Annotated in this window: 47 protein-coding genes and 1 pseudogene; 28 read left to right on the top strand and 20 right to left on the bottom strand. The window is 39.9% G+C overall.

Going from position 1 to position 44,414, the window contains the following annotated elements:
• Positions 1–156: 156 nt before the first annotated feature.
• Complete coding sequence (locus I6E70_RS08030; protein WP_007586208.1) at positions 157–687, bottom strand: hypothetical protein; 531 nt, start codon at positions 685–687, stop codon at positions 157–159.
• Between the two features lie 52 nt (positions 688–739).
• On the opposite strand from I6E70_RS08030, the gene I6E70_RS08025 reads away from it, so the two are divergent.
• Positions 740–1,123 (top strand): DUF1294 domain-containing protein, encoded by a 384-nt coding sequence (locus I6E70_RS08025; RefSeq protein WP_165735547.1) that lies wholly within the window; start codon positions 740–742, stop codon positions 1,121–1,123.
• Between the two features lie 25 nt (positions 1,124–1,148).
• Positions 1,149–1,667, top strand: coding sequence for a transthyretin-like family protein (locus I6E70_RS08020; protein ID WP_231620078.1), 519 nt, complete (start codon positions 1,149–1,151; stop codon positions 1,665–1,667).
• Between the two features lie 214 nt (positions 1,668–1,881).
• Here I6E70_RS08020 and I6E70_RS08015 read toward each other — a convergent pair whose 3' ends face one another.
• From I6E70_RS08015 to soxR, 3 genes are all read right to left on the bottom strand, one after another.
• Positions 1,882–2,967, bottom strand: a complete 1,086-nt coding sequence (locus I6E70_RS08015; protein ID WP_197188467.1) for a rhomboid family intramembrane serine protease — start codon at positions 2,965–2,967, stop codon at positions 1,882–1,884.
• Positions 2,957–3,598: a hypothetical protein gene (locus I6E70_RS08010; protein WP_010553555.1), complete on the bottom strand. Its 642-nt coding sequence runs from the start codon at positions 3,596–3,598 to the stop codon at positions 2,957–2,959. Before I6E70_RS08010 ends, I6E70_RS08015 begins: the two co-directional genes overlap by 11 nt.
• Positions 3,599–4,017: 419 nt before the next feature.
• Positions 4,018–4,476: a redox-sensitive transcriptional activator SoxR gene (soxR, locus tag I6E70_RS08005; protein ID WP_197188466.1), complete on the bottom strand. Its 459-nt coding sequence runs from the start codon at positions 4,474–4,476 to the stop codon at positions 4,018–4,020.
• A 76-nt stretch (positions 4,477–4,552) separates the two neighbouring features.
• On the opposite strand from soxR, the gene I6E70_RS08000 reads away from it, so the two are divergent.
• From I6E70_RS08000 to I6E70_RS07975, 6 genes are all read left to right on the top strand, one after another.
• Positions 4,553–5,026, top strand: a complete 474-nt coding sequence (locus I6E70_RS08000; RefSeq protein WP_165729400.1) for a flavodoxin family protein — start codon at positions 4,553–4,555, stop codon at positions 5,024–5,026.
• Positions 5,027–5,098: 72 nt separating this feature from the next.
• Positions 5,099–5,608 (top strand): DsrE family protein, encoded by a 510-nt coding sequence (locus tag I6E70_RS07995; protein ID WP_010553560.1) that lies wholly within the window; start codon positions 5,099–5,101, stop codon positions 5,606–5,608.
• An 8-nt stretch (positions 5,609–5,616) separates the two neighbouring features.
• A complete protein-coding gene (locus I6E70_RS07990; RefSeq protein ID WP_197188465.1) occupies positions 5,617–6,252 on the top strand; it encodes an SGNH/GDSL hydrolase family protein in 636 nt (211 codons plus the stop codon).
• 78 nt (positions 6,253–6,330) lie between these two features.
• Positions 6,331–7,869: an EAL domain-containing protein gene (locus I6E70_RS07985; RefSeq protein ID WP_197188464.1), complete on the top strand. Its 1,539-nt coding sequence runs from the start codon at positions 6,331–6,333 to the stop codon at positions 7,867–7,869.
• A 56-nt stretch (positions 7,870–7,925) separates the two neighbouring features.
• The gene (locus I6E70_RS07980; protein ID WP_169044721.1) at positions 7,926–8,447 is read left to right on the top strand and encodes a hypothetical protein; all 522 of its coding nucleotides are present in this window, start codon (positions 7,926–7,928) and stop codon (positions 8,445–8,447) included.
• A gap of 249 nt (positions 8,448–8,696) precedes the next feature.
• A complete protein-coding gene (locus I6E70_RS07975) occupies positions 8,697–9,386 on the top strand; it encodes a response regulator transcription factor (protein ID WP_165735552.1) in 690 nt (229 codons plus the stop codon).
• A gap of 81 nt (positions 9,387–9,467) precedes the next feature.
• Here the strand turns inward: I6E70_RS07975 and puuE are convergent, their stop codons facing one another.
• Genes puuE through xdhA form a run of 8 tightly spaced genes read right to left on the bottom strand, consistent with a single transcriptional unit; the run spans position 9,468 to position 18,538 of the window.
• Positions 9,468–10,400 carry an allantoinase PuuE gene (gene puuE / locus I6E70_RS07970; protein WP_197188463.1) on the bottom strand — a complete coding sequence of 311 codons (933 nt, stop codon included), beginning with the start codon at positions 10,398–10,400 and terminating at the stop codon, positions 9,468–9,470.
• 1 nt (position 10,401) lies between these two features.
• The gene (locus I6E70_RS07965; RefSeq protein ID WP_197188462.1) at positions 10,402–11,613 is read right to left on the bottom strand and encodes a urate hydroxylase PuuD; all 1,212 of its coding nucleotides are present in this window, start codon (positions 11,611–11,613) and stop codon (positions 10,402–10,404) included.
• Between the two features lie 5 nt (positions 11,614–11,618).
• Positions 11,619–12,983, bottom strand: coding sequence for a guanine deaminase (gene guaD, locus I6E70_RS07960; RefSeq protein WP_197188461.1), 1,365 nt, complete (start codon positions 12,981–12,983; stop codon positions 11,619–11,621).
• 2 nt (positions 12,984–12,985) lie between these two features.
• Positions 12,986–13,336 (bottom strand): hydroxyisourate hydrolase, encoded by a 351-nt coding sequence (uraH, locus tag I6E70_RS07955; protein WP_231620077.1) that lies wholly within the window; start codon positions 13,334–13,336, stop codon positions 12,986–12,988.
• Positions 13,333–13,833 carry a 2-oxo-4-hydroxy-4-carboxy-5-ureidoimidazoline decarboxylase gene (uraD, locus tag I6E70_RS07950; protein ID WP_197188460.1) on the bottom strand — a complete coding sequence of 167 codons (501 nt, stop codon included), beginning with the start codon at positions 13,831–13,833 and terminating at the stop codon, positions 13,333–13,335. Before uraD ends, uraH begins: the two co-directional genes overlap by 4 nt.
• Positions 13,830–14,720: a xanthine dehydrogenase accessory protein XdhC gene (gene xdhC, locus I6E70_RS07945; protein ID WP_197120532.1), complete on the bottom strand. Its 891-nt coding sequence runs from the start codon at positions 14,718–14,720 to the stop codon at positions 13,830–13,832. The genes uraD and xdhC overlap by 4 nt, the downstream gene beginning before the upstream one ends.
• Positions 14,713–17,052, bottom strand: a complete 2,340-nt coding sequence (gene xdhB, locus I6E70_RS07940; protein ID WP_197188459.1) for a xanthine dehydrogenase molybdopterin binding subunit — start codon at positions 17,050–17,052, stop codon at positions 14,713–14,715. The genes xdhC and xdhB overlap by 8 nt, the downstream gene beginning before the upstream one ends.
• Positions 17,039–18,538: a xanthine dehydrogenase small subunit gene (xdhA, locus tag I6E70_RS07935; RefSeq protein ID WP_197188458.1), complete on the bottom strand. Its 1,500-nt coding sequence runs from the start codon at positions 18,536–18,538 to the stop codon at positions 17,039–17,041. The genes xdhB and xdhA overlap by 14 nt, the downstream gene beginning before the upstream one ends.
• Positions 18,539–18,738: 200 nt before the next feature.
• Between xdhA and I6E70_RS07930 the strand changes: the two genes are divergently transcribed.
• From I6E70_RS07930 to I6E70_RS07875, 12 genes are all read left to right on the top strand, one after another.
• Positions 18,739–20,298: an ABC transporter ATP-binding protein gene (locus I6E70_RS07930; protein ID WP_197188457.1), complete on the top strand. Its 1,560-nt coding sequence runs from the start codon at positions 18,739–18,741 to the stop codon at positions 20,296–20,298.
• Complete coding sequence (locus I6E70_RS07925; protein WP_197188456.1) at positions 20,295–21,398, top strand: ABC transporter permease; 1,104 nt, start codon at positions 20,295–20,297, stop codon at positions 21,396–21,398. Before I6E70_RS07930 ends, I6E70_RS07925 begins: the two co-directional genes overlap by 4 nt.
• A 3-nt stretch (positions 21,399–21,401) precedes the next feature.
• Positions 21,402–22,328: an ABC transporter permease gene (locus I6E70_RS07920; protein WP_024600002.1), complete on the top strand. Its 927-nt coding sequence runs from the start codon at positions 21,402–21,404 to the stop codon at positions 22,326–22,328.
• Positions 22,329–22,400: 72 nt separating this feature from the next.
• Positions 22,401–23,468, top strand: coding sequence for a BMP family ABC transporter substrate-binding protein (locus I6E70_RS07915; RefSeq protein WP_197188455.1), 1,068 nt, complete (start codon positions 22,401–22,403; stop codon positions 23,466–23,468).
• A gap of 74 nt (positions 23,469–23,542) precedes the next feature.
• On the top strand, positions 23,543–24,919 hold the full coding sequence (locus I6E70_RS07910) for a uracil-xanthine permease family protein (protein ID WP_076924304.1): 1,377 nt from the start codon (positions 23,543–23,545) through the stop codon (positions 24,917–24,919).
• 29 nt (positions 24,920–24,948) lie between these two features.
• Positions 24,949–25,683 (top strand): DUF5020 family protein, encoded by a 735-nt coding sequence (locus tag I6E70_RS07905; protein ID WP_154902967.1) that lies wholly within the window; start codon positions 24,949–24,951, stop codon positions 25,681–25,683.
• A 136-nt stretch (positions 25,684–25,819) separates the two neighbouring features.
• Entirely contained in the window at positions 25,820–26,416 is a 597-nt protein-coding gene (locus I6E70_RS07900) for an RDD family protein (protein ID WP_182753797.1), read from the top strand.
• 14 nt (positions 26,417–26,430) lie between these two features.
• Positions 26,431–26,895 (top strand): hypothetical protein, encoded by a 465-nt coding sequence (locus tag I6E70_RS07895; protein ID WP_007584380.1) that lies wholly within the window; start codon positions 26,431–26,433, stop codon positions 26,893–26,895.
• A gap of 21 nt (positions 26,896–26,916) precedes the next feature.
• Entirely contained in the window at positions 26,917–27,402 is a 486-nt protein-coding gene (locus I6E70_RS07890; RefSeq protein WP_231620076.1) for a hypothetical protein, read from the top strand.
• Between the two features lie 75 nt (positions 27,403–27,477).
• Positions 27,478–27,792 carry a hypothetical protein gene (locus I6E70_RS07885; RefSeq protein WP_197188454.1) on the top strand — a complete coding sequence of 105 codons (315 nt, stop codon included), beginning with the start codon at positions 27,478–27,480 and terminating at the stop codon, positions 27,790–27,792.
• A 12-nt stretch (positions 27,793–27,804) separates the two neighbouring features.
• Positions 27,805–28,224, top strand: coding sequence for a hypothetical protein (locus tag I6E70_RS07880; RefSeq protein WP_004334618.1), 420 nt, complete (start codon positions 27,805–27,807; stop codon positions 28,222–28,224).
• Between the two features lie 173 nt (positions 28,225–28,397).
• Positions 28,398–29,033: a trimeric intracellular cation channel family protein gene (locus tag I6E70_RS07875; protein ID WP_004334621.1), complete on the top strand. Its 636-nt coding sequence runs from the start codon at positions 28,398–28,400 to the stop codon at positions 29,031–29,033.
• Positions 29,034–29,035: 2 nt separating this feature from the next.
• Here I6E70_RS07875 and I6E70_RS07870 read toward each other — a convergent pair whose 3' ends face one another.
• Together I6E70_RS07870 and I6E70_RS07865 are read right to left on the bottom strand one after the other, a co-directional pair.
• Positions 29,036–29,470, bottom strand: coding sequence for a GNAT family N-acetyltransferase (locus I6E70_RS07870; RefSeq protein ID WP_197174066.1), 435 nt, complete (start codon positions 29,468–29,470; stop codon positions 29,036–29,038).
• A gap of 97 nt (positions 29,471–29,567) precedes the next feature.
• The gene (locus tag I6E70_RS07865) at positions 29,568–31,034 is read right to left on the bottom strand and encodes a DASS family sodium-coupled anion symporter (protein ID WP_121954193.1); all 1,467 of its coding nucleotides are present in this window, start codon (positions 31,032–31,034) and stop codon (positions 29,568–29,570) included.
• A 286-nt stretch (positions 31,035–31,320) separates the two neighbouring features.
• On the opposite strand from I6E70_RS07865, the gene I6E70_RS07860 reads away from it, so the two are divergent.
• The 3 genes from I6E70_RS07860 (at position 31,321) to I6E70_RS07850 (ending at position 33,549) form a co-directional block, all read left to right on the top strand.
• Entirely contained in the window at positions 31,321–32,160 is an 840-nt protein-coding gene (locus tag I6E70_RS07860) for a DUF417 family protein (protein WP_169044710.1), read from the top strand.
• Between the two features lie 15 nt (positions 32,161–32,175).
• Complete coding sequence (locus tag I6E70_RS07855; RefSeq protein ID WP_165735568.1) at positions 32,176–32,427, top strand: Rho-binding antiterminator; 252 nt, start codon at positions 32,176–32,178, stop codon at positions 32,425–32,427.
• A 546-nt stretch (positions 32,428–32,973) separates the two neighbouring features.
• Complete coding sequence (locus I6E70_RS07850; RefSeq protein ID WP_149603516.1) at positions 32,974–33,549, top strand: DUF922 domain-containing Zn-dependent protease; 576 nt, start codon at positions 32,974–32,976, stop codon at positions 33,547–33,549.
• A gap of 62 nt (positions 33,550–33,611) precedes the next feature.
• Here the strand turns inward: I6E70_RS07850 and I6E70_RS20900 are convergent.
• Positions 33,612–33,764 (bottom strand): annotated as a pseudogene (locus I6E70_RS20900) (IS110 family transposase); the annotation flags it as partial.
• A gap of 275 nt (positions 33,765–34,039) precedes the next feature.
• Between I6E70_RS20900 and I6E70_RS07845 the strand changes: the two are divergent.
• From I6E70_RS07845 to I6E70_RS07825, 5 genes are all read left to right on the top strand, one after another.
• Positions 34,040–34,795, top strand: a complete 756-nt coding sequence (locus I6E70_RS07845; protein WP_121954196.1) for a hypothetical protein — start codon at positions 34,040–34,042, stop codon at positions 34,793–34,795.
• A 364-nt stretch (positions 34,796–35,159) separates the two neighbouring features.
• Positions 35,160–36,698: a glucan biosynthesis protein gene (locus I6E70_RS07840; RefSeq protein ID WP_197188453.1), complete on the top strand. Its 1,539-nt coding sequence runs from the start codon at positions 35,160–35,162 to the stop codon at positions 36,696–36,698.
• Positions 36,699–36,934: 236 nt separating this feature from the next.
• Positions 36,935–37,297 carry a 2OG-Fe(II) oxygenase gene (locus tag I6E70_RS07835; protein WP_101216351.1) on the top strand — a complete coding sequence of 121 codons (363 nt, stop codon included), beginning with the start codon at positions 36,935–36,937 and terminating at the stop codon, positions 37,295–37,297.
• Positions 37,291–37,539, top strand: coding sequence for a DUF1272 domain-containing protein (locus I6E70_RS07830; RefSeq protein ID WP_197152196.1), 249 nt, complete (start codon positions 37,291–37,293; stop codon positions 37,537–37,539). Before I6E70_RS07835 ends, I6E70_RS07830 begins: the two co-directional genes overlap by 7 nt.
• 44 nt (positions 37,540–37,583) lie before the next feature.
• Positions 37,584–37,886: a hypothetical protein gene (locus I6E70_RS07825; RefSeq protein WP_197188452.1), complete on the top strand. Its 303-nt coding sequence runs from the start codon at positions 37,584–37,586 to the stop codon at positions 37,884–37,886.
• A gap of 138 nt (positions 37,887–38,024) precedes the next feature.
• Here the strand turns inward: I6E70_RS07825 and I6E70_RS07820 are convergent, their stop codons facing one another.
• Genes I6E70_RS07820 through I6E70_RS07800 form a run of 5 tightly spaced genes read right to left on the bottom strand, consistent with a single transcriptional unit; the run spans position 38,025 to position 44,168 of the window.
• On the bottom strand, positions 38,025–39,308 hold the full coding sequence (locus I6E70_RS07820; RefSeq protein WP_197188451.1) for an allantoate amidohydrolase: 1,284 nt from the start codon (positions 39,306–39,308) through the stop codon (positions 38,025–38,027).
• A 14-nt stretch (positions 39,309–39,322) separates the two neighbouring features.
• A complete protein-coding gene (locus tag I6E70_RS07815) occupies positions 39,323–40,552 on the bottom strand; it encodes a pyridoxal-phosphate-dependent aminotransferase family protein (protein ID WP_197188450.1) in 1,230 nt (409 codons plus the stop codon).
• Between the two features lie 3 nt (positions 40,553–40,555).
• Positions 40,556–41,380: a sulfite exporter TauE/SafE family protein gene (locus I6E70_RS07810; protein ID WP_197188449.1), complete on the bottom strand. Its 825-nt coding sequence runs from the start codon at positions 41,378–41,380 to the stop codon at positions 40,556–40,558.
• Complete coding sequence (locus I6E70_RS07805) at positions 41,368–42,969, bottom strand: gamma-glutamyltransferase family protein (protein ID WP_197188448.1); 1,602 nt, start codon at positions 42,967–42,969, stop codon at positions 41,368–41,370. The genes I6E70_RS07810 and I6E70_RS07805 overlap by 13 nt, the downstream gene beginning before the upstream one ends.
• Entirely contained in the window at positions 42,966–44,168 is a 1,203-nt protein-coding gene (locus I6E70_RS07800; RefSeq protein WP_197188447.1) for an amidase family protein, read from the bottom strand. The genes I6E70_RS07805 and I6E70_RS07800 overlap by 4 nt, the downstream gene beginning before the upstream one ends.
• Positions 44,169–44,414: the final 246 nt, after the last annotated feature.

The raw sequence follows: 44,414 nt of genomic DNA, 5'->3' as shown, positions 1-44,414 counted from the left end.
TAATATTACCGGAGAAAAGAAAGCGAAAAGCTTATCCGCGAACGGTGCTCGCAAAGACACAAAAATATCCAGTTAGGTATAAACGAAAAAACACCACTCGTTCTTAAACGAGTGGTGTTAAGCCTAGGCTGCCTTTTTTGTGCTTATAAATCGCGGCTATTTAAATTTAACCGTTTTTGTACTGCGTGTATAACTTCTGCTTTCGGGCTTAGTCCATTCACCCTTTTTAAGATAAGAGGTCGATACAATAAACTTATCGTCTTTTAAATCACTAGTAGATTTAACCTTAGTCACTCCCTCTTTACTGCCTGTTACTTCCTCATAGGCTACAAATTGAGTAGGGCTTAATACCGTTATTGTGCCTTTAGTGTAAAATCCTGCCGTAGTGAAATAATAAAATACGAGTGACTTCCTTTTGCTATCATAAAAAATCATCGACTCACCGCCATACTCACCCTCGTTAATCGAGTGCATGGTACGAATAGCTTTACCGTTTAAAGCGCGTTCCCAACGGCCAACATCTTGTATTTTTTTAGCGCCTTCTGGTACTTTAAAGTCTGCTTGCCACGTTCCTAAGTAAGGTTTAAACACTTCTAGCTCTTTATCAAGGTTACTGGCATTTTCATTAGCAAAGCTACTAAATGTGCATAAACATAATGCGAAGAATAGCGATTTAAAATATGTCATAATTTGGCTCTCGTTGTTAGGCTCTTATAAGCCCAGTATAGGTGATAATTAATTGATAAAGAAAATATTAATCACATTCTCATTGCTTTATTTAGCTGCCATTTGGTTAGCTTACCCGCTGCAATACTTACCTGTTTATATACCAATATATGTACCTGGTTATATAAGTGTATTAAGTGCTATAACTTTTTTAATGTACGCGTGGGATAAGCGACAAGCTAAGCGTTCTTCACATACAAAAGTAAACCGCACGCCAGAGCGTACACTGCAGCTACTTGCATTATTTGGAGGATGGCCGGGGGCATTACTTGCTCAACAATTACTTCGTCATAAATCGCAAAAGCGACGTTTTATTATTGTGTTGTGGTTATGTATTTTAATTAATGTAGGATGCAGTATTGTCGCTATTTATTTTCCGGATTTATTGTTAGGTTAAAGTATAAATAGGAAAAGGACTTTTTATGACCAATACAAGATCGGCTGGCGTGACTTTAACGCTTATTTTATTTTTATTAATACCAATGCAAGGATGTGCAGACATGTTTGGGTTCCTTAATAAACAAGACGTTACGTTGTCGTTGCCAGTAAAAGGCAGACTATTAAATAATGGTGAACCCCAACAGGGCGTTAAAGTAACAAGAGAGCTGATTTACGGTGATACTTATATTGATGAAGCCATAAGTGATAACAATGGTTACTTTTATTTCGATAATAAAACAATACGCAGTTCAAAACCTTCAAGCATGTTTTTTAATAGCTCTTTGCTACAGAGTATTTATATTGAAAACAAAAAAGATGAAGATTCAATCTTGTGGTATACCACAATACAGTTCACCGAAGAGCAAGCACTGCTGTCTGATATATTAAATAACTTTGAATGCGAACTTAGTGAAGAGGCTAGAACGTACGATATACCGATAAAAAATACGGGTCAATTTTATACAGTTTATACGCGTTGTAATACCAATTTGCTTAATTAAGTGGTCTATTTTGAGGGCGGAAAAACGTGTTGATAGCTAGGCGAAAAAATTCGCTATTTAGTTGTTCTAAATGAGAATTTTTTAACGCAGGTAGCGACACGTTTAGCCCCGCAAAATGATTAAGTATTATTGCGGATTGGTATAAGTTATAGAAATTAGTGAGGAGTTTGATAAAGCCACTAATGTTCATCTATTAGTGGCTTTAATATGACGATTAACGTTTTAACTGTGCTTCTTTTTGGTTTAGTAAACGAATTATAGGGTTTTGCTCTAATATTTTACTTTTCAAAATATAACCAATAATTAGTCCAGCTATAAAGCCCCCAATATGCGCACCATAATCAATGCCATCAGGGCCTGTTACTGCACCAAAAATGTTAAATCCTAACCAAATAGCAAAAAACCATACCGCAGAAAGTTTTTTCTGATAAATTACAAACATAAAAGTAAGGCTTGCGTGTCTAAACCATATTAAGTACATGCCAAATAAACCGGCTATGGCGCCACTTGCACCCACGCCTGGTATATTCGACATTGGGCTTACAATGTAGCTTGCAAACGAAGCGAGTAGTCCACAGGCTAAATACCATAACAAAAAGCGTTTATGGCCTAAAACATCTTCTAGGTTATCACCAACTATATATAAAAAGTACATATTGCCGACTAAATGCATTATAGAGCCATGTAAAAATACGCAAGTTAATACAGTCCATAGCTCATTACCTTTGCTTAAATCTGCAGGTGTCATAGCAAAGTTATCAATAACATAGCTAAATGAGCTTGGATTTAAAAAATAAAGTGCAAAAATCAATGTATTTAAAACAATAAGGCCGCGAGTTACCCAAGGGGTTTTTTGTGGTTTAATATTATATTCAACAGGCATTTGCGTTAAAAATTGGAACAGGTAGGTTTTCCAGCTTACTTTTTGATTTAGCTCGCCTAAACTCGCTTTTATTTCAGGGCTTTTTTCTACACTTTCAAGCTCATCTTTATCAATCCATGTGCCATCGCAGTGTCTACAAACATCAATTTCGGTATGAAAAGCTTCAAGTAAATGAAAACGTTCTAAACTTTTTTTACAATCAGGACAGTCAAGCTCAGAAATTCCTAATGGTTCACCAAAGTGAGTTTCAAATTTATCTCCTTCAGGACCGTCATTTATCTCTGAAATCATTCTGTTTACTTCATTTTTTTCGAACCATAAACCGCCACACTCACGGCAAACATCTATTTCTTCACCTTGATAATTGGTTGCTTCTAATGGATGGTCTTTACAATGAGGGCAGTTCTTAGTTGGCATTTTCAAGTTCCTTTAACGAACCAACAGAAATGTCATTCTGCTGTAATTCCATTTTTAATTGTTTAGCGCTATTTTTTAATGCTGGTAGTGTTTGAGTTTTAATTAAGTCTGTTATTTTTGTTAATTCGATAGAGGCTTGCTTAGCAGACATTTTGCGATTTATTGCGGCATTAATGATAAAGTCGGCTCGAGAATAAAACCGACGTATTCTAGTTAAAAACTCACTCGGTGTTTCAAGCGTAGTAGGAGAAAATTGCATGGTTTTCCATATGTACTGCTCAAGTGTTGGTTTAAAAAACTCCATCTCTGATGTTGGAGGGCTCTTCGCTAAGCGTTCTGCATACTCAGCTACCGTGTTTGCATTATCATTAACTTCGTCATAAAGTGATGTACGTAAATAGTAGTTATCTTCCATTTTACTAAATGAATCAAACTTAAGCGCTTGTTCTAAACCGCTTTGAGCCGCCAGAAAAACACCAAATACAGTAGAAATAACCATAAAAAATTGATTTAACCAAAAACCAGTACTTTTTAGTTCTTTATGATCGACCGTTTTAAGGACTTGAGTGAATTTTTGAGTAACTATAGGTGGCTTTGTATTGTTTTCTGGGGTGTGATTAGTTGGTTCCAATAGCTTATTCCTTAAATTTTTGCTTCCTTTTTAGGCACGCAAGAATACTTAAAAATTAACCAGTTAGCAATGCTCCTACCCACATTGAATATACTTTTTACATATATACCTATATTAAAGAAACAATTCGAGTATAGCCTTTCCCTTAAATTTTAAATTGTTTTTTAAATCATCTAGCGATCCAACTAAACAAAAAACTTCATGGCTCTATATTAATGAATAGAGAGTTTTTGTAGTACCTGAGGCTATTTTGTTAGCAAAGTAACGTATTACCAATAAACGGACTAAAAAAACCTTCTTTAATAACTCAATAATGAGGCGTAGTTAGCCTTTATATTTAAGGCGTTGTTGGCCCAACGCCTAAGAGGGGTACTTATTTTTGTTATACAAAAGTGGAGAACTTTTTACACAGGCAAAGACTATGTATTTAAAAGCACAGCGCCGCTTTTATTTTCGCCTAAATGATCATCTTTATTGTAAATTGGGCAACTTTTAAGTGATAAGCAACCACATCCTATACAACCGTCTACTTTGTCGCGCAGGCGTTGCATATGCGCAATTTGCTCATCAAGTTGCGCTTGCCAATGTTTTGAAAGTGCTGACCAGTCTTGTTTTGTTGGTGTGCGGTTGTCGGGTAGGGTAGCTAAGGTGTTTTTAATCTCATCGAGCGTAATTCCCATCGCTTGAGCTGCTTTTATTACAGCTACACGGCGTAATACATCAGGTTTATAGCGTCGCTGATTACCATTATTTCGCCAGCTCTTAATTAAAAACTTAGTTTCGTAAAAGTGAAGAGTAGATACTTTTACACCACTTCTTTTTGCTACATAGCCAACGGTTAGGTTAGCTTCGGTTAATTTTTGTTGTCCTACTGGCATTATTTTAATCCTTTAGTTGACCTCAATATAACTTGAGGTTTTAAGCTTCTACCACATTAAAAAAGGAGCTAACTAAATGCAACAAAAACTTGAGCGTAATACTGTTATTATTTATTCAAGCGCACGAAAAAACGGCAATACCACAGCCCATGTTAATAGCTTTGCCGAGCAAAATGATGTGCGCGTAATTTGTCTGGATGATTATAAAATCGCGCCGTATTGTTATGACAAAAACTATAAAAATGATGACTTTTACGCGCTATTTGAAGTGGTTTTAAAGTACGACCATTGGGTGTTCGCGTCTCCTGTTTATTGGTATAACACTACGGTACAAATGAAGTCTTTTATAGATAGGATCACAGATTACATGGATGACGAAACCTTGAAGCCGAAGTTACGGGCTTTACGTAATAAAGATTTTTCGTTGTTATCAAACGCATCATCGCTTGAAGCGCCTGATATTTTTGTAGAAATGTTTAAACGAACATTTAGCTATTTAGGTATGCAGTTTATTAACCATCATCATAAAAACACTCAATCGGCAGCATGATAAGCTGCCCTTTTTTCTTTGCTTCTGTTAGTTTTATAAATAGGTTAACTTATTTAAAACACAGGATTGTTTATGAAATACCTATTATTGCTTTTACTTATAAGCCCATTTTCGCAAGCGGGTGAAAACCTTATTAAAGACTTTGGTTACTTTTATAGTGTCCCGGAGCATGTTCAGATAAATGACTCTACGGTATTTAAAATAGCCTTTGATGTTGGTGATGGCGCTAAAAAAGGTGAGCAGAACAATTCAATGAACTCACTTGCACGTTTTATTAATATGCATGTAGCACACGGTGTAAAGCCAGATAACATTCAATTAGCGTTAGTGGTACATGGCAGTGCTAGCGTTGATGTATTGGCTAATAGTGAATATAAAGAACGTTTTAAAGCAGATAACAAAAATCAAAGTTTAATAAAGCAATTGTTGGCCAATAACACCGTGGTTTATGTATGTGGGCAATCGGCTACGCATTATAAAGTAGCACCAGAACAACTAATTGAAGGTGTGCAAATGTCACTTTCGGCGATGACAGCACATGCCCAGCTGCAACAGCAGGGTTATACACTCAATCCATTTTAATAATTAACATGACAAAAAATATTCTCTGCTTTGGTGATTCTAATACGTGGGCTTTAAACCCTGTAACGGGAAAACGCTTTGATGAAAATACCCGTTGGACATCGTTATTAAATAAAAACTTAGGGTGTGGCTTTAACGTAATAGAGGCAGGGCAGCCTAACCGCACGTTAGTGCATAATCCACCGTTTGATGGCGTGCTTAATGGTGTTAGTTATCTAAAGCCTTATTTGGATAAGCATGAGTTCGCCTTTATTATTATTGCCCTTGGTACAAACGATCTTAAAAAACGTTTTAATTTAACACCTAGTTTAATAGCAGGTGGCTTAAATGATTTAATTAACTCAATACATATTTATTATCAGCAAGGTAGTACTTTAAAATCTCCTAAAATTATTATTGCTAGCCCACCTAAAATAAGAATCACCGAGCAGTATTCGCGTATTTACGAAGGTGCAGATACAAAAGCAACAGAGCTCTCTAGTGCATTTAAAAGCGTTGCGGCTAATAATAAATGTACTTTTATTGATTTTAATACATTTATTAATGTAACAGCCGGTGATGGGCTTCACTTTGAAAGTAATCAGCATTTAACGCTAAGTGCTAAAATCACTCAATTGGTTCAAAATTCATTCAATAATTCTTGAATCTATCTGTTTGAATTTAATGCGACTTATGCAATCATCTAATAAAGTAGTGATATAAATTAACAACTTCGAGATGCTATGAAAAAGTACCAACAAAAATCTATTATAGCCATTTTAACCGGAGGGTTAGTTTTTGTAACTGGCTGTTTTATCTTGCTCAATTTTGCAGCGCAGCAGTTAACAGCACAAACAAAGTATGATGCTGAATATATTCTCGGTCATGTAGAAGGTGCAATTGCAGAGAGGCGTCGAATTCTTACCCCATTAAATAAGCTTGCGTTTAAACAGTGTGATAATACAACTCTTCTTGAGATGCGCCGCGCTTTATTTGACGCAAAATATGTAATTGATATAGGCTTTTTTAAAGATAACCAGCTAGTTTGTACTACTGGTGCAGGCTTATTAAGTAAACCAATTAACGACAAACAGCCTGACTTTATTCGAGATGGTGAGAAGGTCAGGGTTCGTTTTGAGCCAGAGCTTTATCTATTATTATTTAGTGAGCGCCCTATGGAGGTAATTATAGTCAGACAAGGGGATTATAATTTAATTATGCAGAGCACGCCCTTTACCAACATCGGAATTACTGCGCCAGATTGGGAAGTTATTTATAAAACACCAAATGCTTTGCATCATTTAGCAGGTAAAGAGGGGTTGTACCAGCAGGTAAAAAACAGCGTTTTCTTTCCTTACGAAACTAACTCAGTTTGCAGTTCTACAAGTAGTCAATATTGTGTAGTAGTGCACTTGCCTTGGAGTCTGTTTTTTTCTAATAATCACTTATTATTAATAATTTCGTTAATTTTAACCTGTTTAGCGGGCATATCGAGTGCGTTAATAGTTGATGCGAGGATTGCTGCACGCCGCTCTACCAATCAACGTATTCGTAAAGGGCTCAAAAAGGGATCATTTTATTGGACTTACCAGCCCATTATTTGTTTGCAAAGTGGCAAGCTGATTGGTTGCGAGGTACTTGCACGTTTTGAAGATAAGTACGGTGCTTTATTTCCAGATGAGTTTATTCCGGTTATTAGAAAAAATAATTTAACTTGGACTTTTACTGAGGCAATGATTGCTACCACAATAAAAGAGTTAACCTCTATAGAGTTATTGCCAGAAGGCTTTAAAGTGTCGCTTAATATATTTCCGTGTGATGTAGAGCTGGGTAATGTGTCGTTACTGTCGCAAATTACAGAGCTTACCAACTCACGCTTTATTATTTGTTTAGAGATAACTGAAGACGAGTACCTTGATACAAGCATTGCGCATGCTCATTTTAGAACCTTAGTTGAATCGGGATTTAACTTATCATTAGATGACTTTGGTACGGGTTATTCGAATTTAAGAAACTTACAAAACTTGAGCTTTCATCAACTTAAAATTGATCGTACGTTTGTTCAAGATATAGCAACTGAGGGCTTAAAAGCCTCTATGATCCCAAATATTATGGAACTTGTGCATAAGTTTAATTATACCTGTGTGGCAGAAGGGATTGAAACCACTGAGCAAGAAGCTATTTTAAAAACAGCGGGTGTGCATTATGGACAAGGCTGGAAGTACGGTAAGCCCATGACGGCGTCTAAATTTAAAAATTATATAACTAATCAGCATTTTTAGATCTCAGCTGCCATACTAAACGTATCGGTATGAAATTTATAAATATTAGGTTTATTATGATCAAATTAACATTAAGTGCTTTTGCATTTTTATTACTTAGTGCGTGTACAACACAGTATCCAAACCAGCAGTTAACAGGTAAGCAGTTCCCAAGCATTAGCGGCGAAAGTTTAGAGCAAAGCATGGTGACTATACCCAGCGATTTTAAAGCAGATAAAACACTACTGCTTATTGGCTACAAGCAAGATAGCCAATTTGACATAGACCGTTGGTTAATTGGTTTAGATATGGCGGGAGTAACGCTCCCTACATACGAACTACCAACCATTGCCGGCATGGCGCCACGCATGTTTAGCACATTTATAGATAGCGGTATGCGCAAAGGTATCCCTAAAGAATTATGGGGTGGGGTAATCACTATTTATAAAGATGGTGAAGCGGTACAAAAGTTTACAGGTAACCAAAGCCCTAATAACTCACGTGTGGTACTTATAAATAACAGCGGCGAAATTTTATATTTTTATGATCGAGGTTTTTCGGTTGATGCGCTAAATAAACTAAAAGCGAGTATAGAATAATTGATCCTAAAAGTTAGTTTAGGCTAATGCATATTTAAGGCTTTATAAGTTATTAAGCCACTAATCCGATCTGTTATTTATCTTATAAAAGTAGTTGTAAAAACAAAGTGAATTAAGGTTTTTCATTGATTTAATTGGGTTTTATCTATTTCAGGATGAGAAGCGATAGCTTTATTTTAATACCAAAATCCCATTGTAAGTTGTATTTGATTTAGGTAATGTAGTGTAAATGTTTCAAGGACGAAATTTATGCCCCATAAAAATTCAGTATTTGTAAAAACAACGTTTCAATCATCTTTTCATTCACACAACTACACCGCTATTTTAAGAACATTACAAGCTTTGTTTGGTGATATTAAAATGGACGAAGTTATTCCTAAAGCTGAGCAGCGCACAAATTATGATTTGTTTTTAATAGATGGTGCTAAAAGCAAATGGCAAGACCTTATTCCGACTGACCTTATTTGTTTAGCTAAACACTATAGCGTTGTCATTTTTAATGTTGATAAAGAAGATGTGTGCGAGCAAAACTTATTGCTTAACCATTTTAATGGTGTTTTTTATAAATCTGATCCGCCAGAAGATATTTTTAAAGGGTTACTTCGCGTTAATACTGGCGAGCTTTGGTTTACGCGTAAAGTGATTTCAAAAGCTTTTAACGATATTTTAGCCGTGGCATCGTCGTTTAATAGCTTACACGACGACATTGAATTAAAGCAGGACGATTACGATCATTTAACTAAACGAGAAAAGTCTGTTATTCATTTAATTGCACAGGGTGCGAGTAACAATACAATCGCTGATAAACTTAACATTAGCGACCACACTGTAAAAACACATTTATACAGTGCGTTTAAAAAAACTAACTCACGCAACAGGGTGGAGCTTGCTAATTGGGCGCAGCGCTATATATCTGTTTTGCTGCCAATGGGGAAATAGTTTTTTGAATAAATTTCACTACTCCTAAAGTGACTTTAAGCCCAGCATTGCTGGGCTTTTTTATGTTTTAAAAAATATAAACTATGCTTTTTTATACGGGTGGGTTTTAAGCCAGTGCTCGGCTATTTGCTCACGTGTGGCAAACCAAACCTGATCATGCGAGCGAGCATATTCTAAAAACCGTGCTAATGCTTTTATTCTTCCTGGTCTGCCAATTAAGCGACAATGCAAACCTATCGACATCATTTTTGGGGCGTTTTCACCTTCTGGAGCGCCTTCCTCGTATAGTGTATCGAATGCATCTTTTAAGTAATTATAAAATTGATCGCCTGCGTTAAAACCTTGAACAGCGGCAAAGCGCATGTCGTTTACATCAAGCGTGTAGGGCACTATTAACTGTGGTTTACCTTCTTTAATACTGTAAAAAGGTAGGTCGTCGCTGTAATCGTCGGCATCATATAAAAAATTACCATTTTCAACTACAAGGGCTGCTGTGTTAGGGCTTGTGCGCCCTGTGTACCAACCTTTGGGCTTTTTACCTGTGAGCTTTTTAATTACATCAATGGCTTGTTGCATATGCTCGCGTTCGGTTTGCTTATCTATATTTTGATAATTAATCCAGCGCAGGCCATGGCTTGCAATTTCGTGGCCCGCTTCAACAAAGGCTTTAGCTACATCGGGGTGGCGCTCAAGGGCCATCGCCACTGCAAAAATGGTGACCGGTATATCGTATTTTTTAAATAAACGCAGTAGTCTCCACACGCCAGCGCGTGAGCCATATTCGTAAATAGACTCCATGCTGATATGGCGGTCTTCTACATGCGGGGCACTGACTATTTCTGATAAAAACGTTTCAGCGGCTGCATCGCCATGCAGCACGCAGTTTTCGCCGCCTTCTTCGTAATTTAATACTACTTGGACGGCAATACGTGCTTTATTGGGCCAATTTGCATGGGGTACATCTGTGCCATAACCAATTAAATCGCGCGGGTAGTTTTTAAATTGCTCACTCATTTTATTGCTCCTTTTTAAGTGCTGTGAGCCAAGACCCGAGCGTTTCGCGCTCTGTGTCAGTCATTTTGGTCATATTGGCCAGTGGCATATCTTTGGTTATAACCGCGCGGGTATGAATAAGCGTGCTGGCTTTTTTTACATCACTAATAGAGTTGAGCTTAAAGCCTAGCGGCGCTGTTTGAAAAAGCGCAGAGGTGGGTGTTTCGCTGTGACACCCAGTACAGTGCTTATTAATTATATCCCACGCTTGTGCGTCGGTAATACTTGCTTGTAAAGGCGCGCTTTCGCCTGCATTTGTTGGTGTACTGGGCCAAGGGGCTATGGCGAGCATAAGAGCAAAAAAGGCTGCAATACCGCTTACAAGTACTGAGGGCTTATTAACGCTTTGATGCTTTAAGTTAAAGTAATGGCGTATCCACATACCAATACCAAACAACGCAATTAAAATAAGCCAGCCAAAGTTGTGGCTATACGTGTAAGGAAAGTGGTTGCTCAGCATTATAAATACCACAGGTAACGTGGCGTAGTTATTATGTATAGAACACAGCTTTGCCTTTAAACCTGGCGCTGAATCAGGGATTCTACCCGCTTCTACTTCACTCACCATATAGCGCTGGCCTGGCATAATAATGTGATACACATTACCCACCATACACGTGCCAATAAGTGCACCTACATGAATATAAACAGCGCGGTCGCTAAATAATTGATCAACCCCAAAAGTCCACAGAGCTAATAAACCAATAACTACAGCAATAAACACTTTGCCGTTTTCGACCAGTGAGGTTTTACACAATAAACGATAAACACCATAACCTAAGCCAATAAAACCAAGGGATGCGCCAATGGCTGCAAATTTACTTAGCTCACTTTTGCTGTTATCAATTAAATACACATCGGCGCCAACATAATAAAGTAAGCTAAATAGTAATATACCGGTGATCCACGTTGTGTAGGCTTCCCACTTAAACCAGTGCAAAGTATGCGGCATTTCTTCAGGGCCATTTTGATACTTAGCCACTTCGTAAAAGCCACCACCATGCACGGCCCATAAATCTCCTTTTATGCCTTTATCTATTTTCAACTGCGGTGGTGTTTGTAGGTTGTTATCAAGCCATGCAAAATAAAATGAAGCGCCAATCCATGCTATACCAGCAATAACATGAAAATAACGCAGTACTAAATGAGCAAGCTCAAATAAATAGTTTTCCATAACGGTTAAGCCTCTTCTAATACCGGTGAGCGGGTGTCTGAAAATTGATTGTTATCATCGCGCTTATACACACTTTTACCCATAATGTAGGTCTGCTCAACGCAGCGGTCGTCGCCTAACATCATCATTGCAAACAGTTTTTCATGTAGGGTTTTGGCATGCTGTATCCTAAATTTTAAAAATGGGGTTGCTGAACAATCCATTACAATAAAATCGGCTTCACAACCGGCATCAAAATTACCAATTGTCCCTTCTAAATCAAGTGCTCTAGCACCGCCGAGTGTTGCTAAATACAACCCTTTAAATGCTGAAAACTTTTGACCTTGTAATTGCTGAATTTTATAAGCTTCGTTACCTGTTTGTAGCATAGAAAAGCTTGTTCCTGCGCCTACATCGGTACCCATGCCTACGTTTATGCCGTGCTCTTCACAGGCTTTTAAATTTAAAAGTCCTGATCCTAAAAATAGGTTTGAGGTAGGGCAGTGCGATATTGCCGCATTGTTATCTGCAAGGCAGCAAAGCTCGCGCTCAGATAAATGAATACTATGGGCAAATACTGAGCGTTTACGTACCATTTTTGCTTGCTCGTACACGCCAAGGTAATCTTCAGCTTCTGGAAATAGCCCTTTTACCCATTCGCACTCGTCTTTGTTTTCAGATAAGTGTGTATGCAGGTAGGTGTCTGGGTATTCTTCAAGCAACTGAGTACATTTTTGAAGTTGCTCAGGGGTTGATGTGGGGGCAAAACGTGGTGTAACTGCGTAGCTTAACCTATCAACATTGTGCCATTTTTTGATGAGGGCTTTAGATTCGTCATAGCTTGTTTGCGCGCAATCAGATAAGTCGTCAGGACAGTTACGGTCCATCATTACTTTACCGGCAATCATGCGTAAATTGCGTTTTTGTGATTCTTTAAAAAACGCATCAACCGATTGCGGATGCACAGTGCCAAATACAAGGGCAGTGGTTGTGCCATTACGCAGCAGCTCGTCTAAAAAGCGGTTAGATATCTCTTTTGAATAATGCTTACACGTGAACTTTTTCTCTGTCGGAAACGCATATTCGGTGAGCCAACTTAGCAGTTGCTCGCCGTACGCACCCACCATTTCGGTTTGTGGTAAGTGTATGTGGGTGTCTATCATGCCTGGCATAACGAGCTTACCACCGTGGCGGATAACACACGCTGATTTATCAATTGTTGGCAGTATGTCGTGCTCGTAGCCAAGCTTAACTACTTTGCCGTGCTTGATAACTAATGCGCCTTTTTCAAAAAAACGATGGGCGTTTTCGCCAGCAATGGCAGGGTCGTCAACAAAGTCGAGTATATCGGCACAAACTACTGTTAAGTTATTATTGTTTTGTGTGCTCATTATTAGCTACCTCTGTATGTAGAGTAGCCAAACGGGCTAAGCAACAATGGGATATGATGATGTTTAGTATCTTGTAATCTAAACGTTATTTGCGCCTCTGGGTAAAACGCAGGGGTAGGTTGGTTTTGGTAATAACTATCTAAATCAAAGACCAGCTTATAGGTTGCAAATTCTACTTCTGTATTTAGCCAGTCGGTAATTCGCCCATCGGAATCGGTTGTGCCTTGGGTTAGTTGTACCCATTCGTTATTTGTAAGTTTAAATAGCTTAACAGCAATGTTTGCTGCTGGTTTTCCGGTGCTGGTATCAAGTATATGGGTGGTTATAGGGCTTTTGCTCATACTTTTATTCATAGCAGTGACTCCAATCTTATTTTTGTTATTTTGGCTTGTTCGCCCGCGGCTATATTTAGCTCTGTACTGCGGGTGTTGTGTATGCGCTGCTCTATGAGTTCGAGCATTTGTTCGGCTGTTTTACCGGTGGCGCACACAATAAAAATAAAGCCAAACTTGTTCAGGTACTCTTTATTAAGGGCAATCATTTTGATAAGTACGGTTTCGTTTGCTTTACTCATACCCGATTGCTCATGCCCCGCTTTTTGTGCGGTGGCAGCGTATTTTTTGCTAAGGGTTGATAAGTCGCCTATTTGCGGGTGGCCTTCAAAGGCCGCTAAATAGTCGCTCTCGCCAAGGCTATCCCATATGCTTTGTGCGCATTCAAACAGCTGTTGAGCACTTTTAAATGGCATTGCTTTTATCATGCCCGCTACCCAGTTAGGGGCCGCGCAGCAATGCTCAAGTGCTTGTTTTGCTTGTGCATCATTTAGCGTATTTATTTGTAAGCTGCTCATGCGTTTACTTCCTCCTGCGTGGTGCTAATTAAGGCATTTTTTAGTGTGCGCCATTGCAAGCCTTGGCGTTTTGGCGCTTGGGTTTGCATAGCCTGATAAAGGCCAATTAGCTGTCCACTAATCGAAATAGCCACTTCCATTGGTAATTTGCCCGTAATGTTTTTAAGCCCAACAGGGCAGGTCATTTGTTGTATTTGATCGGCTGTAAAATCGCGATGTGCTAGGCGTTGTTTAAAACGTTTTGCTTTAGTGTCAGAGCCAATAACGCCCAGCCAATTGGCATCAGCGCGTTTAATAATGGCTTGGGTGAGTGCAAAGTCGAGCTGGTGGTTATGGGTCAATATTAAGTAGTTGTTAGCTTTAGGCGCACGTTTTACTTGCTCTGTTGGCTCTTCATCAACCACTTTTACTACGTTATTTGGAATAGCCTGTGGGAATACATCTGCGCGGCTATCTATCCAGCGTATGCGCATAGGTAGTTGTGCCAATATACCAATAAGCGCTTGTGCTACATGGCCTGCGCCGTAAATGTCGAGGGTAAAGCGCTCGCATTGCATGCATTCAAGCATAACGGTGGCAGCTCCGCCGCAGCACTGGCCTAAATTTGCACCTAGGTTAAATTGCTCAATTACTTGGGCGGCTTCGCCTTTGGCAAGTAGTTCGCGGGCTTTTTCTATTACTACGTATTCAAGGTGGCCACCGCCAAGGGTATCGTAAATATGCTCGCCGCTTATTACCATTTTTGAGCCTGTGCCGCGAGGGGTTGAGCCATTTGTGCCAAGTACCGTGGCAATTACATAATTAGTGCCGCTTTGTTCGTGCTCGTTTATAGCCTGCGCCCAGTTTTGAGTATGAAAACCCTGAAACGACTCATTTAAATTAGTCATGTTGATGCTCCTTAAACCAACTAGCGGTTTGCTCAATTGCACTCAATACTCGCTCTGGGGTTGCGGGTGTATCTAGTGGGGCGGTGTATTTGTAATCAGCCACACTACTTATGGCATTACGAATAGCGCTCCATACACTAAAGGCCAGCATAAATGGCGGCTCGCCTACGGCTTTTGATCTAAACACGGTGGTTTCTGGATTTGCTGAGTTATAAAGATTGACGTTAAATTCGGCAGGTGTATCGCCAATGGCTGGTATTTTGTAGTTGGCTGGGCCAAAGCTTGCAAGCTGGCCTTTATCATTCCATTGTAAGTCTTCGGTTGTTAGCCAGCCCATACCTTGCACAAAGGCGCCTTCAATTTGCCCTATATCAAGTGCTGGATTAATTGAACTGCCTACATCGTGCAGTATATCAACGCGGGTTACCGTGTTTTCGCCCGTAAGCGTATCTACTTCTACTTCGCTGAGTGCTACGCCGTGAGCGTAGTAAAAAAACGGACGGCCTTCGCCTTTAGCTCTGTCGTAATGAATTTTTGGTGTGGCGTAATAACCCGTTGATGAAAGCGATATACGGTTCATGTAAGCAAGGTTTGCAAGTTCGCTAAAGCTAATTTCCCCTTTACTAAAAGTAATGAGGTTATCTTTAAATGTAATACTTTGGCTGTCTACTTCAAAGTGCTCGGTAATAAAGTTTATTAAGCGCTCTTTTATTGTGTTTACTGCATTTAGCGCCGCCATACCGTTTAAGTCGGTACCGCTTGAGGCCGCTGTTGGCGAGGTGTTTGGTACTTTGTCGGTACGCGTAGCGCTAATACTTACCGCGTTAAAATCGACCCCAAAACCATGGGCTACAATTTGCGCAATTTTGGTGTTTAGCCCTTGGCCCATTTCGGTGCCGCCGTGGTTTAAATGTATAGAGCCATCGCTGTATACATGCACTAATGCACCAGCTTGGTTTAAGTGTTGTACCGTAAACGAAATACCGTATTTAACCGGCGTCATCGCAAGGCCTTTTTTGATAATAGGTGACGATACGTTAAATGCTTTAATAGCCTCTTTACGTGCCCAGTAGTCACCCGACTCCTCAAGCTGGTTTATCATATCTTTTAAAATATGTTGCTCTACGGTTTGATGGTACGGCGTGGTGTCGCGGCCTTTCTTGTATAAATTAAGTTTTCGGATCTCAAGCGGATCTTTACCTAATTTGGCTGCTATATCGTCCATTATTAGCTCGCCCATAATCATTCCTTGCGGGCCACCAAATCCTCTAAATGCGGTATGGCTTACGGTATTTACTTTACAGCGATTACCTTTAATTGTGGCGGCTGGGTAGTAGTAGGCGTTATCGGCATGAAACATGGCGCGATCTACAATTGCATCAGATAAATCAGGCGAGTAGCCACAAAACCCATTTACGGTAATGTCGGCACCTTCTATTAAGCCATTTTCGTCAAAACCAACATGGTATTGGTTATAAAAAGGGTGGCGTTTACCGGTTAATTTAAAATCGTCGCTGCGGGCTAGGCGCATTTTTACTGCGCAGCCAAGGTAATAAACCGCAAGGGCTGCAAGGCATGCCCATGGTGCGCCTTGGGTTTCTTTGCCGCCAAAAGCACCGCCCATACGGCGGGTTTCTACGTTTACAAAGCTAAATGGCTTTTTTAAAATTTTAGCAACTAAGTGCTGCACCTCAGTAGGGTGTTGCGTAGAGCATTGAACATGAATGCCCCCGTCGTTATCAGGTTGCGCCAGCGCTATTTGGCCTTCTAAATAAAAGTGTTCTTGCCCGCCTATGTTTATTTCGCCTTTAAGCTGGTGGGCTGCGTTATTAATGGCGTTTTCGCTGTTACCACGGTTAAGTGAATGAGGCGGCCTTACCCAATGCTCTTTGCTAATTGCTTCTTTAATATCGAGTATTGGTGTGGTTTGCTCGCACTCTATAACCACTAAACGTGCCGCGCGGCGCGCTATTTCATAGGTGTCGGCCACTACTACCAGCACAGGTTGCCCGTGGTATTGAATTTCATGGCTGGTCAGCAGTACATCACCAGGAAATACTGGGCCAATATCTAATTTACCCGGTACATCTTCGGCAGATAAAATACGTTTAACACCTTTAACAGCCAGTGCGAGACTTGTATCAATTGATTTAATAAAACCGCTTGTAACAGGGGCGAGCACTGGGTAGGCATGCAGGCAACCGTAAGGCTCAGGGTTATCGTCGGCAAAATTTGCACTGCCACAAACTTGTTTAATAGCGCTTTCGTGATATTTAGATTCTCCAACGCTACCACCTTGCGCTTTTAGTTTATCCATTTCAAAGTGACGCATGTGAGATCCTCGTAATGGCAATGTTGTTATTGTTGCGTGCTTGCGGCTTACAAAACTCAATACCAATGCGTTGTAATAAGTTTTTGCTTACCGTAGTGCGGTAATGCGCACTGCTTCTTACATCGCTCATGGGCGTAAAGTCATCGTTAATAGCCGTTGCTGCGTCTATAAAACTACTTACTTGTAATGATTGAGATATCAGCTTTTGCTCAATATGATGTGCGCGTTTAGGAATAGCAGCCATACCGCCCATAGCGCAGCAGGCTTGAGTAATAATGTTTTGTGAATGCTCTATAGCAAGTACCAAACACACGGTAGATATATCGTCTTCAAAGCGTTTTGATATTTTATGACACGCAAGTTTTAGCGACTCTGGGCGCTTTGGGATGGTGAACTTACTTATTACTTCATCGCTTTTAAGAACTGTTTTTTTGTAATCAATAAAGTAGTCGTCAACTTTAATAGTGCGTGTACCAGCGCTGCTTAATAAATCCATTGATGCATTAAGAGCGATTAAGAGGGGAGCGGGATCGCCAATAGGAGAGGCATTCCCTATGCTGCCACCTAGTGTGCCGCTGTTACGTACTTGGCTTGATCCTAAGCGTTCAAATAGCTCTTTTGACTCTGGGTAATGGTTATAAAATGCCTCAACAAATTGGCTATAGGGTAGCGCTGCACCTATGTGTAACTCACCGTTATTATCTGCCAAGGTGCAAAGCTCCTTTACTTGGCTAAGGGAGATAATTACATCCGGTAAGAGCATGTTTTGGCTAAGCTCAATGGCAAAGTCGGTGCCACCAGCAACTAAATGTGCATAAGGATAAAGCGCTTTTAGCTCAACAAGTTGTTGGGCAGTTTGTGGTAAATAGAATTTGCGAGGGCCATTTTTTAAAAATGGAACATCGTCATCATATTGCGTATTAAGTGACGCTTTAAATTTTGCGGCCATTGTTGAGTAAGGTTCAGCTTTACGTTCATAGCTATAGGCTTTTTCGGCTGCAAGTAATATTGGGCTATAGCCTGTACAACGGCATAAGTTACCGCCAAGTGCATGAATAACCGCTTTTTTACCGGGGTACGTAGGCTCATTAATATAAAGAGCCAACAAACTCATTATTATACCAGGCGTACAAAAACCACATTGCGAACCATGGCACTCTACCAGCGCGCGCTGCACAGGGTGTAAATCGGTTAAATTTGGGTATAAACCAGTAGTCACAGCTTCTACTGTTACTATATGTTTTGCATGCGCATTACCTAATAACAGTAAGCAACTGTTCATAGTTTTGTATTGCCAGCTAGCTTGCCCGTTTGCATTTATACGCTCTTCACCCACTAAAATAGTGCACGCGCCACAGTCGCCAGTTGCACAGCCTTCTTTGGTGCCCATTTTCCCTTTTTTGGTGCGAAGCCAGTCCAAAATGGTGAGACTTGGCGAACATTCTTGTATTTCAATTGGCGTGTTATTTAATAAAAATTGAATCACACAGACCCCCTTAATTTTTATAAAGCCCTGATACATAAAGGCTTGGCATATGTTTTTTCTTGTTGTTTGCGCACGGGTAAGAAAAATACTTTTTAATCTTGGTAAGTATATTGCAGTTACCATGCCATTGTTGACCGCTCGGTCAGCTGGTTGTTGTTAGTATGCTTATTAACTTAATAAGCACTGAAAAGGTGTTAATAATGAATAATAAATACCGCCTTACTATGCAGGGAATGACAAAGAAGTATCCCGGATGTATAGCCAATAACGGCGTAACCTTAAAAATTAAGCATGGGGAAGTGCATGCCTTATTAGGTGAAAACGGTGCCGGTAAAAGCACACTAATGAAAATGCTTTATGGTGTAGTTAAACCTGACCAAGGGGACATGTTTTTTAATGGCAGGATAATGAATATAAAAGAGCCTGCTGATGCGCGTGATTTAGGCATTGGAATGGTGTTTCAGCATTTTTCGTTATTTGAAACACTTACGGTTGCCCAAAATATTGAATTAGCGTTAGGTGATTTAGCAGGGCATAGCAGCACGCTTGCGGGTCGAATTACAAAAACATCAACACGCTATGGTATGCCATTAGATCCACACAGATTGGTATCAACACTTTCAACTGGCGAGCGTCAACGAGTAGAAATCGTGCGGTGTTTGTTATTAGATATTCAACTACTTATTTTAGACGAACCCACCTCAGTCCTTACCCCACAAGAAGTCGATGCATTATTTAAAACTCTAAAATCACTTAAAAAAGAAGGCTGCTCCGTGCTGTTTATTAGCCACAAACTGCACGAAGTGATTGAGTTATGTGACAGTGCGACCATTTTGCGAGGCGGAAAAGTAAGCGGGCATTGTATTCCTAAAAACGAAACTAGTGAGTCAATTGCTAGGCTAATGGTAGGCGACAACACGCCAATTAGTAACCAAACTCGCAGAGCCTTGGGGACGGCTGACTTTTTAACCGTTAATAGTTTAACCACCGCGGCACAAGCGTTATTTGAAACACCCCTTAAAAACATTAACTTTGCAGTACAGCAAGGTGAAATAGTGGGCATTGCAGGTGTTGCTGGCAACGGGCAAGAAGAGTTATTAAAAGTGCTTTCGGGGGAGCAAATTCAAGCAAGTAGCCGTGCCATTAAATTTAAAAACACTGTTGTTGATGCACTGTGCCCGCTAAAAAGGCGCCGCCTTGGACTTGCATGTGTTCCAGAGGATAGGCTTGGGCGAGGAGCCGTGCCCACTATGGATTTAGCGCAAAATACACTGCTGACTAGTTTTGATAGTGGACTAGTTAAAAATGGCTTTTTAGTAAAACAAAAAATTACCGAGCTTGCTAATAAAATCATAACAAAATACAAGGTTAAAACGCCAAGTTTTCGCACTCATGCAGCTAGCCTTTCAGGTGGTAATTTACAAAAATTTATTATTGGTCGCGAGGTAGAGCAAAGCCCAAAACTACTCGTTATGTCGCATCCTACTTGGGGAGTAGATATAGGCGCACAAGTGGCGATACATGAAGCTATTTTGAAGCTTCGCGACGAGGGGTGTGCGGTACTCGTTATTTCAGAAGATTTAGATGAACTTTATAAAATTTGCGACCGCATTGGCGCAATTTGCGATGGAAAACTGTCTCCTATTTTAAACACCGATACCGTACCGCTTGTGCAGTTAGGACAGTGGATGGCTGGCGATTTTAGTGACGACCTTAATAATCTGCCTACATTACAAACATCAAAAGGGGCTCTAGCATGATTAAGTTAGAACCACGTATTCAGCGCTCGCCGGCTTGGAGTTATTTCTCTCCTGTTTTAGCTATCTTACTCACATTAATAACCGGTTACGTGGTGTTTGCCTTATTAGGGCATGACCCGCTAAATGCCTTATATACATTGCTTATAGCACCTGTTGCCGATTGGTATGGTGTAACTGAGCTACTTGTAATGACCATTCCTATTTTGCTATGCGCCTATGGTTTAGCACTTTGTTATAGAGCATCGGTTTGGAATATAGGCGCAGAAGGGCAACTGCTTATTGGTGGTGTATGTGCAAGTGCTGTAGCCGTTAACTTTGTTGACTCATCAAGTGCTTTTGCAATGCCACTAACATTACTTGCGGGTATTGCTGGTGGCATGTTGTGGGCGGGGCTTGCTGCTTTTATGAAGCTGCGTTTAAACACTAATGAAATTTTAGTCACCATAATGCTGAACTACATAGCAGTAAATGTATTGCTGTGGGCTGTTCATGGGCCACTCAAAGATCCTCACGGTTATAACTTTCCTGAAAGTGCATTGTTTGGCGATAGCACGTTATTGCCCGTTTTATTCGAAGGTACTCGATTGCACTTAGGCCTGGCGTTTGCGTTATTAGCGCTATGCGCCACATGGGTTTTTATTAGTAAAACCTTTATAGGCTTTCAAATACAAGTACTTGGGCTTGATGCATCCGCTGCCAAAATGGCGGGTTACAAGCGAGCATTATTAATTACAGGAGTGTTAGTTATTAGCGGTGGCTTAGCGGGGCTTGCTGGTGCGGGCGAAGTAGCTGGGCCTATTGGACAGCTGGTTCCACAAATATCACCTGGTTATGGCTATGCCGCCATTATTGTTGCTTTTTTAGGGCGATTGCACCCAGTAGGAATTACGTTTGCGGGCTTACTAATGGGGCTTATTTATATGGGAGGTGAGCTTGCGCAAATTAACATGGGATTACCAAACGCCATTACCGGTATTTTTCAGGGGTTAATGTTGTTTTATTTACTCTCGTGCGATGTGCTTATTACTTATCGGCTTAGATTTTCGCTGCCATTTAAACAACAAAAAGCGCAGCCAATACATATTGCACAGGAGTCTTAAATTATGGATTTAGATGTAATTACTAATATTTTATACGCCACTATTCGTACAGGCACCCCCTTATTGCTGGTGGCGCTGGGTGAAATGGTATGCGAAAAAAGCGGCACCTTAAATTTAGGGCAAGAAGGCATGATGCTTTTAGGCGCAGTGGCAGGGTTTATAACCATGTATCAATGCGACAACCTATTTATTGGTTTTACGGTAGCAGCTTTGGTTGGTGTTATGGCCTCACTTATTTTTGCTTTTGTAGCACTTAATTTAAATGCTAGCCAAGTAGCGGCAGGTTTGGCGCTGACTATTTTTGGTACTGGCCTTTCGGCATTTTTAGGTGCCGACTATGAAGGAAAAACGATTAATGCCTTACCTACATTAGCAATAGCTGGGTTTGAGCATATTCCGGTTTTAGGCAAGGCGCTATTTTCGCAAGACGCCATTGTGTATTTAAGTTGGAGTTTAGTGCTTGGTGCGTATTTGTTTTTTAAATACCACAGAGCAGGGCTTGCAGTACGGGCTATTGGTGAAAACCCAAGTGTGGGTAATAACTTAGGTTTACCTGTAATGCGTACACGTTATTTAGCCGTTATGTTTGGCGGCGCACTGGCTGGTATTGCGGGCGCTTACTTGTCGTTGGCTTATACACCACTTTGGACTCAAAACATGACGGCAGGGCGAGGTTGGATAGCCCTTGCGCTCGTGGTGTTTGCAAGCTGGCGTATTGAGCGCGTAATGCTTGGTGCTTATTTATTTGGCTTTGCCAGCATTATGCACTTAGTTGCACAAGCGTTCGGTTTAGCGGTTGATTCTAACTTATTGGCCATGCTGCCTTATGGTGCAACACTTATTGTATTGATTATGCTCAGTAAAAATAAACAAAAGCTAAAAATGTACGAACCCATGTGGTTAGGTAAACCTTGGCACAAGGGTCATTAAATTGATTACAAAATCAATAAGGTAAATTACCTGCTTCAACAGGATATTAAAAATATAACACGGAGAATAACAATGAAAAAATTTATAACAACACTCGGGGTTGCATTGAGCTTGTGCATAAGCGCATCAGCTATTGCAAAAGATAACGTAAAAGTAGGCTTTGTATATGTAAGTCCAATTGGTGAGGCCGGTTGGACGTATACACACGATGTAAGCCGGCAGTACCTAGAAGACAAATTTGGCGACAAAATAGAAACTACTTTTGTTGAAAGCGTACCAGAAGGAGCCGATGCTGAGCGTGTTATTACGCAACTAGCCAAAAGCGGGCACGATTTAATATTTACAACGTCGTTTGGCTACATGAACCCAACACTTAAAGTGGCTAAACGGTTTCCTAATGCAAAGTTTGAGCATGCTACAGGCTATAAACGCGCAAAAAACGTAAGCACTTACTTTGATCGCATTTACGAAGGACGCTACCTAACAGGTGTTATTGCAGGGCACATGAGTAAAACCGACAGTATTGGTTATATTGCTGCGTTTCCTATTCCGGAGGTAATACGCGGTATAAATGCATTTACGCTTGGCCTGCGCTCAGTAAAGCCTAATGCAAAAGTAAAAGTAGTGTGGGTTAATAGCTGGTTTGATCCGGGTAAAGAGCGAGAAGCTGCCGATAGCCTTATAGATCAAGGCGTTGATATTATAACTCAACATACTGATTCGCCTGCACCACTGCAAGCAGCTGAAGCCGCTGGTATTTACGCTATTGGCTACCACTCAGATATGAGCGGATACGGTAAAAAAGCACATTTAACGGCGGCGGTTCATCATTGGGATGAATTTTATGCAGAGCGCGTACAGCAAGTACTTGACGATAAATGGCAATCGCAAGATATATGGAAAGGGATAGGCTCAGGGATGACTCGCTTAGCGCCGCTAAGTAAAGACATTCCAAGTGATGTTGTGAGTGAAGTGAACGCGATTTCAGAGAAAATTGGTAAAGGTGAATTCCATCCATTTACTGGCCCTATAAAAAATCAGCAAGGTGAGCTGGTTATTGAGGCGGGTAAAACAATAGACGACAAAACGTTGTTGGGTATGGACTTTTATGTTGAGGGCGTTGAAGGGCAGCTTAAATAAGCCGTTAACGCAATAACAATGAGTTGGTCACTTAGACAAATACAGTGGCTAACTCGCAAAACGTAGAGGTTTATATGTCAATAAACACAAGCTCGTCTGACGATATTATATATGCGGTTGATGACACCCCAGGCGCGACCGAATCATTTTTTGCAGGCTTGCAACATGTACTAGCAAGCTTTGTTGGCATTATTACGCCCACTCTTATTATTGGTGGGGTGCTAGGCCTTGGCAGCGAAATACCTTATTTAATTAGTATGGCATTATTTGTATCTGGTGTGGGCACGGTTATACAAGCGCGGCGTGTTGGCCCGGTGGGGTCAGGATTGATATGTGTGCAAGGTACAAGCTTTGCCTTTTTAGGAACTATTTTAGCGACAGGCTTTACCGTTAAAGCAACGGGTGGCAATAATGACGAAGTCCTTGGCACTATATTTGCTGTGTGCTTTTTAGCCGCTTTTGTTGAAGTATTTATTAGTTTTTTTATTAGTAAATTAGGCAAAGTAATAAAGCCAGTAGTCACTGGTGTGGTGATTACCACTATTGGTATTTACCTAATTAAAGTAGGCATGACTGATATAGGCGGCGGGCAATGGTTACTTACTAATATGCCTGAAAAATTTGCTTCAACGAGTAACTTAATTGTTGGTTTTTCGGTTGTTGCTTTAGTAGTGCTGCTTAATGCCAGTAAAAATCAATGGGTAAGGCTAACGGCTGTCGTAGTTGCAATGATACTTGGCTGGCTACTAGCCTTTGTATTAGGTATCGCTAAATTCAAATTAGGTGAATTTGATTTAATTGCCATCCCACTGCCCTTTAAATACGGCTTTAATGTTGATTTTGGTGCACTCATAGCCTTTGGCTTTTTATACCTTATTACTGCAATTGAATCGACTGGTGATATTACTGCCAATTGTGCTGTTTCTAAGCTACCTGTTACAGGACCTAGTTACTTAGCACGTATTCGTGGTGGTATTTTAGGTGATGGTGTTAACTCGATGATTGCCGCCTTATTTAACACTTTTCCTAATACTACTTTTAGTCAGAACAACGGCGTTATTCAGCTAACCGGTGTTGCCAGCAGACATATAGGCCTGTGGATCGGCAGTATTTTAATCATTCTTGGTTTGTTTCCTGTGATTGGTGCTGTATTACAAAATATACCTAAACCTGTTTTGGGCGGTGCAACGCTTGTAATGTTTGGCACCGTTGCCGCCGCGGGCGTAAAAATACTCGCAAGCGAAAAAATAAATCGCAGAAGCCTACTTATTATTGCGGTGAGTTTGGGGCTCGGGCTAGGTGTTAGTTTTGTACCGGAGTTGTTTGCAAACGCACCTAAGTTAGTTACTGCCATATTTGGTAGCGCAGTGACGGTGTCGGGTATCACCGCAATAATAATGACGTTGGTACTACCAGAAAATTACTCAGCAAGTACGGATCATCTTAACTAAACTAATAAAAATCATAAAAGGGATTAACAATGAAAATCAAAACAATAAAAAAATTAGCATTAGTAACTGCAATTGCAATGTGCTCTACAGGTGTATCGGCTAAAGAGCTTTGGTCTGATTTTAGTATTACCGCAATGACAGGAGCCGACTACCTAGAGCCGTTTTCAGGGGAGGAAGACGATAGAAGTGTTGTTACTATAGAGCATGCATCGGGACATACATGGGGCAGTACGTTCTTCTTTATGGATAGGCTAAGTAATCCCGATGAAGTGTACGGTGAGCTAAACATAAACCCTACTCTTTACAAGCCACAAAATAGCTTTGTTAAAGAGGTGTTTTTAGGCCTACAAACAGAGTATGGCTCGGGAGATACGGATCAAAATAACTATTTATTAGGGGGCGGTGTATCACTTGATGTACCTGGCTTTCAATATTTTAATGTGGCTTATTATCGTCGTTTTCAAGATGATATAGGTATTCAACGTGAAGATAATAACCAAATAACAGTCACGTGGGGCTATAACAAAGGTAACTTTAGATACGATGGCTTTTTAGATATTGTAGATAGCACCGACACAATGTTTGGTAAAAGTGAAGGTGGCTTTAACTTTACCTCGCAGATTAAATACAATATTGCCCCTATGCTCGGCTTAGATACAGGCCGCCTTGATGTGGGTATTGAGTATGTTTATTGGAAAAATAAATTTGGTGTAGATGGGCAAACCGAACATAATCCAAACTTGCTAGTTAAATGGCATTTTTAACAGCAAATGGAATGGTATTTAATTAATAATTAAAGGCTACTTTTTAGTAGTTTTTTATTTGATAATCTTAAATAATTGAATAGCTTAAATTAATTGTGTTAAATTACTTTTTAATAACACTATATGGATTTTTTGCATGGACTCTGAAATTGATTTTTCTACCTACACTTTAGATGAGCTTTACTCATCAGCGAGAGCTATAGATCGCGAAGCCTACCCAGATCGAGCAAAAGAAATAGACGACTTAATTGAAACGCGAGAAGCACAGAACCCATCTGAAAATATTGTATCAAAAGTAGCAGGAGAAAAAGCAACGCGCTCAGATAGGCTAGTGGCTGCTATTGTTGATGGCGTTTTAGGTGTTGTTTGTTTTATACCTGTATTCATACTCGTAGGGTTTGATAATTTAAGCCAACCAACGCTTACTTTATCTGCAGGTTTGCTAGGTTATGGCATATTAAGCACGTTAGTGCTTCATGGTTACCTCATGTACCAACGCGGACAAACAATTGGTAAATCTTTAATGTCTATCCGTATTGAAAATTTAGATGGTACACAAGCAAGCTTTACTACAATTTACTTCAAACGCATGCTTTGTATGCAACTATTATCACTTGTCCCTTCGGTAGGTCAGTTTATAGCTGGTTTTGTTAATCCATTATTTATATTTGGAAAAGATAAACGATGTTTACATGATCATTTAGCGGGAACAAAAGTGAGTTATGTAGATTAATCAGGATATTAATTATGGCAGCTTTGCCTAGGCAAAAAAAACTACCCGGATTTAAAATAGTCTATAGTTTGGCTTTATCAGCATTATTTATTGTCATTTTGCTATTTTACATGGAAGTAATTAACGAAAAACCTTTATTGCATCAGTTTTTATATTTGTTTGGATTATCTTCTTTAGGAGTGGTTATTGAATGGCTATCTACAAATAATAAGCAATCACAAGCTATTGATATTGCCAATGGTGAATTTAAATTACTTGGTATAAATATAAAGGTGTCTGAGCTAGAAGAAGTACTTTACTGTCAAACGAAGCGGTTTGAGCATACCTTAAGGTTTAAATTTAGAGACGCGACTTACCGAGACATAGAAATATCAGCCCCTGACTTGATTGATGATTTACGTTTTTATCACTTTATGGTTGGTAACGGTTTACCAGTAAAAATGACAGACGATACAGGGCGTTTTTTTGAGCGAACTTAACATTACAGCAAGGAGCGAGTGATGATTAAAACAGCTTTTATGCTAGCAAGTGCGGTCTTTAGTGGATATTCACATGCAGACTCATTTGAAGGATGCTATTCAAGAACAGACAAAATAACTAGCGCGACCCCTATGCTCAACGACGATGGTAGCGAAAGTGATGAGCGTTTTAAATTAAAAACGAGCTATATAAATATATTTAAAAAAGACGATAAATATTTTACAGAAGGTCTTATCTGGGGCTTTAATTTTCATATTTTCACGATAACAGCACCGTTAGAAGGGACGACAGAACCATTACCTTTAGTACTAAAGGGTAAAAAATTGGTGTTTGAAGAGCAAGAGCCCGAATACGATATTAACTGTAAGTTTGAGCTAGAATTTGATGAGAATGGTTTGAATATTATGGATGAAAACTATCATTGCTCTAACTACATGTTTTACTGTGGAGTACACGCAAGTGTTAATAATATTCAATTAGTTAAAACGTCTAAAGGGTGCAATTAACAAAGCCATTTTTAATATTTTTTGGATTAGCTAGTTTGTATTTTAACTTGTTGGTACAGCTAAGAAGGACTTACCATGCGCAGTTTTTTATTATTTATAGGCTACTCATCTTATATTGGTAGTATGGGTGATAGTCTGCTTGGTTTATATGCCTTATGGGTCCTAATAAGTAATGAATTAGCGCTACTAAGCTTATCGCTTAATGACTTTTTAGCGCAGTATGTTGAGTTTATATTTTGGGTGAAGCGAGTCGCATTTTATGTAATGCCACAAGGCTTTGCCAAGTGGTTATTTGGCATACCAGCTGTTATTTACTTTCCTGTACGTATATTAATGAGCTTAGTAATTGGTTGGTGGGCGCTTAAAAAGGCAGCTCAGTTAAAAAGCTGAAGGGTATTAAAAGTGATTACACATAAAAAATTAGACATACTCTACCTTGACGGTATAGCAGGTTTACTTGCTGGTTTAACTTTGTTTAGTTTTCAATCTTGGTTCTACGAAATTTATTCACTACCTTTACATGCACTTCAATTTATTACAGCAGCTAATATACTTTATGGTATATGCGCACTTTTATTAGCATTTAAAAGAACAAGAAGCTTATTAGCCATTAAAGTATTAGCTATAGCCAACTGCTTTTGGGTAATAGTTTGTATTTTCTTTATTTTTGAATATATTAATTCTGCAAGTTGGATAGGTATTAGCCTATTAATCTTTGAATCAATTTTTGTAGGCTATCTTGCTTACTTTGAGTGTATAAATAGCGCTAGCTTAATTTATGGGCCTACTTATAAACAACGTGTAAAAAATACCTACTTTTAAAATAATTACCTTCTCAAATATTACCTTTCATAAAACCTAACCTCAAACTGCATTCAGTGTGAATTACAGCGTTGTTTTTAAATGTATTTTTCAAAGTTAATTCAAATTTTAAGGGATGTTTTTTTGGCACGTAAGTTGATACAACTCCTTATAAATTTTAAAAAGGAATTACCATGACTGCTGAATACTTTATGGTACTAGGGTTACTCGGTGTTGCATTTTTTGCTGTTGCAGGGGCATTGCTTGGGTATGAAAAAAACATTAGTGGCTTTGGCGTCGTAGTGGTTGCAACCGTTACAGCATTAGGGGGCGGTACCCTCAGAGATATACTTTTAAACAAACCGGTATTTTGGATTGCTACCCCAGAGTATTTATATTCGACCTATGGGGCCGTTATAGCAACAATTGCATTTATTCGATATTTACCGCGCGTTAATAATTACTACTTTTTATTGGTAGACGCTGTTGGTATGGCGCTATTTAATATTATGGGGATAGAAAAAGCACTCATTAATGGCTCTGGCATGGTGGTCGCAATTACCATGGGCATTACTACAGGTATATTTGGTGGTTTAATACGCGACGTAATTTGCCGTGAGGTGCCAACTGTTATGCGCAGCGAACCTTACGCCTCTGCGTGTTTAGCGGGTGGTGCAGTCTATGCTGCTTTATTTAGCCTTAATGTAGATTACATTTGGTGTATTTTAGGCTCATTTTTCACGACTATCTTTTTAAGATTAGGCTCTTTGCATTGGGGTTGGCATTTAACTATTTTCAGAAAAAAAGACTTCAGAGATCAAAGCGACTAATTTTAGCTACGAGTAGCTCGCGTTTGCATGTGGTACTCGTAATTATCCTCATCCGTTATAGTAAAACCCAGCCGCTTATAAAGTCCTAATGCTGGGTTGTTTTTAAGCACGGTGAGTTTAATGGGTTTTGACTGCGCATTTGTAATTACTTGTTCAATAACCGCTTTCCCATACCCTTTATTTTGGTGCAATGGATGTATTTGTAATTGCATTATTTCAACGTGTTGAGCGTGCGTTTGGTATTTTAAAGTACCAATTGGTACCTCATTTATAACTATAAGATGGGAGCAGTCATATTGATCATCAAGCCTTAAAACATGCTGTTGATCAGTTAAAAATAACCCGGCATTTTCTAAGTGTTCAACCATAGTCAGTTTTCTGAGGCTTAATAAGTAGTCTCGGTCTGAATATGCTGCCTTTATAAATTTAAAAACCATAGTGCTCCCTTGCAACAGCCTTAATGTTTATATTTGTAGAACGAACTAAAATATGTGCGCAGTATTAAATGTGCAAGCCAAGCTAACAAAGGCAATACTACCAATACCCAAGTGCTTTCCACCAAAGCCCGCCAACAATTCCCCATACACTTAAATTAATAACGCTCATTATAAGGCCCATTACCCACCAGTCTTTTAACGATACATAGCCTGAGCCAAACACTATGGGTGATGTGCCTGTTGCGTAATGCGTTAACGACATCATGAGTGATGAAGCGCCTGCTAACAGTAAACCTAAAAATAAAGGCGGAGCGCCAAGCGCCAAACCTGCGGCGTAAAATGCGGCAAACATAGCAGTAATATGTGCTGTGGTACTGGCAAAAAAGTAATGAGCGTAAAAATACACAGCTACCAATATAATGGCCGATACAATCCAGTCAAAACCCAGTTGCGCAATGTTGCTCTCAACAAGTGTTGAAAACCACGTTACCAAACCTAATTTATTTAAAAAAGTGGCCATCATTACTAATGCTGAAAACCAAACAACGGTATCCCACGCAGACTTTTCTTTAAGTACATCGTCCCAGCTTAATACACCAGTCACTAATAAAACCGATAAACCTAAAAAGGCCACTGCGGTTGTGTTAACTGCGTAGTCAGCCCCTAAAATCATTGCAGGCACGCCGGCCCATAAAATAAGCAGCATGGCAAAAACACCCACCATTATTTTTTCGCCGTAACTCATTGGGCCCATTTCAGTTAATTTAGATTCTGCGTAGGTTTTAGCGTCGGGCGTACTTTTAACTTCAGGTGGGTAAATGGCATAAACAACCAAAGGCACAAGGGCAATACATAGCAAACCAGGAACAAGCGCTGCGAGCGCCCACGTACCCCAAGTAATACTAATATTTGCACCGGTAGCATCAGCAATCAGCTTTACAATTAGAGGGTTTGGCGCAGTTGCCGTAATAAACATAGCTGATGTAATAGGGTTTATATGGTAGCTCACTAAAGCAAGGTAGTGCCCAATTTTACGAGATGTACCTTCCTCAGGGGACGAGCCAAAACTTGTTGCTATCGACTTCATTATTGGGTGAATAATAGCGCCGCCTCGTGCGGTATTACTTGGCGTTACAGGCGCTATAACAAGTTCAGAAAGTGCGAGTGCATAGCCAATACCAATAGTTTTTTTACCAAAAAAAGAAATAAAATTATAGCCAATACGATTACCTAAACCGGTTTTAGCTAAACCCCGAGATATGATAATAGCAATACCAATCAACCAAATTAATGAATTAGAAAAGCCACTTAATGCATCTTTAATAGCGCCAGATGGGCTGTCATTAGTTACGCCGGTTAACGCAACAGAGGTAATAGCTAAAATAGCAATGGCGCCGATTGGCATTGCTTTACCAATAATGGCAACAACAGTACCAATAAATAAAGCTAACAAATGCCATGCGTTTTCGGTAACACCTTGCGGGGGCGGTACAGCAAACCAAAGTAGTAAAACAATGGCTATAGAAATCAGTCCAGAGGTAACTCGAATATCAGTACCCTTCATTAAAAATGTCCCTAAGTTTTAGAAATGCATGCATTCTGTGTATTGAAAAGGCGACGTTATTCTACTTCATTTTATAATAAAAAAAATGACGCACATCATATGAATATTAGACTTATTTAATTTTATTAATAAAGAGGTAATAAATCATAAACTAAAGTGATTGATTACATTACCCGATGAGAGCTTACGTTGTGCTTAATCAACTCTTATATTTTTAAGAGTTAGCTTGAATTGTTTTATCGACTAGCAAGGTCTTTGTAAGTCTTAACGAATACTTGGAAATACAATGAACTTAAAATTAACCAACAACGTGATTACTTTTTTATTAGCGAGTAGCTTTTTGTTACTTGGCTTATCGTTTGCGTTAGGAGCAAACCCTAATACGTTAACGGCTACGTTTAGTTTTTATGGCGTTGATTCGCTAATGTCTGTATCTGCATTAGGTTTGATTAGTGGCTCATTTATGATTGCCTTAGCGTTTGCCACCGTGCTCGCTCGCCTTAAATTAATGAAACCTACACCAGCACTTTTACTTGCAGCAATTATAAGTTTAGTTGCATTACTTACCTTGTTTGCCAGTAACCGTTGGATGGCTCAACTTGGCGGCTTTCCAATCATTGGTAGTGGGCAGGGTATAATTAAATACTTTGCTGTAGTGCCTTTGTATTTGTTTTTATTTTATAAAGACAAACTTACCGACAAACAACACGTACTTTTAAACTTTATACCGGTTGCCATGGTTTTATTGTGGATTGGCGGCATGAAGTTTTATGAGTTTGAAGCAAAAGGCATTGTAAGTTTAGTAGAAACCTCACCGTTTATGTCGTGGTTATACACGGTATTTAGCGTACAAGGCGCGTCTAACGTGATTGGCGGGTTTGATGTATTATTTGCTGTGTTATTGGGCTTAGGGCTATTTTTAAATAATAAAAAGCTAATTATTGTAAGTGGCTTAGCGTGTTTAAGCGTATTTATGATGACCCAAACATTCTTAATTACTGCAACCGGTGCATTTAGCTCTTCCACTTTACTGGAACGCTTAGGGCAGTTTGTAATTAAAGATCTTTGGTATATAGCCAACCTTGTTGTTATTGCTTTTTTAATGATTTTTAAACCGACTAAATAATATAAAGAGGACGTTATGATCAGTTGCAACCAATACGACTACATCGAAATTGCCTGTATGCACCATTTAAGCATTGAGCTTATATTAAAAAATGGTGATGGTGTATGTGGCGTAGCAACTGACACAAAACGCAATTCTAATAGAGACGAATGCATAGTTGTTAACGTAAATAGCGAGCTGCAACTCATTGTGCTTACTACAATCAGCGTACTTAAAGCGCGTGAGAAAAATCCATACTTTGACCACGTGAAATTTGATGTAAAGTAAACACCTCACTCATTCGTTTTTATCATAAATATCTCTAGCGAGTCTGTATCATTAATATGTTAAGGCTCGCTTATCTCACCAATGCTTTAGCTAATTACGCGCTAAATACATAAAGCCAAAATTTTCCTACAACTTTCTTTTGTTCTTAACTCGAGTTTTTCACCGAACAAGGCTAAACGCCAACTATTAAAGCGTATAACAATGCTAAACCAGTATAAGTAAGCCTCAATAAGCCTTAACTAGCGCTTAGTATCCGTACGTTTGTTAATTATGGTCGTAAAAGGTAGCTACATAAATAAAGCTAACTTACAGAGCCAGCTGTTTAAATAAACAGCTGTTTTAATTTTGTCCGATAACATCATTAAAAATCGTTTTGGTGAAAAATAACAAAGACCTTTTTATTACATGCCTAATCACTTGTTTACATTAAAGTTATTTAGTGGAATTATTAAATAATGTAATATACGCCGTTCTGGGGTGTTATAACCCCCCAAAGTGGTGTCTAATAAGCAGATTAGTTTTAAATCTGACCAAGGAGTAGGTTTCATGAAAAAGCTCATATTACTAAGCAAAACCTCAATATTGTTTTGCTTAGTATCAAGTAGTGCCTTTGCTACGCCTAAGGTAAATATAAATACTGAGTATTACTCAATACATGGTTCAACGGCTAATGAGCTAAGAAATGAAATGAATACTAAAAGCTCTATTAAGCAATCGGGAAACACCTACGATGCTTATACTTCTTGGTTTGTTAATTGGCGCTTTAACTGGAATGAAAGTAATGGTCTGTGCTCTATGACGAGTGTTAAAAGTACTGTCAAAGTTAATTTCACTCTTCCCAAGTGGGAGAATAGTAATAGTGCAGAGGTAAACCTAAAAAAGCGTTGGGCACATTATTACAATGCACTAATTGCTCACGAAAATGGCCATAAAGACTTTGGTATTAATGCAGCTAAAGAGATTGAAAATCGTCTGTCAGTTTTAGCAGCAAAAAATTGCTCTAGTTTAAAAAGTAAAGCCAATAGTCTTGGTAAAAAGATTATTGATAAATACGTAGTGCTTGAAAAAAAGTATGATAAAAATACTAATCATGGAATGAAAAATGGGGCCGTATTCCCATAAAACATAACAGCACGCCCAGAGGTGGACAGCAAGCACCAAAGCTCACTTTTCACCGCAAATTTTAATAGTGGTGATCCCTTACTTTTTAATGCTGTTAAGTAAGTTGATTCGTCGTAAGGCGTGTGTGTTTTCCAGCACCTAAATAGTATTCGTATCCACTTAAATGCCAATGAACTGATGATGGTATTATGAGGCTTTCCTATGGTTTCTTGCTGCCAACTATCGTGGTCAATTAACGGTGCTTTAGCCTAAAATAAATAACGCACAGGTAATCCAGCCCATTCTAGAAAGAGTAAAAAAGACAACCATACTAAATTTCCAGTAATACCTCCCAAAATGCCAATTAAAACAACAGCTAACTCTTTTTATATTCCACGTAAAATACAGTAAAAGATTGAACCAAAATAGGAACTCAGCTATGGTTTGTTTATCAATAAAAACAAATAAAAAAACGAGTTAATTTACAGGCTCGTTATACGGTCTGAAACTTATGAATCATGCGTCTATAGAACGATCTTACAATAATCTTTTAAAAGACTTAGCAGATATCAATTTAATTCAGCAAGTAGCGAATGCTGCATTTAAACGAGAGTTCGATATTCTCGATGAATTTGAAAAGAGTAAATCACCTAATTCTGTCGTAGGCAGTTATGCTTTTGGATTTGATAATCCCTTTTCAGGTGAAGTAGAAAAATATGCGTTTCGTAAAACGAGTCTTTCTGACTTAAAAAGTTTAACTCTTAAACAAAAAAATAATCAGTACTGTTGGCTGTTGTCGAATGCATTTGAAAAATTCGAAAGTTATGTTAAGCGTTCATATGAAATGTTAACTACTAAAACAGCGCCAAGGGACTTAAAAACAACGTTAACATATTTCAGTAATAATTACCCTTTGTTAAATGAAAACGAGAAAAGTAATAAGTGTAATATTCACCTAAAAATTGCAGTTCTATTAGTAGAAAAACTAAGGCATGCAATTGTACATGAGCAAGGTTGTATATTAGATTCTAAAGCATTTATTAATAAAGTTATTAAACAATCTGGTATCAATAATGATCGACTTGAGCACGAAAAATTTATTCAACAATTTATATTTGATGGGAAAGTTTATATCATTGAGCTACCAATAGTTGATGGGGATTTGTTACCTCGTTATCATGATATATATCGGCATTTAGTAAGTTATCTACTAGCGTATGCTTATTTAATAAAAGAGCACACAGAGCCTAGTGTAAAAACCGTATAACAACACATCCTGATGTGGACGACTAGTAAAATTCAGCCATTAATTGCAAGTTTTAAAAGGGGTGAGCCTCTTCGTTTTCCACCACCTAAATACAACCTTTATCAATTTGAATACCAGCGATCTAATAATAAATTGCGCTATCCCACTTATTTTCACTTCAGCGATATCATCAAACGCGCGCAATTTCCCTTAAAACCAATACCTAAAAAAAATAACTATGGGAGGTCCTGTAGTCAAATAACAATATTTTAGTAAACGCTAGTTCATATTACGTCACGTAATATCCATACAGAACTTTAAGTTAAACATACGTTCGTGCAGCGTTCCCATTTTCATTTGACTCAATTTATTGGACATTCTTTTTATGAAATTAAAGTTATTTATCGCAATTATTTTTAGCACTTCGATGTCGTCTTACGCGACAGAAGCAGTATATAAAACGGAGTTTTCATTCGAAGACTTAAAAGCGCTGGCAAAAGCCTCAGCCGAAAAGCCCTATACGGCAACCAAGGTGCCAGCGCCGGAGTTAATCGATAAAATTACGTATGACGAACATTGGAAAATACGCTTTAAAGAAGATGAAACCTTATACCCAAGTGGAAAAAAGGCACCTGTACAATTATTTTACCCTGGGCGATATTTTCCTGAGCCAGTAAGTATTTACATCAGAGACGATAAAAATCAGGTTCAAAATGTACCTTTTAGTAATGATGTTTTTGATATGCCTGATGACAGCCCAGCTCACGATCTCCCAGAAGGGTTTGGATTTGCAGGCTTTAGAATAATGCGCCCAGATATGAAACCAGATTGGATATCTTTTTTAGGCGCGTCTTATTTTCGTACTGATGGGCCAGAGGGGCAATATGGACTGTCTGCTCGAGGTATCGCGATTAATACGGGTATGAATCAGCCAGAAGAGTTTCCGCGCTTTTCTGCATTTTGGATTGGTCCTGCAGAGAAAAAAGGTGAAAGTGTGTCTGTTTGGGCATTGCTTGAAGGGCCTTCTATCACTGGTGCTTATCGATTTGGTTTAAGCAAAGATAACAAAGAAGCCAAAGGCCATATTACCTCTGTAACGGCTAATTTGTATATGCGCGCCGACGTTGAACGCTTAGGCGTAGCACCGTTAACCAGTATGTATTGGTACTCACAAAAAGATAAAACAGAAGCTAAAGATTGGCGCCCAGAAATTCACGACAGCGATGGCCTGGCGATTCACACAGGATCGGGTCAATACGTTTGGCGCCCATTAAATAATCCTCAGTCGGTGTCGACCAATAGTTTTATTGATGAGAACCCAAAAGGGTTTGGCTTAATCCAAAGAGATCGTGACTTTAATAACTACCAAGACGATGGCGTATTTTATAATAAGCGTTCATCAGCGTGGATAAAACCCACTGACGATTGGGGGAAAGGTGCAGTTCAGTTAATCGAAATTCCTACAAAAGATGAAACGTTTGACAACATTGTTGCCTACTGGGTGCCCGAAAAAGAGGCGCGCAAAGGCGACGAGTTTACCTTTTCTTATGATATTGAGTGGCGTCCACTCGATCCAAAATCAAAAACGCTTGCAAGCGTTGTAAATACTCGACAAGGCTTAGGCGGGATTCCCGGCCAGCCAATCCCTGAAGGTGTTAACAAGATGGTGATTGATTTTGAAGGCCCAGTGTTTAAAGGCTTAGATAACAAAAGTGGTATAAAGCCGATTGTTGAAGCCAGCAATGGTGAAATACTAGAGCCTATTGGGGTTTATCCGGTAGTTGGTACAAACCAATGGCGATTAGCATTTGACTACAAACAAGCTAACAATAATCCGGTGAACATACGCGCGTATTTAGTTGATAAAAATGATGAAGCTATAACTGAGACATGGGTAAGTGATGCAAAGGTAACGATTAAATAAGTCTTTAAATAAGCATTAAAGTAAAACGGGTGGCTATATTTTGATTTGCTAGGTAATTATAGCCACCATAATGCCTTTTAAAACGCCAATCAAAACACCATTAAAACTCCCTTTTATATCCCACGTAAAATACAGTAAACGATTGAATCAAAATATGAACTCGGCTATGGTTTGTTTATCAAGAAAAATAAAATAACGAGTTAACCTGCAGCTTGTTAGCTGTTTCGAGGGATTGTATGTTTTTTTTGAGTAAATTATTTTGTTGGGAGCGAGGCCGACAAAAATCAGGCTACGATAAAATGTTGATTTGTGGTGCTACGTGGCCAATTAAATTTGATACATATTTGCTTAAATTCCCACAAGGAAGTGAAATAGCACCACACACAGACAAAGTTGAATCTGGTAAACACTATCGATTGAATATAGTGCTTAAAAAAGCAGATTTGGGTGGTGAGTTTATTTGCAGTGATCCGATATTTGAAACAAAGCGGGTTAAGCTATTCCGCCCTGATGTAAGTGAGCATCAGGTATCAAAAGTTATAAAAGGTAATAGATATTTACTCAGCATAGGGTGGATAAAAGGGAGCTCTAAATGCTAGATTTAAGACCTAATTGTGAATGTTGTGATAAGAATCTACCTGCACAGTCCAGTGAGGCTTTTATTTGTTCATTTGAATGCACATTTTGTTCTGGCTGTGCTCAAACGGTGTTAAATAACGTGTGCCCAAACTGCTCAGGTAATTTGGTTCAGCGGCCAATTCGCCCTTTGGCTGCACTAAAAAATTACCCAGCATCGACTAAGCGGGTATTAAACGAAAGTGGTTGTGCGCCAAACACATAAAAACATAAAGTATAATAATTACATTTTCTGGGTATGGAGATCTGATGAGAAAATCCTTTGAATTTACTGTTAAGTCAATCAAAGTTAAAATAATTAACGCTTGGTTTAGTGGTGCTAAATTATATGTGAATGGTGACTTACGAGATACTGACAAAACTTTGTTCGCTTTTAGGAATAATACTTTACTATCTGCAAATTTAGGTGAGTTGGGTGTTCTAGAAATCAAGCCATTATCGGGTTTAATTACCGTTGAAATGGATGCATATCTGGTCAATGGTACAAACATTCAACATGTATATAGCTCACATAAACGCCTTAGCCTAAAAGAGCAAAGGGCAGTCCGATAAAGCTACTTTAAATAACGAATATTCCTGTGTTTTCCTGCATTTACCTGCCTTCAGTAATAACCTCCAAATGACTTTGAGGAGGTTTAAGCCCCTAAGCATACCAAGTTAATATACTTGGTTTACTCGATTACCTTAAAATCACTCATACTCTTTCACATAAAGTAAAAGCGCGCTGTACATTACACTGAGTGCTTTTCTTACATCGCTGTCGATAACCGCTTCTGCTGGGTGATGGCTTATACCGCCTGGGCTGCGTATAAACAACATGCCAACGGGGCAAATAGGAGCGACTGCCATTGCATCGTGCCCAGCGCCTGAGGCAAGTGAAGGCGATGCTTGGTTGTTGAGTTTACATGCGCTTGAAAACAAATGCTGAATAGTAGTGTCGCACGCTACGGCATCGGCGGCATGCGTCCATTGCCAATCAAGCGTTAAATTGCGTTTGTTTGCTATAGATTGTGCGCTGCTTTGTATGGCGCTTAGTAAGTTAGCGAGATCGGTGTCGCTTTGTGCGCGTGCGTCTAGGCTTATGGTTGTTTTGCCTGCAATCACGTTTGTAGCCCCTGGGCGAGATTGTATTTGCCCTACGGTGGCAACTTCGCCATTTTTAGCATTGCTTGCTAGTTTTTCAATTTCGGTTACTAATTCGGCGCAGCCTGCTAACGAATCCTGACGTAAATTCATAGGCGTAGTGCCTGCATGACCGCTTTGGCCTGTTAGGGTAAGCATGGCGCGTTTTGCCCCTGCAATGGCCGTTACAACGCCTAACGCCTGATTAACCGACTCGAGTACTGGACCTTGCTCTATATGAGTTTCCCAGTAAGCTAGTAACTCATTTTTGTTTAGTGCGGCCTTTGCGTAGTCGTTAGGGTTTAGGCCAAAGTCGAGCATGGCTTGGCGCATATTTATGCCGTTTGTGTCTTCAATGTTTAGCCACTGTGGGTCAAATTCGTTAGCGAGGGCTTTTGAGCCAATTAAAGTTGTGGCAAAGCGAGTGCCTTCTTCATCGCAAAAGCCCACTACATCTAAATGAAAGGGCAGGTCGAGCTTTAACTTATGTGCAAGCGATGCAATTTCTATCCCCAGTAGTACACCTAAAATACCATCAAACGCACCTGCGTTTGGTACTGTGTCGAGGTGCGACCCTATAATTAAACGTTTAGCATGTGGGTTTGATGATTTAAGCCGCCCCCAAAGGTTGCCCACTTCGTCTTGCCACGATTGCATGCCTGCCTCAACCATCCACGATGCAGTAACGGCGTTACACTCTTTGTGCTCTTTTGATAAGTACACGCGGTGAATGCCACCTTTCATTTGCGATAGTGCGCTGAGGGTTTTACAGCGAGATAAAGCGCGTGTTGCGTATTCATCAGCAAGTTCTTTGTTTAATAAAGGGCTGTGTTGTGAGCTTACAATCGTCATGCTAAATCCTTTTTTTATTTATAGTGAGCAAGGGCTGCAATGGCGGCTTCGCCTTTAGGGCCTTTGTAACCGTTGGCATGTAAGCAAGCGTCTAAGCTTGCAAGTGTTTGTAATACAGCATCTTTGCGTGCGTTGTAACCCATGGTGCCAATACGCCAAATTTTGCCATGCAGTGGCCCAAACGAAGTGCCAATTTCTATTCCAAAATCGGTTAGCATTTGTCCGCGCACGTGATCGGCATTAATGCCCTCGGGTATATACACACCCAGTACGTTGTTCATTTTATGTGTTAAATCGCCAAATACATTTAAGCCGAGCGCTTGAATGCCTGTTAGCATGGCATCGCCATGTAATTTGTGGCGCGCTACGCAGTTATCTACGCCTTCTTCAATTACTATGCGGGCGCATTCTGAGGCGCAGTACAGCATGCTGGTGGCTTCGGTATGATGATTTAGGCGCTCTTCCCCCCAGTAATTCATGATCATACCTAAATCAAAATAGTTAGAGCGCACAAAGGGTTCTGTGCCATCGGTATGATGGGCCGTGCGAATACCTGCCTCTACCTTTTTGCGTTTTTGGATCCAATCGGCGCATTTATCGCTTAGTGTTAATGGCGCTGACCCAGAAGGACCGCCTAAACATTTTTGTAGGCCAACCGAAAGTGCATCGAGTTTCCATTCATCGGCAGGAAGTTCGTTACCCACAATAGATGCGGTAGCATCACAATAAAATAGTACATCGTGCTTTTGGCAAATATCGCCAATATGCTCAAGAGGTTGGTTCATGGTGGTGGATGTATCGCCTTGTACCATAGCAAGTACATGGGGTTTTACATCAACAATGGCTTTTTCGATCTGTTCTGGCGTAAACACTTCGCCCCACGGTACTTCTATTGTGTGCACCTTTGCGCCAACGCGTTCTGCTATTTCAGCAAGTAGGTGGCCAAAGCGCCCCATAATTGGCACTAGTACTTTATCGCCTGGGCGTAAAATTGAGCATAATACGGCTTCAATACCCGCGCGCGATGTGCCATCTATTAGCATGGTCCATTCGTTTTTAGTTTTAAAAATTTCGCGGTAACGCGCCATGGTTTCGTTCATAAAACCGGTCATTACTGGGTCGTATTGGCCTATAAGCTGCGCCGACATAGCACGTAAAACACGAGGGTCGGCATTAATTGGGCCTGGTCCCATTAATAAACGCTGTGGTGGGTTTAAGGTTTGAACTTGCGTGTTATTAAACATATTTTAGGCTCCCAGAGTTTGAATAAGCATGCGTATGCCGGTTATCATTAATACAACGGCAAAGGCGCGTTTTAGTTGTTTTTGATCCAGCTTGCTACCAATTTTTACGCCAATAGGCGCAAATAAAATAGTCAGCGGAATAATAAGAAAAAAGGCAGGGAGGTTAACTAACCCCCACGTACCTAGGGGAGCATCGGTTGGCGTTGTGCCAATACTTAATAAGGTAATAACACCTGGTAGCGCAATCAATAAACCAAAAACGGCCGCAGTTCCTACTGCAACATGGGCGCGTACATTAAATGCGTTTAGCATAGGTACGCCAATAGTACCGCCGCCTATGCCAATCATTACCGACAAACCACCTACAATACTTGCCATAACGCCTTGACCAAATTTACCTGGCAGTTGTTTTACAAGCGCAGGTGCGCCGGCTCTAAATAACATGTTTAAACTGACTAAAATAGCAATGCAGGCAAACATGAGCACTAATGCGTTACCGCGAACGGTATGAGCAATAATACTACCGACTACCGCCATAACTAATATAAACGGTGCCCAGTATTTTATTAGCGGAAGGTCAATATTTCCTTTGCTATGATGCGAGCGAATAGATGAAAGCGAAGTAGGTACTATGGTTGCAAGTGATGTGGCGGTGGCTATCATCATTGCCGACTCTGGGCTTACGCCAAAACCTTGCAGTAAAAAATACAGCACAGGTACGATAACAATACCGCCGCCTACACCAAAAAGTCCTGCTAAAATTCCGGCAAAAATACCGGTTGCAATTAAGGCCGCAACTATTGGCCATTGGTTTATTATTTCTGACATTGTGTTCCTGCTGTAGTTACTGTTGCACGTCCATCTGAACGAGGATCTGTTGCAGCTTCAAGGCTTGTAGGTGTATCTAAAATAGCCCCAGCGTGCCCCATCATTTCGTTATTATTATCAACGCTTACCCAATCGTGGTCACGTTGATTTAATTCATGTTCTATATGAAAAACTAACTCTTTTTCAATTTTTAAATTTGTACTTGTATCGCCCCATGTACGTCCAAGTAACCAACGAGGGTCGCTAATTGCTTGTTTTATTGATTTATTTCGCCATGCGTAGCCTGCAAAAACAGCGGCTTGGGTTTGTGGTTGCCCTTCACCGCCCATTGTTCCGTAAGCAAGTCGACGACCATCGCTAAACTTTGCCATTGCTGGGTTAAGTGTATGAGCCGGCTTTTTATTTGGCGCAAGGGCGTTAATATTGTTACTCGCATCAATATCTTCATTGTTTAAACTAAAGCTTAAACCTCGGTTATTCCACACAAAGCCGCCTTCACTCATTAATATTCCGCTGCCAAATTCCCAGTAAATACTTTGAATAAAGCTTACTAATTGCCCGTTTTTATCTCTGGCTGCCATCCACACCGTATCGCCAGGCTCTGCGTTAAATGGCCATTTTTTGGCTTTACTCATATCAATATTATTAGCAAGTTCGCTTAAGCGATCATCGGTTAGTGCGTTTTTATAATCATCCCCTAACACATCAGGGTCAGCCCAAAGGGTAGGGCGATGGGTAAAGCTTTGCTTAGTTGCCTCAACAATTAAGTGCGTCCAGTCGGCATCGGTTTTAGCTAAATGCTTTAACTTATTTACGGCACCAATTATTTGTAGTGAATGCACGCCCTGTGTTGGCGCGGGTAAGTTGTAGCAATCAATACCACTGAGGTTTGCATTTAGCGCAGTAACTACCTCGGCTTTAGTATTTGCAATGTCACCTGCGGTAATTGAGCTGCCTGCTTTTGCTAAGTCGGCGGCAAATGAGTTGGCAAGTGCGCCTTCATAAAATGCGTTTAAACCATGTTTTGCTAGGTATTCAAACGTTGCTGCAAGTTTAGGGTTTTTAAAATGTTGACCTGCTTGTAAGGGCTTGCCATTGGGTATGTAGAGGTTTTTAAACGCGTCATTGGTATTGTTAGCAGTGGCTAGCTTTTCGCAGCCTGCTTGCAAGCTTTTTGTAACGGTAAAGCCCTCGCGCGCAAGCTCAATAGCGGGTGCTAAAATTTGTGACAGTGGTAGTGCTGCGTGCTCATCTAGTTCAAGCGCTTTTTGCCAGCCGCGTATTGTGCCCGTTTGAGTCAGTGCACTTAATCCGCCACGCTCTGGTATTTGCGTGAGCGAGTTATAGGGCGTTGTATTAGTTGCTGCGCGGCCGCAGGCGTCAATAGCTGTGGGCGTTTTTTGGTTTGGGTTATCGATAAGCCAAAAGCTGTCGCCACCAATTGAGTTCATGTGTGGATACACAACGCTAATCGCAGCGGCAGCCGCTACCATAGCCTCGGTAGCTGTACCGCCTTGTTTTAGTATATTTATACCCGCCTCTGTTGCCGAAAAATGAGACGCGGTAAATGCAATATTGTGTGTGGTCATGCCGTTGTGCCTTGTTTAAAGTGTGCAGCTAGGTGCTTAACGCAAGCAAGTAGGCTTTTATCGTTACCGTGGGTCATCATTAATGAAAAACCATACGGATGATCATTTGCTAAATCAGCCAGCGGTAAATGCACTTGCGCTGAGCCACTAAGCCCTGCAATTGCCGAAAGCGTAATAATTTGCATGCGTAAGGCGCTTGTGTCGGCGCCTAATTTAGGTGCGGTTGTAGGTGTGGTTGGCAAAAATAAACAGCTGTTTGTATTTAGGTTTTTAGCTATTAGTGTTTGCCATTGGGTTTGCACTTTTAGTGCTTCTTGTTCTTCTTGATCAGTTAGGGCAAGCGCCATATCAAAACGTGCCGCAATTGCTGGAGCAAACTGGGGAAGTTGCCCCGGCAATTGAAGCCAATCTTTATGCGTTTTTGCGATTGCTCGCCCTTGCAGTACTCTAAAACTATCAGCAAGTTCATTTAATAAGTTGCTGTTAGGTAGTTCAAATTCTTTATGGTGCTTAAAATTAGGCTTGGTTTTTTCAAGCAATTGTTTAAGTGGGACTTGTAAAACAGGGTCAACGAGTTCAAATAACGGCTCACAAATAACTAAGGTATCAACGTTATTAATAGCTTGATTTGGTAGCAGTACATTACCTACATCGCTTAATAGCTCAGCGCTTTGGGTAAGCCAACCTATGGTATCAAAAGGGGGAGCCAACGGTATTAGGCCGTCTTTTTCAATCACGTTATGGCTTGGCCTTATGCCATATAAACCACAATAGCTGGCGGGTATTCTAATTGAGCCGCCAGTGTCGGTGCCTAAGCCAATATCAGCTAAGTTTGCAGCAACGGATGCAGCAGACCCCATACTCGAACCACCGCAAGTATGTCCTTTTAATTTAGGATTTTGCGCAGCGCCATAATGTATATTATTACCCTCTAAGCTATAAGCCAGTTCGTCTGTGTGGGTAAAGCCTATAAAGTTACAACCAGCGGTCATGAGCTTATTAACCGAGCTTGCCGTATTTTGAGCCGGTTTAGCTGTTTTAAACCAATGTGGATTGCCAGCACTATTACGCTCGCCTTTTACTGCAAATACATCTTTTACGGCTAAGCGATTGTTTGCAAGTAGACCAGAGTGGTTTGTTTGCCACAGGGTAGGACCGTGATTGCAAAATATACTTTTGTTGTTTTTTTTATCACTCATTTGCAGCTCATTATTATAAAACTGACCAAGTACTTACTTATTAAGTTAAGAGTGATTAAAAAGCGGGCTGGTTATTATTATTTTAATACCAATTTTATTAAAAAAATGATCATTCTATTGGATTAAATAGCGCATTTACTTCGTTAAAAATTATTCATAGAGAACAACTATATGTCATAATTTTTGCCTTGTTATTGCGCTATTTTCTTCGCGTTATAATAGATCACTAATTTAATGCAATTGCTA

The organism is Pseudoalteromonas sp. NGC95, assembly GCF_015864705.1.
In the GTDB taxonomy this organism is placed as follows: domain Bacteria; phylum Pseudomonadota; class Gammaproteobacteria; order Enterobacterales; family Alteromonadaceae; genus Pseudoalteromonas; species Pseudoalteromonas arctica.
This window is presented reverse-complemented; position numbering and strand designations above follow the sequence as displayed.

Coding starts and splice junctions, on each gene's coding strand:
- I6E70_RS07805 (WP_197188448.1), bottom strand. CDS start 42,969: ATGACCACACACAATATTGCATTTACCGCGTCTCATTTTTCGGCAACA.
- I6E70_RS07840 (WP_197188453.1), top strand. CDS start 35,160: ATGAAATTAAAGTTATTTATCGCAATTATTTTTAGCACTTCGATGTCG.
- I6E70_RS07930 (WP_197188457.1), top strand. CDS start 18,739: ATGAATAATAAATACCGCCTTACTATGCAGGGAATGACAAAGAAGTAT.
- I6E70_RS07835 (WP_101216351.1), top strand. CDS start 36,935: ATGTTTTTTTTGAGTAAATTATTTTGTTGGGAGCGAGGCCGACAAAAA.
- I6E70_RS08020 (WP_231620078.1), top strand. CDS start 1,149: ATGACCAATACAAGATCGGCTGGCGTGACTTTAACGCTTATTTTATTT.
- I6E70_RS07915 (WP_197188455.1), top strand. CDS start 22,401: ATGAAAAAATTTATAACAACACTCGGGGTTGCATTGAGCTTGTGCATA.
- I6E70_RS07985 (WP_197188464.1), top strand. CDS start 6,331: ATGAAAAAGTACCAACAAAAATCTATTATAGCCATTTTAACCGGAGGG.
- I6E70_RS07860 (WP_169044710.1), top strand. CDS start 31,321: ATGAACTTAAAATTAACCAACAACGTGATTACTTTTTTATTAGCGAGT.
- xdhB (WP_197188459.1), bottom strand. CDS start 17,052: ATGCGTCACTTTGAAATGGATAAACTAAAAGCGCAAGGTGGTAGCGTT.
- I6E70_RS07980 (WP_169044721.1), top strand. CDS start 7,926: ATGATCAAATTAACATTAAGTGCTTTTGCATTTTTATTACTTAGTGCG.
- I6E70_RS07875 (WP_004334621.1), top strand. CDS start 28,398: ATGACTGCTGAATACTTTATGGTACTAGGGTTACTCGGTGTTGCATTT.
- I6E70_RS07965 (WP_197188462.1), bottom strand. CDS start 11,613: ATGGAAAACTATTTATTTGAGCTTGCTCATTTAGTACTGCGTTATTTT.
- I6E70_RS07890 (WP_231620076.1), top strand. CDS start 26,917: ATGATTAAAACAGCTTTTATGCTAGCAAGTGCGGTCTTTAGTGGATAT.
- I6E70_RS08030 (WP_007586208.1), bottom strand. CDS start 687: ATGACATATTTTAAATCGCTATTCTTCGCATTATGTTTATGCACATTT.
- soxR (WP_197188466.1), bottom strand. CDS start 4,476: ATGCCAGTAGGACAACAAAAATTAACCGAAGCTAACCTAACCGTTGGC.
- I6E70_RS07920 (WP_024600002.1), top strand. CDS start 21,402: ATGGATTTAGATGTAATTACTAATATTTTATACGCCACTATTCGTACA.
- I6E70_RS07800 (WP_197188447.1), bottom strand. CDS start 44,168: ATGAGTGATAAAAAAAACAACAAAAGTATATTTTGCAATCACGGTCCT.
- I6E70_RS07815 (WP_197188450.1), bottom strand. CDS start 40,552: ATGTTTAATAACACGCAAGTTCAAACCTTAAACCCACCACAGCGTTTA.
- uraD (WP_197188460.1), bottom strand. CDS start 13,833: ATGAGCAGCTTACAAATAAATACGCTAAATGATGCACAAGCAAAACAA.
- uraH (WP_231620077.1), bottom strand. CDS start 13,336: ATGAATAAAAGTATGAGCAAAAGCCCTATAACCACCCATATACTTGAT.
- I6E70_RS07975 (WP_165735552.1), top strand. CDS start 8,697: ATGCCCCATAAAAATTCAGTATTTGTAAAAACAACGTTTCAATCATCT.
- I6E70_RS07820 (WP_197188451.1), bottom strand. CDS start 39,308: ATGACGATTGTAAGCTCACAACACAGCCCTTTATTAAACAAAGAACTT.
- I6E70_RS07855 (WP_165735568.1), top strand. CDS start 32,176: ATGATCAGTTGCAACCAATACGACTACATCGAAATTGCCTGTATGCAC.
- I6E70_RS07910 (WP_076924304.1), top strand. CDS start 23,543: ATGTCAATAAACACAAGCTCGTCTGACGATATTATATATGCGGTTGAT.
- xdhC (WP_197120532.1), bottom strand. CDS start 14,720: ATGACTAATTTAAATGAGTCGTTTCAGGGTTTTCATACTCAAAACTGG.
- I6E70_RS07870 (WP_197174066.1), bottom strand. CDS start 29,470: ATGGTTTTTAAATTTATAAAGGCAGCATATTCAGACCGAGACTACTTA.
- I6E70_RS07925 (WP_197188456.1), top strand. CDS start 20,295: ATGATTAAGTTAGAACCACGTATTCAGCGCTCGCCGGCTTGGAGTTAT.
- I6E70_RS07830 (WP_197152196.1), top strand. CDS start 37,291: ATGCTAGATTTAAGACCTAATTGTGAATGTTGTGATAAGAATCTACCT.
- I6E70_RS07850 (WP_149603516.1), top strand. CDS start 32,974: ATGAAAAAGCTCATATTACTAAGCAAAACCTCAATATTGTTTTGCTTA.
- I6E70_RS07990 (WP_197188465.1), top strand. CDS start 5,617: ATGACAAAAAATATTCTCTGCTTTGGTGATTCTAATACGTGGGCTTTA.
- I6E70_RS07825 (WP_197188452.1), top strand. CDS start 37,584: ATGAGAAAATCCTTTGAATTTACTGTTAAGTCAATCAAAGTTAAAATA.
- guaD (WP_197188461.1), bottom strand. CDS start 12,983: ATGAGCACACAAAACAATAATAACTTAACAGTAGTTTGTGCCGATATA.
- I6E70_RS08000 (WP_165729400.1), top strand. CDS start 4,553: ATGCAACAAAAACTTGAGCGTAATACTGTTATTATTTATTCAAGCGCA.
- I6E70_RS07905 (WP_154902967.1), top strand. CDS start 24,949: ATGAAAATCAAAACAATAAAAAAATTAGCATTAGTAACTGCAATTGCA.
- I6E70_RS07900 (WP_182753797.1), top strand. CDS start 25,820: ATGGACTCTGAAATTGATTTTTCTACCTACACTTTAGATGAGCTTTAC.
- I6E70_RS07845 (WP_121954196.1), top strand. CDS start 34,040: ATGAATCATGCGTCTATAGAACGATCTTACAATAATCTTTTAAAAGAC.
- I6E70_RS08015 (WP_197188467.1), bottom strand. CDS start 2,967: ATGCCAACTAAGAACTGCCCTCATTGTAAAGACCATCCATTAGAAGCA.
- puuE (WP_197188463.1), bottom strand. CDS start 10,400: ATGAGTGAGCAATTTAAAAACTACCCGCGCGATTTAATTGGTTATGGC.
- I6E70_RS07995 (WP_010553560.1), top strand. CDS start 5,099: ATGAAATACCTATTATTGCTTTTACTTATAAGCCCATTTTCGCAAGCG.
- I6E70_RS07895 (WP_007584380.1), top strand. CDS start 26,431: ATGGCAGCTTTGCCTAGGCAAAAAAAACTACCCGGATTTAAAATAGTC.
- I6E70_RS07810 (WP_197188449.1), bottom strand. CDS start 41,380: ATGTCAGAAATAATAAACCAATGGCCAATAGTTGCGGCCTTAATTGCA.
- I6E70_RS07865 (WP_121954193.1), bottom strand. CDS start 31,034: ATGAAGGGTACTGATATTCGAGTTACCTCTGGACTGATTTCTATAGCC.
- I6E70_RS07885 (WP_197188454.1), top strand. CDS start 27,478: ATGCGCAGTTTTTTATTATTTATAGGCTACTCATCTTATATTGGTAGT.